This window comes from Microbacterium sp. STRO-2N, from assembly GCF_057747775.1.
In genome coordinates, this window is sequence record NZ_CM173223.1 from 2,886,153 (window position 1) to 2,940,709 (window position 54,557).

Genomic DNA, 54,557 nt, shown 5'->3' on the forward strand with positions numbered 1-54,557 from the left:
GGCTCAGTCGCTGAGCCTCGCCGCGATCGCCCTCTCGTTGATCATCCGGCGCGACGACCTGCTGTGGGCCCGCCCGATGACGGCGATCTTCGTCGGGCTCGTGGCGATCGCCTTCGTCCTCTACGCGGGTGTCGTGGTGTGGGCGGGCCTGCGCCTGCGCGCGCCGGGCCCGGCTGCGTCCGCGCGGTGAGCGCCCCCAGCGGGCGCTCACGAGCGGCTCGGCTTACAGCGCCAGGCGCTCGCGTACGACGTCAGCGAGAGCCTCGGCGTGCCGGCGGGCGTCGTCCTCGGATCCGGCTTCGACCATGACGCGCACCATCTCCTCGGTGCCCGACGGACGCAGGAGCACACGCCCCGACAGCCCGAGCTCCGCGGTGTGGCGGGCGACGGCATCCTGAACGACATCGTCGCCGACGCGCGACCTGTCCACGCCGCGCACGTTCACGAGGATCTGCGGGTACACCGTCATCACGGAGGCCAGCTCGGCGAGCGTCTTGCCGGTCCGCGCCATCTCGGCGACCAGGTGCAGGCCCGTGAGCAGGCCGTCGCCGGTGGTGGCGTAGCGGCTCATGATGACGTGGCCGGACTGCTCGCCGCCGAGCGAGAAGCCGCCCTCGGTCATGCGCTCGAGCACGTAGCGGTCGCCGACCGCGGTCGTCTCGACGCGGATGCCGTGCGCGTCCATCGCGCGGTGCAGGCCGAGGTTGCTCATGACCGTCGCGACGAGCGTGTCGTCCTTGAGCAGGCCGCGCTGCTTCATCGAGAGCGCGAGGATCGCCATGATCTGGTCGCCGTCGACGACCTTGCCGTTCGCGTCGATCGCGAGGCATCGGTCGGCGTCGCCGTCGTGGGCGATGCCGACGTCCGCGCCGTGGGCGACGACGGCCTTCGCGAGCACGTCGAGGTGCGTCGATCCCACGCCGTCGTTGATGTTGAGCCCGTCGGGGTCGGCGCCGATCACGGTGACGCGGGCGCCGGCGTCGCGGAACGTCTCGGGAGAGACGCCGGATGCCGCACCGTGGGCGCAGTCGATGACGACATGCAGCCCGTCGAGGCGGTGAGGCAGCGACCCGAGCAGGTGCACGACGTACCGGTCCTCGGCGTCCGCGAAGCGGCGGATGCGGCCGACGTCGGCGCCCGTCGGCAGCAGCTTCTCGCCCGACATCGCGCTCTCGATGCGCTGCTCGACGATGTCGGGCAGCTTGACGCCGCCGCGGGCGAAGATCTTGATGCCGTTGTCGGGGGCGGGATTGTGGGATGCCGAGACCATGACGCCGAAGTCGGCGTCGGTGTCGGCGATCAGGAACGCGGCGGCGGGCGTCGGCAGCACGCCGGCGTCCATCACGTCGACGCCCGACGAGGCGAGGCCGGCCTCGACCGCTGCGGACAGGAACTCGCCCGACACGCGCGGATCGCGCGCGACGACGGCGGTGAGGCGCTTGCCGGCGGCGCGACGCGCCTCGGCAGTACGGCCCTGGCCCAGGACGACGGCGGTCGCCTGGGCCAGGGACAGTGCGAGATCGGCGGTGAGGGGGCCGTTGGCCAGCCCCCTCACCCCGTCCGTGCCAAAGAGCGGCATACGGAAGGTGCGCCGATCAGCGCTTCGAGTACTGAGGCGCCTTGCGGGCCTTCTTGAGACCCGCCTTCTTGCGCTCGATGACGCGGGCGTCGCGCGAGAGGAAGCCGGCCTTCTTGAGGGTCGGGCGGTTGTTCTCGGCGTCGATCTCGTTCAGCGCACGGGCGATGCCGAGGCGCAGCGCGCCGGCCTGGCCCGAGGGGCCGCCACCCGAGATGCGGACGATGACGTCGTACGCGCCGGTGAGGTTCAGCACCGTGAAGGGGTCGGTGATGAGCTGCTGGTGGAGCTTGTTCGGGAAGTAGTCCTCGAACGCACGGCCGTTGACCGTGATCGTGCCCGAGCCCGGGACGACGCGCACGCGGGCGATCGCCTGCTTGCGGCGGCCGACGGCCGCACCCGACACCGAGAGCACGGGGCGCTCGGCGGGGGTCACGGTCTCGTCGACCTGGGTCTCGGTCGAGTAGCTGGTGGGGGTTTCTTCGATGTTCGCCACGAGTGTGTCCTGTTCTGTGCGGCGCTTACTGGGCGACCTGGTCGAAAACGTACGCGGTGGGCTTCTGCGCGGCGTGCGGGTGCTCGGCACCGGCGTACACCTTCAGCTTCGACAGCTGGTCGCGGCCCAGGGTGTTCTTGGGGAGCATGCCGCGGACGGCCTTCTCGACGGCGCGGACGGGGTTCTTCTCGAGGAGCTCCGAGTAGGTGACCGACTTCAGGCCGCCCGGGTAGCCCGAGTGGCGGTAGGCCTTCTTCTGCTCGAGCTTCTGGCCGGTGAGGGCGACCTTCTCGGCGTTGACGATGATGACGAAGTCACCCATGTCGACGTGGGGCGCGAAGGTGGCCTTGTGCTTGCCACGGAGGAGTGCGGCGGCGTGGGAGGCGAGACGGCCGAGGACGACGTCGGTCGCGTCGATGACCAGCCATTCGCGCTGGGCTTCGCCAGCCTTGGGGGTGTAAGTGCGCGTCACAGTAGTGCTGCTTTCTTGATCGAACGGAGAGGTTCGTGAATCCCACTCCGGGGTGGTTTCCCGCACGAGATGCGGAGAAACACGCCAGTGGAGGGCTCACGTTCGTGGTGCCGGGTCAGCAGAGCCGCACACCAAAGATCAATACTACGTCACCCGGATGCCTCAGCCAAATGGGCGCCGGCACTCGCTATCGTGAGGGCAACCGGCGTCACCAGCGATGCCGTGAAGAGGGGAACGGATCCATGGCACAACGCCCGCTCGGTGTGACTCTCGTCGCGATCATCGCGTGGCTGTCCGGATTTCTGCAGGTCATCGGCTCGGTCTTCGTGATCATCGCGGGCGTGTTCGTCACGTGGCCCGCGATCCTCGGATGGATCAGCCTGGTCATCGGCGTCATCACACTCATCGTCGGGGTCGGTCTGTGGCGGGGCAATCCCACCGCCCGCACGATCGCGACGATCGTGTTCGTGATCAACATCGTCCTCGAGGTGGTGGGGATGTTCAACGGCGAGAGCCTGTGGTCGGCGATCGCCGGCTCGGCGCTGTCGATCATCGGCCTCATCCTGCTCTACACGCGCGCCGCACGGCAGTACTTCGGGTCGTAGCGGCCCGCCGTGGATGCTCCGGCCTCGACTTCGCTCGCGCGCACGTACCGCTACCTGCGCATCGGCATCGCGGGCACGGTCGTGGTCATCTTCGTCTCGGTGGCGGTGGCCGCGGCATCCGTCGGCTTGCTCACCTCGGTGAGCGACTACTTCTACACGCCCGCGCGCAACGCGTTCGTGGGCGCACTCGTCGCGGCGTCGCTGGCTCTCGTGGCCCTGTCGGGCCGCGGGGCCGAGCGCGCGCTGCTCGACGCGGCCGCCCTCTTCGCGCCGCTCATCGCCCTGGTTCCGACGACCCTCTCACCGGGTGCCGTGCCGGGCGTCGACGTGCCGTGCGCGCGGCGCTGCTTCCCTCCCGCCTTCGTGACGGATGCCGCGAACGGCGTGGTGACATACCTCGTGGTGGGCGCGCTCACCGTCGCGGTCGCGCTCCTGCTCGTCGCCCTGCGTGAGAGCGCCCTCGCCGCGATCGGACTGTCGCTGACGGTCGCCGTCGCCGTGCTGCTTGCCGTCGCGCTCACCTGGACGTTCGCGCGCGACGCGTTCCTGGAGCTGGCGCACTTCGTCGCGACCGTCGTGTTCTTCGCGCTGTTCGCGGCGGTGGCGGTGCGCAACGCGTTCCCGCGGCGCGGCGCTCCGCCACCCCTCGTCTTCCGCGTGCTCTACGTCGCGATCGCGGCGGGGCTCGTCCTCGTGCTGATCGCGTACCTCGCGCTGATCCCGGTCGCCGGCGACCTCGGGTTCCCGCTGGTGCTCGTGGTCGAGGCATCGGCCCTCGTGCTCTTCTTCGCGTTCTGGGTGGTGCAGGGCATCGAGAAGTGGGACGACGCCGACCCGACCCTCGTGTGAGCACCACCGGCCGGTCGCCTCCGCGCAACCGCCGGGTCTCTCGCGCCGGTACCACCCGGGTGTCCCGCCGACCCCTGCGGCGTCGGTCAGCCGGACAGCAGCCGGCTCAGGCGGCGCCCGTACGGCGCTCCGCGACCCCGGTGGGCGCCTCGACCATGCGCTTCACACCGGACACCGGGCGCGCGGTCACCAGGATCGGCAGGTGGTCGCTGAGGCCTTGCGGGAGGGTCCGTACCCGGTCGATCTCGAACCCGACGGAGGTCGCGAAGTCGTAGTGACCCCTGAAGAAGCGGTACCGCGTGTAGGTGCGCGAATCGCTGAGGTTGAGCTCGTAGCCCTGGTCCCGCACGTGCTGGCCGAGGCGCTCCTTGAAGACCGGGTAGTTGTAGTCGCCGACCATGAGCGCCGGCAGACCCTCGCCGAGCTGCTGCAGCTCGGCGAGCGCGGTGCGGATCTGGTGGCGCCGCAGCGAGTTCAGCGCGGTGAGCGGCGCGGCGTGGAATGACGCGACGATGAGATCGAGGTTCTCGTCGATGTCATGCAGCCGGACCCCCAGCATCCGCTCCTCCGCGGGCTTCAGCACCCGGTCGTGGAGCGACTTCTTCAGTGCGAGCGCCCGGATCCCGACCGCACGGTACGTGTTCTCGCGGTAGTACACGGCGAGACCGAGCCGGTTGTTCTGCGTCGACTCGGCGAGCCGCAACCCCGAGATCTCGTGGGGGATGTCGGTCGTGTCCACCTCCTGCAGGCACAGCACGTCGGCGCCGTAGCGCTCGACGAGGTGCACCAGCTCGCCGGCGGCACGGTGCTTGCGGAGGTTGTACGAGATGACCTTCATGTCACCGTCAGCCTATTCCGCCCCCATTTACGGCGGGTGACCTCGGGGTATCCGCATCGCGACCTCACAGGGAGCATCGATGATCCACGGCGATGTACGAAAAACGGATGCCGCGGCTCTGGAGTGGTAGCCGCCCGCACGGCACCCGAACCAGGGCCGGCCCGAGACACAGGAGGACCCCATGGCCGCATCCACCGCCGCAGCCGCGCGCATCGAGCTCGCCGACGCTCTCGACGCGAGTCGCGCCGCCCGGACCACCGCCGAACACGAGCTGCGTCGCAGCGTCGTGGCGCGCTCCCGTGCGGCCGACGCGCTCGAGCGCACCGCCCAGCGCCCCGGCGTCGACGAGGACGAGCGGGCGCGACTGCGCGCCGAGTACGCCGCCGCCGATCGCGTCGTCGCAGAGCGACGCGCCGTCGTCGATCGTGCCCGCGAGTTCGAGCGCGCCGCCGTGGTCGTCGCGGAGGCGTTCGAGTCGGACGCCGCGTCGTCGAACGCACTCGCGCAGGCGCTGGTCGAGCTCGCCGGCTCGGCGCGACGCGGTGCTACTCGAGGTCGCGCCGCGCTCGCGTCTGCTCGGCGCGCCGCGCCAGCAGTTCGTCTGCGGGGTACCCGACCTCGGTCAGCGTGAGCCCGCGCGCCGCGAGGACCTTGACCTCGGGCACCCTCTCACGCGCGTCGCGGATGTCGACGACGTCCTCGGCGTCCAGCCGCCCCTCGCCGACGGCGACGCACGCGCCCACGAGGGCGCGGACCATGCTGTGGCAGAACGCGTCCGCCTTGACGTTCGCGACCAGCACGCCGAGGCCGTCGCGACGCCAGTCGAACTCGAGCAGCGTGCGGATCGTGGTCGCCTCTTCGCGGGGCTTGCAGTAGGCGGCGAAGTCGTGAAGCCCGATCAGGGCGCGGGCCGCGGCATCCATCGCCCGCTCGTCCAGGGATGCCCGCACCGTCGTGGTGCGATGGCGTTCGAGGGGGTCGTACCCGCTCACCTGGTCCGCGATGCGGTACTCGTAGCGCCGCCACACGGCGGAAAACCGCGCGTCGAATCCCTCGGGCGCCTCTCGAGTCGCGGTCACGGCGACGTCGGAGTACGCGCCGACGACACCGGTGAGGCGCGCGGCGAGCGCCGCCACCCGGTCGGCGACGGTCCCCACGTCCCCGCCTCGCCCGCGACGCGACAGCAGGCGTTCGCGCTGGCCGTCGTCGAGATCGACGTGCGCGACCTGCCCGCTGGCATGGACGCCGGCGTCGGTCCGCCCGGCGACGACGAGACGCGGCTCGCCGCCGAGGACTCGACCCAGCGCCGACTCGACCGTCTCCTGCACGGTGCGAAGTCCCGGCTGGCGGGCCCACCCGCGGAAGTGCGTGCCGTCATACGCGATGTCGAGCCGGATCCGCACGCCCCCACCCTAATCGAGGCGGTGTGTCAGCCGAGCACGCGGCGGCCGAGCGGCACCTGCTGAACGACGGCGTGAAGCGCTCCGCACGCGCGGCGCACGCGGTTCTCGCTCTCGTGCACCATCTCCCGGGCCGACAGCACGCTGACCGACAGCAGCAATCCCCATTCGCCTCGGCGCGCCGAGGCCGGCCCAAGAGCCGCGCCGGGAAGCGTCGACGGGATAGAGGCGGCGGCGCCCCGAGTGATCCCGCAGACGGTCCCGCGTACAATGGCGAACTCCCCCCACCCGTGAGTCCATGACGTCGACCGTGCCCTCGAATCGCCCCTCAGCCCGCCTGCACGGGCTCGACGGCATGCGCGCGATCGCGGTGACGCTCGTCGTGGTCTACCACCTCTTCCCGCCCGCGCTTCTGCCCGGAGGGTTCATCGGCGTCGACGTCTTCTTCGTCATCAGCGGGTTCCTCATCACGAGCCTGCTGCTGCGGGAGCACGATGCCACCGGCCGGATCCGGCTCGGCAGCTTCTGGGTGCGGCGTGCGCGCCGGCTCCTGCCTGCCCTTGTCGCCGTCGTCGCGGTGTGCTCGACGCTCGCCTGGCTCGTCGGCGGCGATGTGCTCGTCCGGCTGGGGGCGCAGATCGCCGGTGTCGCGACGTTCAGCTACAACTGGCTGTCGATCGCGGGGGGCGGCGGGTACTTCGCCGCGGCCACACCCGAGTTGTTCCGCAACTTCTGGTCGCTCGCGGTCGAGGAGCAGTTCTACGTGGTGTGGCCGATCGTGCTCCCACTCCTCCTGTTCCTGCCGCGCACGTGGCTGCGCGTCGCTGCCGCCGTGGTGCTCGCGACCGCGTCCGCGGTGTGGATGGGCGCGGCGATCTCTCGCGGCGACGATCTCACGCGGGCGTACTTCGGCACCGACACGCACGCGTTCGGGCTGCTGCTCGGAGTCGCGCTGGCGTTCCTGCTCATGCGGCTGCTGACACGCCCCGCTGCTGCGCACGTGCCCGAGATGGTCCATGTCCCCGGGGGAATAGACCTCGCCCCGGGCTGGCATATCGTGTTGCCGCCGTCGGCCCCCAGGCCCGCGGCGACGCGACCGCACTGGGTCGACACCGCGGTGGCGCGCCACGTGACGGGCGCCGCGGGAGTCCTGGCCGTCATCTGGATCGTCGCCCTCGCCTCGCTGACGCCGACCGACGACGCGGCCACGTTCCCGGGCGTCCTCCTCGGGGCGAGCGTCCTCACCGCTGTCGCGATCGTCGCCGGCGTGTGGCCGGGATCGTGGTTCGGCCGCGGCATCGATGTCGCACCCCTGCGGTGGGTGGGCGACCGCTCGTACGCCATCTACCTGTGGCACTGGCCGTTGCTGGTGCTCGCCGTCGCGGCATACCAGGGCACCGGGACCATCGCGGGCGTGCCGCTGTGGATCGGACTCTGCGTGCTCGCGGCGACGATCGCGGCATCCGCGTTCTCGTATCGGTTCATCGAGATGCCGGTGCGCCGGCTCGGGTTCCGGGCATCCGCGCGCACCCTCTTCGCGCGGCTCCGGTCGGGCCCCCGTTCCCGCCTGCGCACACTGGGCGCAGCCGTCGCCGGCGTGCTGATGCTCGCAGGGACCGGCGCCGCCCTCGCGGCAGCCCCCGAGGAGTCCAGCGGAGCATCCGTCGTCGCCGAGGGCCGCGCGGCACTCGAGGAGGCCAAGCGCCGGGCGAGCGCCTCTCCCGCACCGACGCCTGTGCCGACCGTGCCCGTGGGGCCGCCTGCGCTGGCGACGGATGCCGTGCCCGCCGCCCCGACACATGTCCCCGGAGATCAGATCACGGCCGTCGGCGACTCCGTCATGCTGGCGTCGGCGGCGGGGCTGCTCGAGCGGCTGCCGGGTATCGATGTCGACGCCGAGGTGTCACGATCGATCTGGGCAGGCCCCGGCATCCTGGAGTCGTTCGCGCAGGCAGGCCGCCTGCGGCCGCACGTCGTCGTCGCCCTCGGCACGAACGGGCCGGTAAACCGCGAGTCCCTCGACCGCATGGTCGCCGCGGTGGGCCCTGACCGCGACCTCATACTCGTCAACGCATATGCGCCACGCGACTGGATCCCCGGGGTCAACGCCGACCTGCAGGCATTCGCCGACGCCTACCCGAACGTCGGCATCGCGGACTGGTCCGCGGCGATCTCGCCGCGGCTCGACCTGCTCGCGGGCGATCAGGTCCACCCCGGCGCGGCGGGCGGGCGGATCTTCGCCGAGACGGTCTCGGCCGCCGTCGACCAGCTCGCGCACGAGCGCAAGGAGCGCCGCGCTCAGCTCCTCCGCGACGTCCAGGCGTACTTCCAGGTCGACCTGGAGTAGCGGACTCGGCGCACCCTCACCCCGGTCCCGCCGCGAAAACACCAGTCGGTCACGGCGACACGCCGGTGACGGATGCCTCGCCGCGGCGTGTCGCGTGACGGACTGGTGTTTTCGTCCGCACCGACGTCAGCCCAGACGCAGCGAGACCCGCGGCCCCGAAGGGCCGCGGGTCTCGCGGTGCAAGGGTGCCGGGTGGCGAGGCCCGGCGTGATCCGATTACTCGGACTTCTCCTCGACGGCCTCCTCGGCAGCAGCCTCGGCGGCGGCGCCCTCCTCCTGCGACTCCGCGCCGGCCTCGGCTGCGGTGTCGTCGGCGGCGGTCTCGTCCGCAGCGGTCTCGTCGGCCGGAGCCTCCTCGGCCTCAGCCGGAGCGGCGGCCGCGGGCGCGGCATCGGCCTTGGCGGCAGCCTTCTTGGCCGACGGCTTCTTGGTGACGGGCTCGAGGACGAGCTCGATCACGGCCATGGGCGCGTTGTCGCCCTTGCGGTTGCCGACCTTCGTGATGCGGGTGTAGCCGCCCTCACGGTCGGCGACCAGCGGCGCGATCTCGGTGAACAGGACGTGCACGACTTCCTTGTCACCGATGACCGACAGCACGCGACGGCGCGCGTGCAGGTCGCCGCGCTTCGCGAACGTGATGAGGCGCTCGGCGAGCGGACGCAGGCGCTTGGCCTTGGTCTCGGTCGTCTTGATCGACTTGTGCGTGAACAGCGCGGCCGCGAGGTTCGCAAGCAGCAGACGCTCGTGGGCGGGACCGCCTCCGAGGCGGGGACCCTTCGTGGGCTTGGGCATTCTCAGTTACTCCAGGATGAATTCGGTCGGGGGGAGACGGGCTCAGACGGTCTCGTCGTCGTAGCCGCCGTAGAAGTGCGCGCCGTCGAACCCGGGGACCGAGTCCTTCAGCGACAGGCCGAGCGAGACGAGCTTGTCGCGCACCTCGTCGACCGACTTCTGACCGAAGTTGCGGATGTTCATGAGCTGCGTCTCCGACAGGGCCACGAGCTCCGACACGGTGTTGATGCCCTCGCGCTTGAGGCAGTTGTACGAGCGGACCGACAGGTCGAGGTCCTCGATCGGCATCGACAGCTCGTTCGACAGGACCGTCTCGACCGGAGCCGGGCCGATCTCGATGCCCTCGGCCTCGACGTTGAGCTCGCGAGCCAGGCCGAAGAGCTCGGTCAGCGTGCGACCGGCCGACGCGACGGCGTCGCGCGGGGCGATCGACGACTTGGTCTCGACATCCAGCACGAGCTTGTCGAAGTCGGTGCGCTCACCTGCACGCGTGGCCTCCACGCGGTACGAGACCTTGAGCACCGGCGAGTAGATCGAGTCGACCGGGATCTGGCCGGCCTCGGCGTACTCGTTGCGGTTCTGCGTCGCCGACACGTAGCCGCGGCCACGCTCGATCGTGAGCTCGAGCTCGAACTTCGCGGTGTCGTTGAGGGTCGCGATGACCAGCTCGGGGTTGTGCACCTCGACACCGGCGGGCGCCGAGATGTCGGCGGCGGTGACCTCACCGGCGCCGGTCTTGCGCAGGTACGCCGTGATGGGCTCGTCGCGCTCGCTCGAGACGACGAGCTGCTTGATGTTGAGGATGATCTCGGTGACATCCTCCTTCACACCCGGGATGGTGCTGAACTCGTGGAGGACGCCGTCGATACGGATCGACGTGACGGCCGCGCCGGGGATCGAGGACAGGAGGCTGCGACGCAGCGCGTTGCCGATCGTGTAGCCGAAGCCGGGCTCCAGCGGCTCGATGACGAAACGGCTGCGGAACTCCCCGACCTTCTCCTCGGTCAGAGTGGGACGCTGTGCGATGAGCACTATGTGTTCCTTTCGATCACGTGCCCGCTATATGACACGTGCGGTGAGTGAGGTGTGTTGAGTTTTGCTCGTGGGATGCCGGAGCCACCGCGCGGGCGGGGCTCCGGCATCCGCGGAAAAGGGATGTCAGACGCGGCGGCGCTTGGGGGGACGGCAGCCGTTGTGAGCCTGGGGCGTCACGTCCTGGATCGAGCCGACCTCGAGGCCGGCGGCCTGCAGCGAGCGGATCGCCGTCTCGCGGCCCGAGCCCGGACCCTTCACGAACACGTCGACCTTCTTGACGCCGTGCTCCTGCGCCTGGCGGGCAGCGGACTCCGCGGCCATGCCGGCGGCGTACGGCGTCGACTTGCGCGAGCCCTTGAAGCCCACGCCACCCGAGGATGCCCAGCTGATGACGGCGCCCGACGGGTCGGTGATCGAGACGATCGTGTTGTTGAACGTCGACTTGATGTGGGCCTGGCCCAGCGCGATGTTCTTCTTCTCCTTGCGGCGCGGCTTGCGCGCGGCGGTCTTGGCCTGTGCCATGTGCGTGTTCTCCTAAACCTGGGGGCCGCGCCTTAGCGCGCCTTCTTCTTGCCGGCGACGGTGCGCTTCGGGCCCTTGCGGGTGCGGGCGTTCGTCTTCGTGCGCTGACCGCGCACCGGGAGGCCGCGGCGGTGACGCAGACCCTCGTAGGAGCCGATCTCGACCTTGCGGCGGATGTCGGCGGCCACCTCGCGGCGGAGATCACCCTCGACCTTGTAGTTGCCTTCGATGTAGTCGCGGAGCGCGACGAGCTGGTCGTCGGTGAGGTCCTTGACGCGGACGTTCTCGTCGATCTCCGTCGCCTTGAGGATCTCGTTCGAGCGGGTACGGCCAACGCCGTAGATGTAGGTAAGGGCGATCACCACGCGCTTGTCGCGCGGGATGTCGACGCCGGCAAGACGTGCCATGCGGCTCTCCTAGGAGTGAGTGGAGGTGTGGAGCAGCATCGGTGCCCGGGCCTCCGCCCCGAGGTGTCCCCTCCGGAGAGGTTCTGATGCTGCCTGTAGATGTATTGAGTTGTGAGTTCGCGGGCCGCGCCGTGCGCGGCATCCGTTCAGCCCTGGCGCTGCTTGTGACGCGGGTTCGACTTGCAGATGACCATCACGCGACCGTGGCGGCGGATGACCTTGCAGTGGTCGCAGATGGGCTTGACGGAGGGGTTGACCTTCATGATGATTCCTGTTTCGCTGTCTTCGCCGGGCAGACGCGGCCCTTCCGGGCTCGCCTGGGGCGTTACTTCTCGACCGGCCTAGCGGTAGCGGTAGACGATTCGGCCACGCGTGAGGTCGTAGGGCGAGAGCTCCACGACGACGCGGTCCTCCGGGATGATGCGGATGTAGTTCTGCCGCATCTTGCCCGAGATCGTTGCGAGCACCTTGTGTCCGTTGGTGAGCTCAACGCGGAACATCGCGTTGGGCAGTGCCTCCGACACGACGCCCTCGATCTCGATGACACCGTCTTTCTTCGCCATACGCTCGCTTACAGTTGTGCCGACCGGTCGGTCTGCGGTGGATGGGGTTCGGTGCTGCGACACGCCAATGAAGGCGCAACGCACCAAAGATCAAGCATACGTGATAACGGATGCCTCGGCAAATGCTCGGCAGAGGCCCGTGCCCCGTGATGCCGCGGGCGGGAGTGCAGCCCGGCCCGCGGCATCCGTCGGCGATGCGTCAGGGCCGCCGACGACGCACCAGGGTCACGACGACGGCCGCGCCGCCCGCCAGGAGGAGTCCGCTGCCGAGGGCGACGACCCACCACGGAACGGTGCTGCCGGTGACGGCGAGGCCGCCCGCGTCCGGGCCCGCCGGTGCGGGGGCCGGCGCGGTCGGCGACGGTGTCGGGGTGGGCGTCGGAGTCGGAGTCGGTGTCGGTGTCGGTCCGGGCTCGACGCCGGACGGCACCCAGGTGTTCGCGACGGTCACCGTGATCGGGTCATCCGCCGACTGGCCCGTGATCACGGCCGGAGCGCCGGTGATGACCGGCGTCGCCCACGTGCCTTCGTCGGTGTCGGCCGGTCCCGTCTCGGTGACGGAGCACTCCGCGCCGACGGGCGCGTCGAAGGGTCCCGCGGTCTCACCGGCGCGCACCGACCATGTGCCGCTGACGGCTTCGGCACCGTCCACGAAGCATGCCCACTCGCCGCTGAACGCGACGCCTGGGGCATCGTCGCCCGACACCGTCTTGACGATCTCGAACGAACCGGTCTGCGAGTCCGCGATGCAGGCGAACGCGCCCGGGGCGAGCCACGGGTAGTTGTGCAGCTCGTTGCCGTCGCCGTTCATGAAGATGTCGCCGCCGGCGTATACGCGGCCGTTCATGCTGGCGGTGATGCCGAAGTCCGCGTGCGGCGCCAGCACTGAGCCGAGGAACTGGCTGGTGCCGCCGAAGGTCACGCTCGTCGTGTCGGCGAAGTTCCACATCGTGCGCTGCGCGACCATGCCGAACAGCGCCGACGACATGTCGTCGGCCCGAAGGCCGTCGTTCTCGAAGTAGTTCGGGCTGAACGTGATCGGCTGGTCGCCGACCACGTTGATGACGACCGGTGCATCGTCGGCGATGCCCGTGAAGGACACCTCCGTGACCGTGTTCAGCTGGGCTGCGGTCACGGTGAAGACCTGCATGCCGCTCGTGCCGTCGCCGGCGAACGTCGCCCGCGCGCCCGAGACGACGACCGGGTTCGTGTCGGCCATCGCCACCCACGATGCGGAGTTCGTCGTCAGGGCGTCATCGAAGCCCGCCCATGCCGAGACCGACTCCGCCCCGAGGCCCGCCTCGAGAGAGCCGTTGTTGAGCTCGTACTGGGGCGCGGGGAAGACCGGCGACGCAGTCCCGCCCACGCGGACGTCGCCGCCCAGCAGATCCCCGCCGGCGTCCGCCGCGCCCGAGCCGACGTCGAGCACCGTCGTCTCGCCGACCGACAGCGCTCCGCCGACCGCCAGCATGATGCTCCCCGGTGTGGGCGCGGTCTGCGAGCCGACGCCGACCCAGCCGACGTTGAACCGCCCGCCGACGGCCTTGTCGAACGTGGCGTCGCCCATCACGACGAGGAGGCCCTCGGACTCGGCCGCTCCCCCGTCGGCGACGAAATCCCCGCCGGCGAACACGGCGACGTTGTCGTCGGTCCACGGGTCGTTCTCGGCCGGGGTGCCCGGTCCGGGGAGGAAGCCCGGCGGGCACTCGCCTGTCGCGGCGGCTGCGGGGGCGGCGGCGAGGACGCCGAACGGGACGAGGAATGCGGCGGTCAGAGCGGCGACCGCAGCGGTTGCGGGCGCGCGAAAGAAGCGCCTCTTCGGGTGAGACATGCCTCCGACGGTATCAGTCGCCTGTGCGCGTACCTGGGAGACGCATGGGGCCCCGCGCACCCGTCACGTGCCGCGCGCCGCGAACCGCGGCATCCGTCGCCTACTCGAAGAGCGTCGCGAGCTGGCCGGGCTCGGGCAGCTGGCTGTTCGAGATGACCTCTCCGTTCACCGCGACGGTCGGCGTGCCGATGCCCTGCGAACCCGGCTGCACCGGCGTCTCGGCGGTCATCTCGGTGACATAGCCGGCGTACGTGCCGTCGTTCACGCACGAGTCGATGCCGGTCACCCCGACGCTTCCCGCGATCTCGAGGATCTCGCCGTTCGTCAGACCGCGCGAGCCCTCCTGGGGCTGGTTCGCGAACATCGCCTGCAGGAAGGGCAGCGACGCGTCGGCATCCTCCGCCGCCACGCAGTACGCGGCGTTCGCGGCGCGCGTGGAGAACTGCGTCCCCTGCGACCGCCGGTCGAGGATCGAGATGGGGTGGATGCCCAGCGTGATGGTGCCGTCGTCGACCAGGGATTCGATCTCGGGGCCGTAGAGCTGCTCGAAGTCGTTGCAGATCGGGCACATGAAGTCGATGTAGGTGTCGAGACGGCCCTCGCCGTCGCCGACGAGGATCGCACCGGTCTCGGCGTCGATGTTCGACGCCGAGGGAGTCACCACATCGGTCGGGAGCGGCTTCGGGGTGCCCGCGTTGTTCAGCGTCACCACCAGCACCACGACCAGCGCGAGCGCCACGACGACTCCCGCCGTCACCCAGATCGCGAACCAGTTGACCTTGCGCGCACCCTGTGCCATCTCGAGCCTCCTCAGGCGATCTCGCGCGGCGTCACGCCGAACGGGGCAAGGCCCGCGGCGCCGCCGTCGGGTGCCGTGAGCACCCAGATTCCGTCTTCGTGCACCGCGACGCTGTGCTCCCAGTGGGAGCCGGCGGTGCCGTCCACCGTCGACACGGTCCAGCCGTCGTCCTCGATGTACGTGGCCTGGTCGCCGATCACGACCATCGGCTCGATGGCGAGCACGAGGCCGGGGCGCACCTCAGGCCCGGGGTCGGAGACGCGGTAGTTGAACACCGACGGCGACTCGTGCATCTTGCGCCCGATGCCGTGGCCGACGTACTCGCGAAGGATGCCGTACGCGCCGCTCTCGGGCGAGTTCGCCTCGATGTGCTCCTGGATCGCCGCGCCGACCTCGCCGAGATGCTTCGCCGTCGCGAGCGCCGCGATGCCGGCCCACAGCGAACCCTCGGTGACCTCCGACAGCCGCCGGCGCTCGGCGACGAGCTCGGGGCGCGTGTCGTCGGGGACGACGAAGGTGAACGCGGAGTCGCCGTTCCAGCCCTTGTACTCGGCGCCCGCGTCGATCGAGACGATGTCGCCCGCGACGAGGGCGCGGTCACCCGGGATGCCGTGCACGACCTGCTCATTGACGGAGGCGCAGATCGTGTGACGGTAGCCGCGCACCATCTGGAAGTTCGACTTCGCGCCGCGGGCGGTGATGACGGCGGATGCCGCGGCATCGAGCTCGGCCGTGGTGACCCCGGGAGCGATCAGCCCGCGCGCGGCGTCGAGTGCGGCCGCGGTGATCAGACCCGGCTCGAGCATCGCCCGCAGCTGCGCAGGCGACTTGTAGATGGATCGGCGGAGCGCCACGGTCACGCTGCGGCACCGCGGTCGAGACCGCGTGCCTCGAGCGCCGCCACGATCCGGCCGGTGATCTCATCGAGCGACCCGACGCCGTCGATGCGCACGACGACGCCGCGAGCGCGGTAGACGTCGAGGATCGGAGCGGTCTCGCGCTCGTAGATGGCCAGCCGGTTGGCGATGCCTTCTTCGGTGTCGTCGCTGCGCCCCTGCTCGGCGGCGCGGTGCGACAGGCGCGCGATGCTCTCGTCACGCGGGACGTCGAGCTCGATGACGGCGTCGACCTCTTCGCCACGGCCCTCGAGGAACTCGTCGAGGTGCATGACCTGGGCGACGTTGCGCGGATACCCGTCGAGCAGGAAGCCATCCGCAGCATCCGGCTGCGACAGCCGGTCGCGCACGACGGCGCTCGTCAGCTCGTCGGGCACCAGATCGCCCGCGTCGATGATCGCCTTGACCTGCTCCCCCAGCGGCGTGCCGGCCTTGACCGCACCGCGGAACACGTCGCCGGTTGAGATGGCCGGGATGCCGAAGGTCTCGGCGATCCGGATGCCCTGAGTGCCCTTGCCCGAGCCCTGCGGCCCCACGATCAGCAGGCGGGTCATCGGAGGAGCCCCTCGTAGTGACGCTGCTGCAGCTGGGCGTCGATCTGCTTGACGGTCTCGAGGCCCACGCCGACGATGATGAGGATCGACGCCCCGCCGAACGGGAAGTTCTGGTTCGCGCCCACCGTCGCCAGCGCGATGAGCGGAAGCAGCGCGATGAGACCGAGGTAGAGCGAGCCGGGCAGCGTGATGCGCGTGAGCACGTAGTCGAGGTACTCGGCCGTCGGACGACCGGCACGGATGCCGGGGATGAAGCCGCCGTACTTCTTCATGTTGTCGGCGACCTCGACCGGGTTGAACGTGATCGCGACGTAGAAGTACGTGAACCCGACGATGAGCAGGAAGTACACCGCCATGTAGATCGGGTGATCGCCGTTCGTGAAGTACGTCTGGATCCACGCCACCCACTCGGGGATCTCGTTGTCGGCGTTCGGCTGCATGTTGAACTGCGCGATGAGCGCAGGGATGTACAGCAGCGACGAGGCGAAGATGACGGGCACGACGCCGGCCATGTTGACCTTGATCGGGATGTACGTGTTCGTCCCGCCGTACGTGCGGCGGCCGACCATGCGCTTGGCGTACTGAACCGGGATGCGGCGCTGGGACTGCTCGACGAAGACGACGAGGCCCACGACCACGATGCCGACGGCGAGGACGAGGAGGAAGACCTCGAACCCGCGCGACTGGGCGATCGCCCACAGCGAGGCCGGGAAGGTCGCAGCGATCGAGGTGAAGATCAGCAGCGACATGCCGTTGCCGATTCCGCGCTCGGTGACGAGCTCGGCGAACCACATGATGAGGCCGGTGCCGGCGGTCATCGTGATGATCATGAGGAGCTGCGCCCACCACACGTCGTTGGTGAGCAGCTGCTCGCACTCGGGGATGCCGGTCACGCCGAACAGCTGACCGCTGCGTGCGACGGTGACGAGGGTCGTGGACTGGAGGAGCGCCAGCGCGATCGTGAGGTAGCGCGTGTACTGCGTCAGCCGCGCCTGGCCCGACTGGCCCTCCTTGTAGAGGGTCTCGAAGTGCGGGATGACCACGCGCAGCAGCTGGACGATGATCGTCGCCGTGATGTACGGCATGACGCCGAGCGCGAAGATCGACAGCTGGAGGAGCGCACCGCCCGAGAACAGGTTGACCAGCGACAGCAGGCCTTCCGCGCCCTGGGACTGGTCCAGACACGACTGTACGTTCGGGAAGTCGACGAACGGCGCCGGGATGTGCGCGCCGAAGCGGTACAGGGCGATGATCGCGAGAGTGAATGCGATCTTCCGCCGAAGGTCGGGTGTGCGGAAGACCCGCGCGATGGCGCTGAACAAGAGGTTTCCTCCAGTGGGGATGCCGGCAGGCACGGCGACATGCCGACGTCCAGGGTAACCCAGTGGGGGCCGGAGCAAGCTCCGACCCCCACTGTGAGTATTTACTTGACGCTGCCGCCCGCGGCGACGATCTTCTGCTCGGCGGATCCCGAGACCTTGTCGACCGACACGTTGAGCTTCACCGAGATGTCTCCGGTGCCGAGCACCTTGACCTTCTCGTTCTTGCGCACAGCACCCTTGGCGACCAGGTCGCCGACGGTGACGTCGCCACCGGCCGGGTACAGTTCCGCGAGCTTGTCCAGGTTCACGACCTGGTACTCGACGCGGAACGGGTTCTTGAAGCCGCGGAGCTTCGGGGTGCGCATGTGCAGCGGCATCTGCCCACCCTCGAAGCCGACCTTGACCTGGTAGCGGGCCTTGGTGCCCTTGGTGCCACGGCCCGCGGTCTTGCCCTTCGAGCCCTCACCGCGACCCACGCGGGTCTTGGGGGTGTTCGAGCCCGGGACCGGACGCAGGTGGTGCACCTTCAGCACGCCGGGGCGCGCAGCCGGGGCATCCGCCTTCTTGGCCGGAGCCTTCTTCGCGGGAGCAGCCTTGTCGGACGCCTTCTTGGGGGCAGCCGCCGCCTTGGCGGCAGGCGCCTTCTCGGCCTTCTCGGCCTTGTCGGCAGCAGCCTTCGCGGGCGCCTTCTTGGGGGCAGCCGCCCCCTTCTCGGCGGCGGCCTTGGGCGCAGCAGCCTTCTCAGCAGCCGTCTTCTTCGCAGGAGACTTCTTGGCCTCCGGCTCGACGGCCTCGTTCTTCTCGGCCTTCTCAGCCATCAGTCGATCTCCTCAACCTTCACGAGGTGCGCGACGGTCCGGACGTAACCGCGCGTCTGCGCGTCGTCGGGACGGACGACCGAGTCGCCGATCCGCTTCAGACCGAGCGAACGCAGCGTGTCGCGCTGGTTCTGCTTCTCGCTCACCTTGGACTTGACCTGCGTGACCTTCAGACGCGCAGCCATCAGACACCTGCCTTCGCAGCGGCCGCGGCCTCAGCCTCGGCACGGACGAGACGGGCGGGGGCGACCTGGTCGAACTCGAGGCCACGACGCGCGGCGACCGCACGGGGCTCCTCGAGCTGCTTCAGGGCCTCCACCGTCGCGTGGACGATGTTGATCGTGTTCGACGAACCGAGCGACTTCGACAGCACGTCGTGGATACCGGCGCACTCGAGCACCGCACGCACCGGACCACCGGCGATGACACCGGTACCGGCGGCGGCGGGACGAAGCAGCACCACACCGGCGGCCGCCTCACCCTGCACCGGGTGCGGGATCGTCGAGCCGACACGGGGGACGCGGAAGAAGTTGCGCTTGGCCTCCTCGACACCCTTCGAGATCGCCAGCGGCACCTCGCGGGCCTTGCCGTAGCCGACGCCCACCACACCGTTGCCGTCGCCGACGACGACGAGCGCGGTGAAGCTGAAGCGACGACCACCCTTGACGACCTTCGACACGCGGTTGATGGTGACGACGCGCTCGAGGAACTGGCTCTCGTTGCGGTCGCGGCCTCCGCGGTCGCGGTTGGGGTTGCGCTCGCGACCGCCGCGGCGCGGCTCGCGCTCGCGCTCGGCGGGCGCCGTGGCCGCCTCGGCCGGAGCCTCGGCAGCTGCCTGCTCGGTCACGATGTTCTCCTTGTTGTCACTCACAGGTTCAGACCTCCCTCGCGCGCGCCTTCGGCGATCGCCGCGACACGGCCCGCGTAGCGGTTGCCGCCACGGTCGAACACGACGTCCGAGACGCCGGCGGCCTTCGCGCGCTCCGCGAGGAGCTCGCCGACCTTGCGCGCCTTGGCGGTCTTGTCGGCGTCGGTCGCACGCAGATCGGTCTCGAGTGTCGAGGCCGAGGCCAGCGTGTGGCCCTTGCTGTCGTCGACGAGCTGCACGAACACGTGGCGCGCCGAACGCGTCACGACCAGGCGGGGACGCTCGGTCGTGCCGACGACCTTCTTGCGAAGGCGGGCGTGACGACGCGCGCGCGCGTCGGACTTCGACTTCACAGCCATGGTTACTTACCAGCCTTTCCGGCCTTGCGCCGAACGACCTCGCCGGCGTAGCGCACACCCTTGCCCTTGTACGGCTCGGGCTTGCGGATCTTGCGGATGTTGGCAGCCGCCTCGCCGACGGCCTGCTTGTCGATGCCGCTGACCGTGAGCTTGTTGTTGCCCTCGACGGTCAGGGTGATGCCGGCGGGCGGCTCGACGAGGACGGGGTGCGAGAAGCCGAGAGCGAACTCGACCGCCGTGCCCTTCTGCGCCACGCGGTAACCCGTGCCGACGACCTCGAGGCCCTTGGTGTAGCCCTGGGTGACACCGATGATGTTGTTGTTGATGAGCGTGCGGGTGAGGCCGTGGAGCGAACGCGAGGAGCGCTCGTCGTCGGGACGGGTCACGACGACCTGGCCCTCCTCGACCTTGACCTCGATGGGGCGGGCCACGGTGAGCGAGAGCTCGCCCTTGGGGCCCTTGACGGCGACATCCTGGCCATCGACCGTGATGGTCACACCGGCGGGGATGTCGATCGGAAGACGACCGATACGCGACATGTCAGATCACCACACGTAGGCGAGGACTTCCCCACCCACGCCCTTCTGCTCTGCCTGGCGGTCCGTGAGAAGACCGGAGGAGGTGGACAGGATCGCGACGCCGAGCCCGCCGAGGACACGCGGGATCTCGTTCGACTTCGCGTACACGCGGAGGCCGGGCTTCGAGACGCGCTTGATGCCGGCGATCGACCGCTCGCGGTTCGGGCCGTACTTGAGCGACAGCGTGAGGGTCTGGCCGACGCGGGCGTCCGAGACGGACCAGTCCGCGATGTAGCCCTCCTGCTTGAGGATCTCGGCGATGTGGGTCTTGAGCTTCGAGCTCGGCAGCGACACGGAGTCGTGGTGCGCCGAGTTCGCGTTGCGCAGACGGGTCAGCATGTCTGCGACCGGGTCTGTCATTGTCATTTGTTGATTCCTTTGCTCACGAGGTTTCGGCTGCCGTTACACGACAGACGACCTTCGATGACTGCGATATTCGGTTGTGTCTCGTTCAGGATGCCTCGGCCCGCGCACGCGCCCGGGCCGAGGCATCCGGAATTCTGGATCAGGACTGCTGGTCCTCGTTGCGGAACGGGAAGCCGAGGTGGCGCAGAAGCGCGCGGCCCTCGTCATCCGTGGTCGCCGACGTCACGATGGTGATGTCGAAGCCCCGCACGCGGTCGATCTTGTCCTGGTTGATCTCGTGGAACACGGACTGCTCCTGGAGACCGAAGGTGTAGTTGCCGTGTCCGTCGAACTGCTTGCCCGAAAGGCCGCGGAAGTCGCGGATGCGGGGCAGGGCGAGGTTGACGAGGCGGTCGATGAACTCCCACGCGCGGTCACCGCGAAGGGTCACGTGCGCACCGATCGGCTGACCCTCGCGCAGCTTGAACTGCGCGATCGACTTGCGAGCCTTGGTCACGACCGGCTTCTGGCCGGTGATCTTGGTGAGGTCGTCGACCGCGCCATCGATCACCTTGCTGTCGCGAGCCGCCTCGCCGACACCGGTGTTCACCACGACCTTGACCAGGCCGGGGATCTGCATGACGTTCTTGTAGCCGAACTCCTCCTGCAGCTGCTGCTGGATCTCGGCCTTGTACTTCTGCTTGAGGCGGGGCTGGATCTTGCCAGCCTCCACGGCAGTGGCGGTGCTCATGTTCAGAGGTCCTTGCCTGACTTCTTCGCGAAGCGCACGCGGACCGTGCGCTTGACGCCGTCCTTCGTCTGCTCCTCGACGCGGTGGCCGACACGCGTCGGCTTCTTGGTCGAGGGGTCGACGAGCTGGACGTTGGAGATGTGGATCGGGGCTTCCATCGTCTCGATGCCGCCCGTCTTGGTACCGCGCTGCGACTGGCCGACGCGGGTGTGCTTGGTGACGTAGTTCACGCCCTCGACGATGACGCGGTTCTGCTCGGTGAGGACCTCGAGGACCTTGCCCTGCTTGCCGCGGTCGCCGCCACGCTCGGGCTTGGCGCCCGTGATGACCTGAACCAGGTCGCCCTTCTTGATGTTCGCCATGATCAGATGACCTCCGGGGCGAGCGAGACGATCTTCATGAACTTCTTGTCGCGAAGCTCACGGCCGACCGGCCCGAAGATGCGGGTGCCGCGGGGCTCCCCGTCGTTCTTCAGGATGACGGCGGCGTTCTCGTCGAACTTGATGTACGAGCCGTCGGGACGACGGGTCGACTTGACGGTGCGGACGACGACGGCCTTGACCACGTCGCCCTTCTTCACGTTGCCGCCCGGGATCGCGTCCTTGACGGTCGCCACGATGATGTCACCGAGACCGGCGTAGCGACGGTTCGAGCCGCCGAGAACGCGGATGGTGAGCAGCTCCTTGGCGCCCGTGTTGTCGGCGACCTTGAGGCGGGACTCGTTCTGAATCACTTGGCCTTCTCCAGGATCTCGACCAGGCGCCAGCGCTTCGTGGCGCTCAGCGGGCGGGTCTCGTTGATGAGGACGAGGTCGCCGATGCCGGCGGTGTTGCCCTCGTCGTGCGCCTTGACCTTCGACGTGCGACGGATGACCTTGCCGTAGAGGGGGTGCTTCACGCGGTCCTCGACCTCGACGACGATCGTCTTGTCCATCTTGTCGCTCACGACGTAGCCGCGGCGGGCCTTGCGGTAGCCGCGCGCGTTGACGTCGCGGACGTCGTGCTCAGCGTGCTCGACCTCGGCGGCCTGCTTCTTGTCAGCCATCACTCGGCCTCTTCCTTCGCAGCCTCGTCAGCGGCGTCCGCCTTCTTGGCCTTCGTCTTCTTCGCCTTGGTCGCCGTCTCCAGCGGAGCGGGAGTGGCACGGATGCCGAGCTCGCGCTCGCGGATCACGGTGTAGAGCCGCGCGATGTCGCGCTTGACGGCGCGGATGCGGCCGTGGCTCTCGAGCTGGCCGGTGGCCGACTGGAAGCGCAGGTTGAACAGCTCTTCCTTGGCCTTGCGCAGCTCCTCGACCAGGCGCTGGTCTTCGAACGTGTCGAGCTCGCTCGGGGCGAGCGTCTTGGTGCCGATCGCCATTACGCGTCGCCCTCCTCGCGCTTGATGATGCGTGCCTTGAGAGGCAGCTTGTGGATGGCACGGGTCAGGGCCTCGCGAGCGAGCTGCTCGTTGACGCCGGCGACCTCGAAGAGGACGCGACCCGGCTTGACGTTTGCGACCCACCACTCCGGCGAACCCTTACCCGAACCCATGCGGGTCTCGGCGGGCTTCTTGGTCAGCGGTCGGTCGGGGTAGATGTTGATCCACACCTTGCCGCCACGCTTGATGTGACGCGTCATGGCGATACGAGCGGACTCGATCTGACGGTTGGTCACGTAAGCGGGCGTGATCGCCTGGATGCCGAACTCGCCGAAGGAGACCTTCGTGCCGCCGGTGGCCTGGCCATCGCGCTTGGGGTGGTGCTGCTTGCGGTACTTGACCTTGCGGGGGATGAGCATTACGCCGACGCTCCTTCTGCCACGGGGGCCTCGTTGCGACGGTCGCCGCGCGGGCCACGGCGGTCGCCGCGCTCACGCGCCGGCTTCTGGTTCGCCTGCTCGCGCGCGAGCTCCTTGTTGGTCAGGTCGCCCTTGTAGATCCACACCTTCACGCCGATGCGGCCGAAGGTGGTCTTGGCCTCGTAGAAGCCGTAGTCGATGTTCGCGCGCAGCGTGTGCAGCGGCACACGACCCTCGCGGTAGAACTCCGAGCGGCTCATCTCGGCGCCGCCGAGGCGGCCGGAGACCTGGATGCGGACACCCTTGGCGCCGGCGCGCTGCGCGCCCTGCAGGCCCTTGCGCATCGCGCGGCGGAACGCCACGCGAGCGGTGAGCTGCTCGGCGATTCCCTGCGCGACGAGCTGGGCGTCGGCCTCGGGGTTCTTCACCTCGAGGATGTTCAGCTGGATCTGCTTGCCGGTGAGCTTCTCGAGGTCGGCGCGGATGCGCTCGGCCTCGGCGCCGCGGCGGCCGATCACGATGCCCGGGCGGGCGGTGTGGATGTCGACGCGGACGCGGTCACGCGTGCGCTCGATCTCGATGTTGCTGACGCCGGCGCGGTCCAGCGACGTCGTCAGCAGGCGACGGATCTTGATGTCCTCGGCCACGTAGTCGGCGTAGCGCTGTCCGGGCTTCGTCGAGTCCGAGAACCAACGCGACACGTGGTCCGTGGTGATGCCGAGGCGGAAGCCGTACGGGTTGACCTTCTGTCCCATTACTTGCTCGCCTTCTTGCTCTTGGCAGCCGGCGCCGTCTCTGCGACCTCGGGGGTCGAGAGCACGACGGTGATGTGGCTCGTGCGCTTCTTGATCTGGAAGGCTCGACCCTGCGCGCGGGGCTGGAAACGCTTGAGCGTCGTGCCCTCGTCGACGTACGCGTTCTTCACGTACAGGTCCTGCTCGTCCAGGTACTCGCCGTCCTTGTCGGCCTTCACGCGAGCGTTCGCGATCGCCGAGGCGACGAGCTTGTAGATCGGCTCGCTCGCGCCCTGCGGCGCGAACTTGAGGATGGCCAGGGCCTCCTCGGCCTGCTTGCCCTTGATGAGGGCGACGACACGACGAGCCTTCTGAGGGGTCACGCGGATGTGTCGCACGCGTGCGATGGACTCCACCATTTCTCTCTCCTCTATGCGTCGCCGCGTCAGCGGCGACGGCCCTTCTTGTCGTCCTTCACGTGGCCGCGGAAGGTGCGGGTGGGCGCGAACTCGCCCAGCTTGTGGCCGACCATGGTCTCGGTCACGAACACGGGGATGTGCTTGCGACCGTCGTGGACGGCGATCGTGTGGCCGAGCATGGCCGGGACGATCATCGAACGACGCGACCAGGTCTTGATGACGTTCTTCGTGTTGGCTTCGTTCTGCGAGACGACCTTGCGAAGCAGGTGCTCGTCGACGAAGGGGCCCTTCTTAAGGCTACGAGGCATCTTCCTCTACTCCTACTTGCGCTTCTTGCCGGCGTTGCGACGGCGAACGATGTACTTGTCGCTTTCCTTGTTCGCGTGGCGGGTGCGGCCTTCAGCCTGGCCCCACGGCGAAACAGGGTGACGACCACCGGAGGTCTTGCCCTCACCACCACCGTGCGGGTGGTCGACAGGGTTCATGGCGACACCGCGGACGGTCGGGCGGACGCCCTTCCAGCGCTTGCGGCCGGCCTTGCCCCAGTTGATGTTCGACTGCTCGGCGTTGCCGACCTCGCCGACGGTCGCGCGGCAGCGCGCGTCGACGTTGCGGATCTCGCCCGAGGGCAGACGCAGCTGGGCGTAAGGGCCGTCCTTCGCGACGAGACGCACCGAGGCGCCCGCCGAACGGGCCATTTTCGCGCCGCCGCCGGGACGGAGCTCGATGGCGTGGATGACGGTACCGGTCGGGATGTTGCGCAGCGGCAGGTTGTTGCCCGGCTTGATGTCGGCGCTCGGCCCCGACTCCACGACGTCACCCTGCTGCAGCTTGTTCGGCGCGAGGATGTAGCGCTTCTCGCCGTCCTTGTAGTGCAGCAGCGCGATGCGCGCGGTGCGGTTGGGGTCGTACTCGATGTGCGCGACCTTGGCGTCGATGCCGTCCTTGTCGTTGCGACGGAAGTCGATGACGCGGTACTGACGCTTGTGGCCACCGCCGATGTGGCGGGTGGTGATGCGGCCCTGGTTGTTGCGGCCACCGGTCTTGCTGAGCGGGCGGAGGAGCGACTTCTCGGGCGTCGATCGGGTGATCTCGGCGAAGTCGGCCACCGACGAGCCGCGGCGACCCGGGGTCGTGGGCTTGTACTTGCGAATAGCCATAGTTCTCTAGTCCTCTGTCCCGACCGTCAGCCGACTGCCGTGAAGATGTCGATGGTGCCCGACTTCAGGGTCACGATGGCGCGCTTGGTGTCCTTGCGCTTTCCGGTGCCGAAGCGGGTGCGACGAGCCTTGCCGACGCGGTTGATCGTGTTGACCGCGGCCACCTTGACGCCGAAGATCTTCTCGATCGCGAGCTTGATCTCGGTCTTCGAGGCGCGCGGGTCCACGAGGAACGTGTACTTGCCCTCGTCGATGAGCCCGTAGCTCTTCTCGGACACGACCGGCTTCAGGATGATGTCGCGCGGGTCCTTGTTCACGGCGATGGTGCTCATGCCGAGACCTCCTCGGTGGTGGTGCTCTTCGACGCGACGAAGGCGTCGAAGGCGGCCTTGGTGAAGACGATGTCGTCCGAGACGATCACGTCGTAGGCGTTCAGCTGGTCGAACGGCAGCACGTGGGCGTACGCGATGTTGCGGACGCTCAGCACGCTGAGATCGTCGTCACGGTCCACCACGACGAGCACGTTCTTCGTCGCGCCGAGCGCGGCGAAGACCGACGCGGCCGCCTTGGTCGACGGCGCGCCCTCGATGTCGAAGGACTCGACGACGTGGAGACGCTCGCCACGAGCACGGTCGCTGAGCGCACCCAGGAGGGCAGCGGCGATCATCTTCTTGGGCGTGCGCTGCGAGTAGTCGCGCGGCTTCGGGCCGTGCACGATGCCACCACCGGTCATCTGCGGCGCGCGGATCGAACCCTGACGGGCGTTACCCGTGCCCTTCTGCTTGAAGGGCTTGCGGCCGGCGCCCGAGACCTCACCGCGACGCTTGGTCGAGTGGGTGCCCTGGCGAGCCGCCGCGAGCTGCGCGACGACGACCTGGTGGATGAGGGGGATGTTCGTCTTGACGTCGAAGAGCGCGGCGGGCAGCTCGATCGAGCCGGCCTTCTTGCCGTCTGCCTTCACGACGTCGAGCGCGAGAGTCGAGTCAGCCATGAGTTCAGGCACCCTTCACTGCGTTGCGGACGTAGACGATGCGGCCGCGCGCGCCGGGGACGGCGCCCTTGACGAGCAGCAGACCCTTCTCGGCGTCGACGGCGTGCACCGTGAGGTTGAGGACGGTCACGCGCTCGCCACCCATACGGCCGGCCATGCGCATGCCCTTGAACACGCGGCTCGGGGTCGACGACGCGCCGATCGAACCGGGCTTGCGGTGGTTGCGGTGCGCACCGTGCGAAGCGGAGACGCCCTTGAAGTTGTGGCGCTTCATGACACCCGCGGTGCCCTTGCCCTTGCTGGTGCCGACGACGTCGACCAGCTGGCCGGCCTCGAACGTGCCCTCAGCCGTGAGCTCCTGACCGAGTGAGTAGTCAGCAGCGTCCGCGGTGCGGATCTCGGTGAGGTGGCGGCGCGGGGTGACCCCGGCGGCCTCGAAGTGAGCCGTCAGCGGCTTGTTGACCTTGCGGGGGTCGATCTGGCCGTAGGCGATCTGAACAGCGTTGTAGCCGTCCTTCTCGGGCGTGCGCACCTGCGTGACGACGTTCGGAGCGATCTCGATGACGGTGACGGGAACGAGCTTGCCGTTCTCATCCCAGACCTGGGTCATGCCGAGCTTGGTGCCGAGCAGGCCCTTGGAAACCTTTTCGTTGATGTGTGCCATGTCGAACCTCAGAGCTTGATCTCGATGTTGACGTCGGCGGGGAGGTCCAGGCGCATGAGCGAGTCGACGGCCTTCGGCGTCGGGTCGACGATGTCGATCAGACGCTTGTGGGTGCGCATCTCGAAGTGCTCGCGGCTGTCCTTGTACTTGTGGGGAGAACGGATCACGGCGATCACGTTCTTCTCGGTCGGAAGGGGCACGGGGCCCACGACGGTCGCGCCCGCACGGGTCACGGTGTCGACGATCTTGCGCGCCGACGAGTCGATGACCTCGTGGTCGTACGACTTCAGGCGAATGCGGATCTTCTGTCCCGCCATTGTCTGCTCACTCTCTTTCCGCGTCGTACCTCTCGGGCATTGGACGCACATGGCGCTCGCGCGCCGGGCATGTTCCTCGCGGCTGGCGACCTTCCGGCCTCCGAGCCCGTCGAGGGGCACCGCTGTTCTGCTGTCAATCCGGAGGCCGCGCCGAAGCGCCGCTCCCGGCATCCGTTCTCCACCCGCGCGGAACGGTGTCCGAAATGGGAGGATTGGAGATGTGGTGGTTCTGCTGCCCGCGGCCTAGGACCCTGCGCGTGTGCGCCGCCTATGCACTGCCCTGGCAGTGATCCGGTGCACGCCAAAAGGGGCGCCGGAATGTGGAACCTCACTAGTCTACGTGCAGCCCGGGCGTGTCGCAAACTCGGGCGTGTCGCGCGCGTCGCGATTCCGATCTGCGACCCGGACCGGAAAGTATCGGATGTCGCGTCTTCCTCTCGGCGGCATCCGGCTGTAGAGTGGCGGCACGCGAGGCATCGCGGTGGGACGTGATGCCGAGACGGCCGGGGATCCGTCTAGCGCGTACTGGGGAAATAACGGAGCAGCGCCAAGCGCGCTTCGTATTGTCATTTGGGGATTCGACAATGGCATTTGGGGATGCCGCGCGCGACACCGCGCGCTTTTTGGGCGGCGCACGCGCTGCCACCGTGGGCACCGACGCGTTCATCGAGCTCGCTCCGCCCGTGCGCATCGCACCCGTCGCGTCGCCGCCGGCGACGCCGACGAGGCCCAGGCTCGAACTCGTGCCTCGCGTCGAGCCGGCGTTGGAACAGCGCCGTCTCTGGGAGCACCGCCTGGCCGCTCGCCTGCGCCTGAGCGACGCCGTGGTCGTGAGCGCCTCCGTCGGCGCGGCCGCGCTGGCCGCCGGCGCGAGCACGATGGCGTGGGCCGTGGCTGTCGGCACGATCACGACGTGGCTCGCGATGCTCTGGCTCGGGAACACGCGCTCGAGCGACATCCTGGGGTCCGGCGCGACGGAGTACAAGCGGGTCGCGCACGCCTCCGGTTACACGTTCGGCGTTCTCGCGGTGCTCTTCATCGTCTTCCAGTGGCAGCCGCTGCGCCCCGAGCTCCTCGTGGCGCTGCCGGCAGGAACGGTCGCACTCCTGGCCAGCCGCTGGAGCTGGCGCAAGTGGCTGTTCGCACAGCGCCGGTACGGGCATTACACCAAGCGCGCCATCGTGACCGGCACCCGCGACGACATCGAGTACGTGCTGCGGACGTTCGATGAGGCCGGGCCGCTCGGGTACACGATCGTGGGCGCAGCCCCATCCGACGACCGGACCGATGACTTCGTCGCCAACGGAAGACGCTATCGCGTGGTGGGGTCGATGGACTCCGTCGCCCTCCAGGCCCGCATGCTGGGCGCCGATACGGTCATCGTCGCCAACCGTCCACACGACGACCCGGACTTCATCAAGCGTCTGAGCTGGGAGCTGGAGGGCACGGCCGCAGAGCTCGTGCTGTCGAGCCGGATCGCGGACGTCGCGGGTCCGCGCATCTCACTGCAGCCGATCGACGGCCTGCCGCTGATCAAGGTGAAGATTCCCGAATTCGAGGGCGGGCGCCACGCGCTCAAGCGCGCCGTCGACATCTGCGTGGCCGCGCTCGCGCTCGTGCCGATCGGGCTCGTGCTGCCGTTCATCGCGCTGCTGATCTGGCTCGACGACCGGGGCCCCGTCTTCTTCCGGCAGACCCGCATCGGCCGTGACGGCCAGGAGTTCAGCATCCTGAAGTTCCGCACGATGCGCACGGATGCCGAGAAGCAGCTGGCGAAGCTGGAGGCGCTGAACGAGGGCAACGGCGTCCTGTTCAAGATGAAGAAGGACCCGCGCGTCACGCGCGTCGGCGCCGTGCTGCGGAAGTACTCGATCGACGAGCTCCCCCAGTTCTGGAATGTGCTGCGCGGCGACATGAGCGTGGTCGGACCGCGCCCGCCGCTGCCCAAGGAGGTGCACGAGTACGACGGCAAGGTCTATCGACGACTGTTCATCAAGCCGGGCATCACGGGGCTGTGGCAGGTCAGCGGTCGCAGCGACCTCTCGTGGGAAGAGAGCGTGCGTCTCGACCTGCGGTACGTCGAGAACTGGTCGGTGATGAGCGACCTCATGATCATGTGGCGCACCGCCAAGGTCATGATCAGCCCGAACGGAGCGTACTGATGGGCGCTCCCTTGATCTTCAGCGAGCACCGAGGCGGTCGCTTGCTGGACTGAACCGATCCGCGGCCGTGCGCCGCCGGACGCAATCGGCGTCCCAGGTACGGCGGTGATCTCCCTTCCCCCCAAGGGCCACGGCCGCGGATCCTCTCACTCGACGGACGCCACAGGGCGTCCGCACGATAACGTATGACCCGATGACCTCTGGGGGAGGTTGCGACAACGGCTCTGGGAGGCCGCACATGGTCAGCATCGTCATCGCGGCACACAACGAAGAGGCCGTGATCGGAGCCTGCCTCGATGCGCTGCGGTCTGACGCGGCCGGTGCGGATGCGGAGGTCATCGTGAGCGCCAACGGCTGTTCCGACCGCACCGCCGACATCGCACGCGGACGTGGGGCGATCGTGATCGACCGCCCTGAAGCCGGCAAGCCCGGCGCGCTCAACGCTGCCGACGCCATCGCCACGGACTTCCCGCGCATCTACCTCGACGCCGACATCCGGGTCCCCGAAGGCGGGGTCGCGGCGCTGCAGCGGATGCTCGATGCGCGGACGCTCGCCGTCGTGCCGCGCCGCAGGGTGGATGTGTCGGGCAGGCCCCTGGCCGTGAGGTGCTATTTCGCAATCAATGAGCGACTTCCGGTGTTCCGCGACGGGCTGTTCGGGCGCGGCATGATCGCACTCTCGAGGGAGGGTCGGTCGCGATTCGCGGAGTTCCCGCCGATGATCGCCGACGATCTCTATCTGGACTCTCAGTTCTCCGCGGCCGAGAAGGCCGAGGCCCGCGACGTCGAAGTGGTCGTCGAAGCGCCGCGCACGACAAAGGCGCTCGTGAACCGGCTGGTCCGCGTTCGCCGCGGCAACGCCGAGATGCGGACCGCAGCGACCGCCGGCCGTCTGACGGTGAACGTGCGCGCGTCGGACAAGTGGGCATGGCTGCGCGACGTCGTCGTTCCGCACCCGCGACTCGCGTTCGCCGCCGTGCCGTACCTCGCCATCACCCTCGCTGCCGCATGGCGCGCCCGCCGGCAGCCGACGGGGAGCTCGTGGGGCCGCGACGACAGCACGAGGATCCCTATGACGGAGTCCAGCCCGGAGGCGACGGCATGATCATCAACGTCTGCTTCCACGGCATCGGCGTGTGCAAGCGAGAACGCGAGCCGGGCGAAAGCCGCTATTGGATGAAGGAGGACGTCTTCCGCGGCGTTCTCGACGGCGTGGCCGGACGCGAGGATGTCGGCCTGAGCTTCGACGACGGCAACCGGTCCGATGTCGATGTCGCTCTTCCCGCGCTGCAGGAGCGGGGGCTCACCGCCACCTTCTTCCCCCTCGCCGGGCGCCTCGACGATTCCGCGAGCCTCGATGCCGGCGATCTGCGGAGCCTGCACGCGGCGGGGATGGCCATCGGGTCGCACGGCTGGGCCCACGTTCCATGGCGAGGACTGGATCCGTCGCAGGCGCGGCGCGAGTTCATCGATGCGCGCACCGTCCTGGAGGAGGCGGCAGGCACCCGGATCACGGAGGCCGCCATGCCCCTGGGGAGATACGACCGCAGAGCGCTGCGGGGACTGAAGAGCGCTGGATACGGCACTGTGTACTCGAGCGATCGGTTCCCCGCACGTCCGGGGTCGTGGCTGCAGGCGCGGTACAGCGTGACATCCGACGACACGGTGGACTCGGTCCTCGCGGTGGTGCGTCATCGACCGGGGCTCGCGGACGCGCGGAGTCTCGCGAAGAGTCTCGTCAAACGCGTCCGCTGAAGGGATCGCGGCGGAAGGCCGTCCCATTCCTCAGCCGCACGCGATACCGTGGGAGACGCGGCAGGTGGGGTGCCGGTTTCGCGACGGGGAACGCGAGGGGGAGAACATGAAGTCGCCACATGAGCGACCGCCGCACGGCGGCGCGTCCGACGTGCGGGAGGACGCCGGGGCTCACGCCGCCGGCATGCCGGAGCGTGGACTCAGTCGACCTATGCGGATCACGCTCTGGACAGTGGGCGCCGTCGTCGTGGCCGGCATCCTGCTCGCGCTTGCCTTCCTTCTCACACCGCCGGCCGCCGGACCGGGGTCAGGTGCCACGCCGAGCGCCGTCGCGTCACCGACGCACGGACCGGACCCGGACGGCACTCCTGTCCCCGGCAGCGAGGTCCAGGCTCCCGATGCTTCGGCCACCGACCCCAACCGGCTGCCCCCGCGCGAGGCATCCGGACCGCTGGTCACGCCGCCGCTGCCGCCGTCGGCCTCGGCCGAGGGTTCGCTGGTCGAGGGCTTCCCGCGGGACATCATGGGCCCCACGGCCGACTCGGACGTGGTCAGCAGCAGCATCGCGACCGAGGGCGACACGATGCAGGTGACGCTGGTCGCGCGCACCGACCAGTCGGAAGAGGACGTCCGTTCACACTTCCGCAGCGTGTGGACGAGCCTCGGCCTTGTAGAGAGCGCACAGGACCAAGGCACGTCGCTCGCCGTCGACGACGGAGCGAACTCCCTGTCGCTCGCATTCACGCCCTCGTCGGGGACCGGCACCGTCTACATGGTCTACGGCGTCTTCCGGACCAGCTGATCGCACATGTACATCTCTTTCTCCCACAAGCCGAGCTCCGACGCTGAGCCGGACGGCCAGGCCGAGGCCGGTACCGAGGTCCAGCCCTCCGGCGAGTCGCATCGGCCGGCGGCCCGCGGTCGGCGGCGATCGACCGGCGTCCGCACCGTGTCGAGCACTGTGGTGACTCTCGGCATCGTGTCGTTGCTCACAGACATCTCGTCGGAGTCCGTAGCGGCGATCCTCCCGCTCTACATCACGGGCGTGCTGGGGCTGTCGACCATCGCGTTCGGCTTCCTCGACGGCCTCTACCAGGGTGTGAGCGCGCTCGTGCGCATCGCCGGAGGCTACACGTCGGACCGGACGGACCAGCCCAAGTGGATCGCCTTCAGCGGCTATGCGCTGGCCGCCGCCGCGCGCGTCGGACTGCTGTTCGCTTCGGGGTTCGCTGCGATCACGGCGGTCATCACCGCCGACCGCGTCGGCAAAGGGCTCCGGACGGCACCGCGTGATGCGCTGATCACCGCCGTCTCACGTCCCGACAATCTCGGGGCGTCGTTCGGTGTGCACCGCACACTGGACAACATCGGTGCGGCTGTGGGCCCGCTGATCGCGTTCTTCATCCTGCTGCTGATCCCGGACGGTTACCAGACCATCTGGGCGGCATCGCTGGCGTTCGCCGTGGTCGGCGTCGCGATCCTCGCCTTCCTCGTGCCGAACGTCCGCACACGCGCGAAGAACATGGACGGCAAGACGTCCGAGCGGCGGCGCTTCGATTGGGGCGTGGTCCTCAAGGGCCGCATGCGGCGGGTGCTGGCTGCGGCCGGCATCCTGGGACTCCTCTCGATCGGAGACGGATTCGTCTACCTGGTGCTGCAGTCGCGCAGCGACTTCGCGGCCCAGTGGTTCCCGCTCATGTACGTGGGCACGAACATCGCCTTCCTGGCGCTGGCGATCCCCCTCGGCCGACTCGCCGACCGGATCGGGCGTGCCCGCGTGTTCGTGTACGGGCACGTAGCCCTCCTGGCGGCATACGTCGTCGCCGCGGCGCCGCTGGCCGACATCGCCTCGACGGTCCTGTGCCTGGTACTGCTCGGCGCGTTCTATGCGGCCACGGACGGCGTCCTCGCCGCCCTCGCGGCCCAGCTCACCACCCCCGAGACGCATGGCACCGGCATCGCCGCCGCGCAGACGGTCGTCGCGATCACGCGCTTTCTGTCGGCGACCGGCTTCGGCGTGCTCTGGTACGCGCTCGGCCGCGAGAACGCGATGTGGATCGTCGCAGCTCTTCTCGCGGTCGCCATCCCCCTGGTGGCGCTCCTGCTGCGGCCCTTCCTGTCGGCGAACGGGGCGGCCCAGGCGTGAGCACCCGGATCAAGTGGCTCCTGGTCATCGGCATCTCGGTCGTGGCGCTCGGTGCGACGGCGGTCGTCGGCATCCTCGCGTGGCAGCAGTATCAGGCGAGGGCGAGCGCGCCGAGTGCGGCCGAGACGGCCGCTCCCGCGGACTGGGCGAACGGTGACCGCATCGTCTTCCGCAGCACCGCGTCGGGACAGGGCTACGGACACGTCGCGAGCGTTCCGCTCGACGACCCTCGCGGACCTCGCGCGGTGATCGACGTCGCGTGCGACCGGGTCGATGCGACGGCCGATGAGTTCGCGTGTCTGCGCACCGAGCGCGGCATCGCACCGACCTACAACGGCACGCTGCACGCCAACGACGGCAGCGTGCTGGCGGAGTGGCCGCTCTCAGGCATCCCGAGCCGCACGCGGATCTCGGCCGACGGCAGCAGGGTCGCCTCGACGGCGTTCGTCACCGGCCACTCGTACGCCACCATCGGATTCTCGACCGAGACTGTGATCCACGACGTCGACGGCACGACTTCCGGCAACCTGGAGGAGTTCACGCTCATCATCGACGGCCAGCCCGTCGCTCCGGTCGATCGCAACTACTGGGGCGTGACGTTCGTCGACGACAACACGTTCTACGCGACAGCGGGTCTCACCACGCAAGGCAAGACGTACCTGGTGCAGGGCGACCTCGAAGCGCGCACGCTCACATCGATCGCCGAGAACGTGGAATGCCCATCCCTCTCACCCGACGGAACCCGCATCGCGTTCAAGCGTGTGACCGAGGGCTCCGGTGCGAGCGTCCACTGGAGGCCTGCTGTCTACGATCTCGCGACCGGCGCGGTGTCGCTGCTGCCCGAGAGCCGCAGCATCGACGACCAGATCGAGTGGCTCGACGACGACACGATCCTTTACGGGATGCCGCGCGAAGGCACGTCCGGCGACACCGACGTCTGGGCACTCGCGGCCGATGGCTCGAGCGACCCCGAGCTCTTCATCGAGCACGCGTGGTCGCCGTCGGTCGTGCGCCGCTAGCCGTTGCGGACTCCGCTCAGCGCGCGTCGGCGGCCGCGCGCTCGAGGCGGCGCTGACGGCGCACGAGGAGCCATGCGACCGCTGCGCCGAGGGCAGCGCCCAGGACGTTGGCCAGCACGTCTCGCAGGCTCGGCTGGCGAGACGGGATCACGATCTGCACGAGTTCGACCGCCGCAGACAGCGTGAGCGCGAGCACGATGCCGTACCAGGGATGACGGAAGAGCAGCGTGAGAAGGAAACCGAGCGGCGCGAACATGAGGATGTTGGCCACGAACTCGATCCAGCCCGACCCGAAGAACGTCACACCCAGGTCGTCGTGGACCCAATCCCCGATGCCGTTCACGATGCCGCTGTAGCCCACCGGCAGGAGGACGACGAGGGCCACGACGACGCCGTAAGCGACGAGGCCGCCGATCGCCCACGAGCGGCGCGTCCGCAGTGCATCGGTCCCCATGACACCCCTCCAGAAGCGCCGTCACGGCGACCATTAAGGCGGCTGACCAGTTCATGACAGCCGCAGGAAACCTCGGTGAGGCTTCTCTCATCTGCCATAGTAGGCCGTGGGACTCCCGCAATACTGCTATCACCCCCCGAGAATCCCCCGAACATCGGATGGTTATGACTCGCAGAGCTGACCGAGCACGTGCCCGCTTCCAACGCCGATTCCGCATCGGCATCATCGCCTCGCTGATCGCAGGGCTGGCCGTCACCGGATTCGTCGCCCCCGCCATCGCGGCGGGTACGCGCACCACCGGGATCTTCTCCGACAGCCTGACCCCCAAGATCGCCGCCGACCCCGATCGCGTTGCGGTCGAGCTGGGCGTGAAGTTCAGTCCGCGGACATCCGGGACGGTCACCGCACTGCAGTACTACCAGGGCAGCAAGGCGAAGAACGTCACGACGGCGACCCTGTGGTCCTCCGACGGCAGAGTGCTCGCGCGCGCGAAGTTCGACAGTTCGAGGAGGGCGGGGTGGCGAACGATTCCGCTCGGCAAGCCCGTGGCCCTCAAGGCAGGCAAGACCTATACGGTGTCGTATCACGCACCTCAGGGCGGCTACCCGGTGACGGAACGCGACCTGGCCTCGAAGCGCACTCAGAACGGCTTCACGCTCCCCTCGGGTGCCGGCGTGTACCGCTACGGAGCCAAGAGCGCCCTGCCGACCCAGACCTACCGCGGGTCCAACTACCTCGTGGACATCGTGTTCTCGCCATCCCGCACTCCGTCCGCGAGCCCGACGACGCCGATCGCGACGCCGAAGCCGACCGCATCGCCGACCGTCACCCCGCGCCCTACACCGACGGCGACACCCACTCCGACCCCGACGGCGACACCCACCCCGACGCCCACGCCCACCCCGACGGCGACACCCACCCCGACCCCGACGCCGAATCCGCCGCGTGGTGGATTCCCCACACGGGAGTCCGCGGGTCTGCCCGACGGCTGGCAGCCGGCGCGGCAGGTTACCGGCGACGTGTGGATCCGTGAGGCCGGAGCTGTCGTCGAGGACCTGCGGGTCACGAACGGCACGATCTATGTCGACGCCCCGAACGTGACGCTGCGCCGCATCGACGCCGTCGCCACGAGCGTGGTGAACGACTACCGCAACATCTGCCGCAACGGGCTCGTGATCGAGGACTCCACGTTCACGCCGGCGGCGCGCACGACCGATCAGGACCTGTTCGTCATCGGTCCGGGCGGCTACACCGTGCGCAACGTCCTGATCGACGGGCTGCCGGAGGGACTGCGCGCCGCCGGTGTCGACTACGGCTGCGGCCCCGTCAACGTCGAGAGCTCGTTCATCCGTGTGACGTCCCCCACCGTGTGCAACGACTGGCACGGCGATGGCATCCAGGGCTACTACGGAGACCGCCTGACGGTCCGCAACTCCGTCGTGATCATGGAAGAAAACAACGGATGCTGGGGCACGGCGGCGTTCTTCTATCCGCACAGCCAGGGCAACACGTCGCTCGACGTCGACGGCCTGATCGTCTCGGGCGGCGGCTACCCCTTCCGCAACGGCATGCCGGCGACGGTCAAGAATCTGCACGTTCTCGACGGCACCTGGGGCTACGGTCCCATCGACGTGAAGTGCTCGGCCGTTTCGACGTGGCAGGCGAATGTGTCACGACTCGACGCCGCGGGTCAGCCGGTTCCCATCCGTCCCATCGCGTGCTCCATGGAAGGCGGGCGCTGACGCCTCGCCGCCCAGAGGCGACGACATGGAGGCCGTGGGCTCTGCCCACGGCCTCCGCCGTCAAGCGAGACGCTCGATCTCGGAGTAGATGCCCTCCATGCACTCGACGCGGTGCTCCCACAGATGGCGCGTCGAGGCCCACTCCCGTGCGGCGGCACCCATGCGCAAGCGCAGCTCGCGGTCCTCGACCAGCTGTCTGATCGCGGCGGCGCAATCCGCGGACAGCTGCGCTGGAGACTCCGCCGCGAGCCGGAACCCGCAGGAATCGTCCACGTTCGCGCCGGGACCCCCGCGTTCGCAGACGATGACCGGAAGCCCGAACGACATGGCCTCGAGGCTCACGTTCCCGCCGGGCTCACGGTAGCTGGGAAACACGAAGACATCGGCACGCGTGTAGAAGTCGTCGACGGCCTCGCGTGGGAGCCTGCCGTGGAACTCCACCCGGTCTGCCAGACCCAGCGACCGGACGAGCTGTTCGCACGCGTCGCGATCGTTGCCGTCGCCGACGACGTCCAAGCGCACGCCCAGATCGCCGAGAGTCGCCATTGCGCGGATGACGTCGCGCAGCCCTTTGGTGCGCACGATCCTTCCCACGTGCAGCAGTCGCACGGTCCCGTCCCGTTCGGTGCGGTCGACCGGCTCGTGGATGCTGTGGACCGCGGTCTCGCTCATGATCTCGAAGCGCCTCAGCCGAAGCCCGGTCAGGTGGTCGGCGACGTACGGGGCGACCCCGACGACGCAGTCCGCCGACTCGTACGTTCGGCGCAGAAGCGGGTCGTGCCGGAGGCGGATGCCGTCGAGAGCGCGCAGTCGCTGATACCAGGGCGTCGCACCCTCTTCCGCGACGAACGCCGGGGGCGACTCGAGACTGCCGCCGACGGGCCCGATCACGAACGGAATCTTCAGCCCTGCGACAGGACTCGGGTAGCGCATGGCGACAGGCACGACCTGATGTGCGACGTCGAACCGCTCACCCGCGGCGAGCCGGCCCTTGATCCATCGCCTCGCGCGGATGTAGAAGGGCAGGTACCCGGGCTGCAGCAGGCTGTTGAACCGCTCGAACCGTCCGAGCCCGCGCGGCTCGCTCCACTCGACGACGCGGACTCCCGGCAGCTGGACGGAGGGCGGGCGATGACCCTCCTTGTAGCTCGTGAGCAGCGTGAGATCACAACGCCCTGACAGCAGCTTCGCCCATTGGAAGGCCACCCACGACTCACCCACGTCGTCCCCGTCGCACGCCGGCGCCACGAGGAGCACCTTGCGTCGGCGGGCACCGCTCCCGCCATCAGCGCGGGACAAGGCTGCCTCCCGCCTTCAGCGCGGGCGGCCGCAGACCCGGGCGCACGAGCGCCCGGATCGTCGCCCAGGACTTGTCATGGCCCAGCACAGCGCGACGGACCTCGATGAGCACGGTCATGGCGAAGTAGAGGCTGCCGCGAATCGGACCGCTGCGCCGCCGGTACAGGCGCACGCGGTTGAGGATCTTCATGGTGTGCGTGGCGGAACTCTCACCGGAACCGCCGCCGACGTGCAGCGCGCCCGCACGCGGTGTATAGACGGTCGCCCATCCGGCCTCCTTCGCGCGCAGGCTGAAGTCGGTCTCCTCCGAGTAGAGGAAGAACGACTCGTCAAGCCCGCCGAGGGCGTCGAAGCACTCACGAGCTACCAGGAGGATCGCTCCCACCAGCCAGTCGACCTCGTGCTCGTACCCATAAGCGCCGGGCTCCTCGACGCGCTCGGAGAAGGCCGCGAGCCTCGTGAAGCTCAGACCGCCCACCCGGAGCATCGTCGGTCCGCGACGGATCGTGGGCGACAGGCTGCCGTCGCTCTCGCGCACGCGCGGGCCGACGATGCCCACGCCGGGATTGCGGAGCGTCTCGAGCATGCGCGGAACCGAGTCGGGGTCGAGCGCCGCATCGGGGTTGAGAATGAGGATGGATGCCGCGTCGGGCGCGGACCGGACCGCGCGATTGATGCCGGCGGCGTAGCCGTCGTTCGTCGAGCGGACCACCGTGCAGTCGCTGCGGGCATCGAGGATCTCGAGCGTACGGTCCGACGAGCCGTTGTCGACGACGACGACGTCGTAGGTGAGGTCCCCCATCGCTTGCGGGATGCTGTCGAGAAGCGACGCGATGTGATCCTCGCTGTTGTATGTCACGACCACTGCGGCGACATCCATGGGCACGGGCTTCATAGTAGGGGCATTCCTGGGTCGAGCATCTACGCGATGAGGGCAGGCACAGGCGGACCGAACGAGGGTTCTCCTCGCTCGTGATCCCGCAGCGTCACCCTGGTGAAGGCGCCGACCATGCCGAGCACGAGGAAGAGAGTGCCCATCGTCATCGGAAAGGCGAAGGCGTCGAAGAACGCGAGGCTGGCGAACCCGGCGACGACCGCGGCGGTCAGGCTCACCGACAGGTCGACGCTGCGCGAATCCTCGACGACGCGGAACACACGGCTGAGCTGGACGACGGCGACGACAGCGATCCCGAGGAGCGCGAGCACCCCGACCGCACCGATTGTGACGAAAGCGCCGAGATACTGATTGTCGAAGATGCGGTACTTCGGCAGGAAGGTCCCGAGTCCGCGCCCGAACAGGGGGCTCTCTTCGATGAACGCCCACGCGAAGCCGAAGCTGTCGGTGCGCGACGCGATGCTCGGGTCCTCGTCGACGCCGGCGAAGAGCCCGATGATCGCAGTGATCAGCCGCGGTACGGCGACGGCGGCCGCCGCCACGCCGGCCGCCACGAGCCCCAGCAGGACGCGACGTTCCCTCGGCGACCACCCGACCAGGCAGATCGCGACCGCGATAAGGGCACCGAGGTAGGCGGACCGCGATGAAGAGACGGCGATGACGCCCGCGATGGCGGCGGCGGGGAACCAGCGCAACACGAAGGGGCGCTCGGTGAACCGAAGCCCTACATGCAGCGCGAGCGGCAGGAGGATCGTCAGGAGCGTGCCGTACTCGATGGGGTGGATCGCCGTCCCCGACGGTCGCACGAGACCGTTGCGGTTGTAGAGCGCGGCATCCGCGATCGAGGTCAGCCCCGGGATGGAGATCAGGTCGACGATCGCGCGTCGGGTGACGAACTGTGCGATCCCGAGCAGCGCGAACATGCCGCCGATGAAGACGAACCGCCAGATGACGGTGTCGAGCTTGGCGCGAGTGCGCAATCCGTCGTTCGTCAGCAGCATGATGCCCGACCACGAGGCGAGCGACAGCAGCGCCACGTCGGCCGGACTGATCTCGTCGCTGTTGATCGGCTGCGACATGGCGAGTGCGTACGAGATGGCGACCGACACGACGAAGACGCCCAGGGCCCAGCGCATCGGCTGTGCGCGCATCGGATACGTGCGTCCGAAACCCGACAGCACCAGCACGACCCAGAGGGCGAGGCTCCCCAGCCCCAGCAGCATCGAGAGGGAACCAGCGCTGCCGAGCGGACCCACCACCAGCCGAGACGGCACGGCGAGAAGCACCACCATGTAGAGCGTCAGCCAGGCAGTGACGAAGTCGCTTCGCGACGCGTCCGGTGCGAGGAAGCCGAGCCGCGGCCCATCGATCCGGAGACTCGCCGGCACTGCGGTCACGGCAGTTGTTGCGCGCGGGCCGGCGCCGCCGGCATCGGATCGGCGGGGAAGGCGCGCTTCGGGATCGGCCCGGGATCCGCGCGCGGCGTCTTGTCGTCGTCGGACGAGTTCCGCCGGCGCCCTCGCCGGGTCGTGCGCGTCATGAGCGCGTCCAGTGCGTAGACCGAGAACACCGTCACCACCAGGCCGGCGACCGCGACGAGGATCAGAAGGCGCGTGAGGTCGCTGAAGTCCGGCTCGGCCTCGGTGTCCATCGTGAGCGGGATCGAGCGCATCACCGCTGTGGCGGGCACGCCGACCTCGTCCTGGAGCGTCTGCAGGTTCTCGGTCACGCGCCCGGAGATGTAGGTGAGCGTGTCGAGCGCGCCATCGGCGGAGGTGTCGATGACGTCGATCGCGATGATCGGTCCCCGGGTGGACTCCTCGATCGCCACCTCGGCTTCGGCATCCGGGAATCGCTCGGCGAGGTCCTCCTGCGCCGCGTTCGTCGAGAACGTCGCCACGACGACGCGCGCCGGCAGATCCAGGCCTCCCAGAGAGAGCAAGGGGTTGCCGCCGTCGACGGCCTCGGTATCGGGCGGTGGCAGCAGCAGGATGAGCCCGCGGGCCGCATACTGCGGCGGCATGACGGAGAAGGCGACCCAGGCCGCTCCCACCGTGATCAGCAGGCCGACCAGAACGAAGTACCAGCGGCGCCCCAGCGCACTCAGCACACCCTTCAGCGTCACTGTGACTTTGCTCCCCCCAGCCGAATCGCGCTCAGGATACCAGGGGCGTTCGCTTCGTGACTGGGAAGTCGATGCACGAGGGTCGCCGGCGCGCCCATGCATCACCCAGCGCGGAGCCGTATCGTTCTGGGAGATCCTGTTCCCCGCGACCTGCGAGTCTGATGTCCATCCGAGAGTTCCTCCGCGCGATCGTGCGCCGGTGGCCGATCGTCCTGATCGGCGCCCTCGTGACGGCCGCGGCAGCCCTCGCAGTGCTGCGGGAGGACGGGACGTACTGGACGCGCTCCGAGCTGGTCTTCATGGCCCCGTCGAGCGCGCTCTTCCCCAATTCGCTCCAGACGCGCTCGGAGGATCTGATCATCACGGCCGGCCTCGTCGGCAAGCTCGTCACGGGGCCCGACCGGACCTTGAAGTTCAGCTCAACGGATGTCAGCATCATCGGAACCCCGCACGATGCCGACTACTGGCTGCGACTGCCGGACACCGGTGGACAGTGGGCGACCAACTTCGGCGACCAGCTGCTCCTGCTCGACGTCGTCGGCGACTCGCCGCAGGCCGTCGAGGATCTGCACGACGACGTCGTGGCGCAGGTGCGAGCCGAGCTGGACGGGATTCAGCGCGAGCAGGGCGTCGCTGCTGTGAACGAGATCACCATGCAGGTGTCTCCCGAGACCATCGTCGTCCATCACGTCGAGGGCAGCCGCATCCGAGCGCTCGCCATCACCGGCGTCATCGGCGTCGCGGTGACGGGAGCCGCCGTCGTGCTTCTCGAGCTGCGAGCGTCACGACGGCGCGAGACGGTCGCCTCGCTCGACGACCGCTAGTCTGACGCCGTGGATTCGAAGCCCGTCGTTCGCCCGATCACCGAGCCCGACGTGGCTTCGGTCAGCGCGTTCCTGCACACGCACCTCAACGACCGCGTCGCACCGTCCGCGTGGGCACGTCTGCTGACACCGCCGTGGCGGTCGCCGGCCGACAACCGGGGATTCCAGCTCGTCCTGGGCGATCGAGTCGTGGGAGCGTACGCCGCCGTGTACTCCACTCGTCAGCGCGGCGGCGAGACGGTGCAGGTCTGCAACCTCGCGGCGTTCTGCGTCCTCGAGGAGTACCGCAACCAGAGCCTGCTGCTCGTGCGCGCGATGCTCAAGCAGAAGGGCTATGTCTTCACAGACCTCTCCCCCAGCGGAAACGTCGTCGCGATGAACGAGCGTCTCGGGTTCCAACGGCTCGACACCGCGACGCGTCTGACTCTCAACCTCGGTTGGCCGAAACGGCGCGGCATCCGGATCTCGCAGGATCTCGACGCCATCGCGGGGACGGTCAGCGGCGACGACGCGCGCATCTTCGCGGACCACCGCACAGCACCCGCCGCGAATCATGTCGTCGTCACCGAGGGCGGACGTTACGCCTACCTGATGTTCCGCACCGACCGCCGCAAGCGTCTGCCGATCTTCGCGACGCCGCTCCATGTCGGAGGAGACCGGCGACTGCTCGAACGGGCGTGGGGCGCGGTCGCGGCGCGGTTGATGGTCTCGCACGGGCTCGTGGCGACGCTCGCGGAGCGTCGCGTGCTGGGCTTCGCACCTCGCCTCGGCGTCGAGCTCGCACATCCGCGCGCCAGGATGTTCCGCGGCGACGGCATGGCGTCCGACGACGTCGACTATCTCTACAGCGAGCTCGCGCTCGTGCGCTGGTGACGCGTCACGCGGCGAGCTTCTCGTCGACGAACGACGTCAGCGTTCCGACGGTCTCGAACAGCTCGGCGCCGAACTCGTCGTCGTCGATCGTGATGTCGAAACGGTCCTCGAGCGCGCCGACGAGGGCGACGACGCCGAACGAATCGAGCTCGGGGAGCGAGCCGAACAGCGCCGTGTCGGGCTGCAGGTCCTCCGGTGACTGCTGGAGCTCGAGGGCGTCGATCAGGACGGCGCGGACGGCGTCGAGCGTGGCGGTCATCGTGGGCTCCTCGGTCGGGTAGGGCGGGACGTGGGCGTGCGGAGTCGGTTCATCATACGAGCACCTCGGCGGGAGCCGGGTGCCCGAGGAACGCGGTCGGGCTGGCGGTGAGGCCGTAGGCACCCTGCTGGAAGATGACGATGAGATCGTCGATCTGCGCGTCGGGCAGCTCGACGTCGTCGCCGAGCAGGTCCAGCGGCGTGCAGAGGCATCCTACGACGGTCACGGATTCGTCGGCCGCCGTGGCGACGCGGTTGCCGACGGCGAGCGGGTAGTTCCGACGGATCGCCTGTCCGAAGTTGCCGGACGCCGCGAGCTGGTGGTGCATGCCGCCGTCGACGACGAGGAACGTCTTGCCGCGCGAGATCTTCCGATCCACGACGCGCGTGACGTAGACGCCGCACTCGCCGACGATGTAGCGCCCGAGTTCGACGACGGGATCGGCATCGGGGAACCGCTCCGCGATCCGCCCCTCGACCAGGTCGCGCAGATTCGACGCGACGGCGTCGAGGTCGAGCGGTCGGTCCTTGTCGGTGTACGGGATGCCGAACCCGCCGCCGAGGTTGAGGTACCGCACCGGCGAGGGCAGGTGGTCGGCGAGCGCCGACACCAGCTCGACGGTGTTGCGCTGCGCCTCGGCGATGATGCCGGCGTTGAGGTTCTGCGAACCGGCGAACACGTGGAAGCCGAGGATGTCGACCGCCCGGCCGAACTCGTTCAGCACTGCGGGCACCTGCTCGGCGTCGATGCCGAACTGCTGCGGACCGCCGCCCATGCGCATGCCGGAGCCCTTCACGGCGAAGTCGGGGTTCACCCGGATCGCCACGGTGGGCTGGACGCCGAGATCGTCGCCGGCGGCGATGACGCGCCCCAGTTCGGTCGTCGACTCGATCTCGACGATGATGCCGGCCGCGACCGCCTGGCGGATCTCGGCGGGCGTCTTGCCCGGGCCGGCGAAGCTCACCCGGTCGGGACGGATGCCGGAATCGAGCGCATGCTGCATCTCGAGGGCCGACGCGACGTCGATGCGGTCCACGCGTGTCGCGAGGTGATGGACGACAGCCGGCATCGGATTCGCCTTCATCGCGAAGCTGAGCTGCAGCCGGGCCGGCAGCGCGGCGCGCAGCCGGTCGACTCGGGCGTCGAGGAGGGATCTGTCATATGCGAAGAACGGCGTCGATCCGACTCGCGCTGCGAGGCGACTGAGCGGCATCCCGCCGACGCGCAGCTCGCCGTCGATCGTTCCGAACGCCTCGGCGTGCTCGAAGGGCTTCATGTCGATACCTCCGTCTTGATCAGGGGGCGATCGAACTTGCCGTTCGGCGACCGCGGCAGGTCGTCGCGGATCTCGATGCGCGAGGGGATCATGTACGCCGGGAGCAGCGGGCGAAGGGCCGCGAGGAGCGCCGCTTCGGTGAGTCCGTCACCTGACGGTGCGACGACCAGCACGATCCGCTGCCCGAGCGCCGCGTCGTCGACGCCGACCGCGACCACGTCGCGGACGATTCCGCTGCTGTACGCGGCCTCTTCGATCTCGGTGGGGCTCACGCGGTACCCGGAGGTCTTGATCATGTCGTCGGCCCGGCCGACGAACGACAGGAAGCCGTCCTCGTCTGCGACGACCGTGTCTCCCGACCACACCGCCAGCTCGGGAGCGCGCCACTCCTGGCCGGGGCGGTGCACGGGGCGGAAGCGCTGCGCCGTGCGCTCAGCGTCGTTCCAGTACCCGAGCGCGACGAGGGCGCCGCGGTGCACGAGCTCGCCCGGTTCTCCCGGATCGCACGGCGTGCCGTCGGGGCGAAGCACCAGGATCTCGGCGTTGGGGATGGCCTTGCCGATCGACCCCGGTCGCGCGTCGACCTCGGACGGGTCGAGGTACGTGGACCGGAACGCCTCGGTGAGGCCGTACATCAGGAAGGGCGAGGCTTCGGTGAACAGTGAGCGGAGCCGGTCGAGCGTGGGCCGCGGCATCCGTCCTCCCGTGTTCGCCCAGTAGCGCACCCGGCGCACCGCGTCGTCGGGCCAGTCGACGTCGGCGAGCTGGAGCCACAACGGCGGGACCGCCGTGAGACCGGTGACACCGTACTCGGCGCACAGCTTGGGCACGTCGCGAGGCAGCAGGTAGTTCATCAGCACGCAATGGGCGCCGACCGCGAACGCCGTTGTCACCTGGCTGAGGCCGGCGTCGAAGCTCAGGGGGAGCACGCTGAGGATGACGTCGTCGCTAGTGTTGCCGAGATAGGTGCTGACGCTCTCGGCGCCGACGATGAGGTTGCGGTGGCTGAGGACGACGCCCTTCGGCTTGCCGGTGCTGCCCGACGTGTAGAGGATGGCCGCTGGGTCCAGGTCGATCACGCCCGACGGACCGGGATCGCCGTCTGCGAGCTGACCGTCGTTCCAGCCATTGACGCCGTGGTCCCCGGATGCTTCCGGCACCGCGTCGCCCACGACGATGACGTTCGCGACGTCCGAGCCCGCGAGCGCGGCCGCCAGCTGCCCCAGCCGATCGGCGGAGGTGATGAGGACTGTCGCACCGCTGTCGGCGAGGATGTGCCCGACTTGGAGGGGTTTGAGGACGTGGTTGACCGGCACGAAAAGCGCTCCGGCGGCCGAGGCGGCGAAGATCGCTGCGACGGTCTCGAGACGTTTCTCCAGGTAGATCGCGACGCGGTCTCCGCGCTGGACGCCGATGCTCCGCAGCTGCGCGGCGGCGGCGCGCGCCGAGCGCCACACCTCGGCGTAGGTCGCCGTGTGTCCCCGGTAGGTGAGGGCCGCGGCATTCGGCCGGGCGGCCGCCTGCTCGGCGAGGAGGTCGTGGACGTTCGCCCGGATCACGGGGCCTTCCTCTCGCGCAGGTACCGCTCGAACTCGGCGGTGTCTTCGAGCGGGACGTAACGGCGTCCCTGGGCATCCACGTCGGGTGCGTTCTGGGTCGGCGGCACGGCCGGCCCGGGCTGCGAGAAGCCCGTCAGCTCGTCGTACACACCGACGTAGGCTTCCGCCTGCGGGCGCCAGTCGAGCGCGCTCGACACACGCTCTCGGGCCTTGACCCCGAGCGCGACACGTCGGCCCGGGTCGTCGGCGAGCGCCTCGATGGCGTCGGCGAACGCCGCGATGTCGCCCGAGGGCACGTATACGACGCAGTCCGCCCCTGAGACGCGGGTCTCGACGAGATCGAATGACACGGCGGGCAGGCCGTACGCCATGTACTCCATCGTCTTGTTCATCGTGGACACGTCGTTGAGCGGTGTCTTGAGATCCGGGCTCAGCCCGATGTCGGCCGCGCTCAGGTGTTCGGCGATGGCGACGCGGTCGACGCGCCCGGTGAACCTGACGCGATCGTCCAGCCCGAGGCGCGTCGACTGGGCCTTGAGGTCTTCCAAGCAGTCGCCGAACCCGAGAAGGGTCGCCGTGATGTCGGTGCGCCCGCGCCTGCGGACGAGCTCGTCCATGACGAGCAGCACCTGGTCCACGCCGTCCTGCGGACCCATGATGCCGAGGTACGCGAGGTTGACGACGCCTTCGGCGTGCGGTCGCTCCGGATAGATCGGCCGCATCTGCTGCGTGTCCGGTCCGCTGCGGACAACGGTGACGTGACCGGGACGCCGGTCGCCTCGACGGACGGCGACGGCCTTGTACGACTCGTTCGTCGAGATGACGCGATCGGCGGCGCGGAACGTGCGGCGCTCGAGCCAGCGCAGCCCTCGGTACTCCAGCTTCTTCAGGAACCCGGTCGGCTTGCCGAAGCGCGAGATGAACAGTTCCGGATTGAGATCGTGGTGGTCGAACACGAAGCGCACGCCGAAGGGTCGCCACAGCAGCGCGAGCAGCCAGTAGGTGTCGGGCGGATTGCACGCCTGGATGATGTCGAACCGACCGCGGCGACGCGCCGCGAGCGTCAGCAGCGCGGTGCGCACCCAGCTGTACGCGAACTCCCACGCGAAGCCGAGCAGCCCCTCGGCCTCGGGAGCCGGCGCGTACTTGTAGATGTCGACACCGTCGATGCGCTGCCGCGACGGGTCCCCTGGACCCTTCGGGCAGATCACGCTGACTCGGTATCCACGCGCGAGGAGCGCCTGACATTCCAACCACACCCGGCGATCGAGGGGCACGGGAAGGTTCTGGACGATGATCAGGATGTGCGGAGGCCCTGAGGCGTTCCCTCGACGAGTCACGTGATCTCCTTCTCTGAGCTGCGGTAGGTGCGGTCCCGTCCATGCCGCGGCAGGTACGCTGCCAGATCGCCGAAGACCGGACGGACGAGCAGCCAGGCGACCGTGGCGTGCGCCGACAGGACAGCCAGCCCGGCGAGGATGATGCGGATGATGTCGGGCAGCGCCCCCGTGACGGCGACGACCCCCAGCCCGGCGGCGCCGCTGACGAGCACGGTGGCCATGAGGAAGACGAACGGGCGCGCGAACGAGCGCACCGGCGTACGGATCAGGCCGGCCACGAGGAACCATCGTCCGATGGTCGCGATCACGGCGACGATGAGGAACCCCACGGCCACCGCGACCAGGCCGCTGTGCACGGCCAGTGCGGTGACCGCGACCGTGAGGATATCGACGACCAGTGCGTAGAAGAACCACCGGCCGGGTCGTCCGAGACCGTAGAACAGGCCGTGATCGAGGGTCGCGCCGACCACGACGGTGCCTGCGAGGGCGAGGAACTGTGCGACGCGGAAGCTCTCCTCCCACCCCGGGCCGAAGACGATCGGGATGATGAGTGGGCCTGCAACGGCGAGCAGCACGAGCGGCGGCGCCATCACCGCGTAGATCATCCGCAGTGCGCGCGTGTACGCGGCGGTCAGACGCTCGGCGGAGTCCCGCAGCTTGGCGAACGCGACGGTGGTCACCGGCAGCACCGCGGCGCCAGTGAGATCCTGCACGATCTGCACCAGCTTCTGCGCGATCGTGAGGTATCCGAATGCGGTGAGACCGAGCACCGCCGACACGATGGCGGCCTCGACAGCCGCCCTCGTCATCGCGACGAGCTCGACGCTCAGCACCTTCGTGCCGAACGTCGTCATGGCTTTCAGCTCCGGCCACGAGAAGAGCCACGAGGGCAGCCACCGCGCTGCGACGCACGCGAGGACCGTCATGACCACCTGGGACGAGAGCGTCTGACCGACCAGTGCCCACACTCCCAGACCGCCGAGCGCCATCGCGATCGCCACGACCTGCGCGACGACGGAGGCGACGAGACCCTGCACGGCGAGCGCACGGAACTGCATCCGACGTCGCAGCAGCGCCGTGGGCACCGACGACACCCCTGTGCACAGCACCGCGATCGAGAGGACCTGGATCACGGGGATGACGTCCGGGGACGAGAACACCACGCCGAACAGCGGCGCGGCGATGACGAGGACCGCCGTCAGCACGAGCCCTGCGACCGCTGAGAACCAGAAGCCGGTGCTGAGCACCCGCTGGTCCGGGGCATCCGCCTGCACGATGTACGTCGCGAAGCCGAGGTCGCTGAGCAGGTAGAAGAACGGCAGCACGGTCATGGCCGCCGCCACGACGCCGAAGTCCTCGGGGCTCAGCAGGCGCGTCAGGATGGCGATCGTCGCGAGCCCCGCGAGGCGCACGACCCACTTCTGCGCGGTGAGCCACAGGACACCCGAGGCCGCTCGGTGTCCGAGCGGTGTCTCCGGTCCGACCGATGACGCGTCGTCGACCATCGCGTTCACTCCGCCGCCGCGCCATCCGAGCCGGGTCCGTACACCTCATCCTCGATGATCCGGACGATGTCCGCCTGGGCCTTCGTCCACGCGAAAGAACGCACGGATGCCGCCGCGCGCGCGGGGACGGAAGGATCGGCGCGAGAGATCACGTCGCTGATGGCGGTGGCGATGCCGCCCGGTGTGGGCGGGGCCCACGCAACGTTGTCGTTGATCAGATCAGCGCGGGAGTGCGGCGAGTCGTTCACGACGGGGATGGTCCCCGCCGCGAGCATCTCCTCCGCCACCAGCGAGATGTTCGTGAACGACATCGCGATCCCCGCGATGCAGCGGTTGTAGAGCGCGTTGAGCTCTGCGGGCGTCAGCCGGCCGTGCTGGGTGGCGGGGAATCCGAGGTCGCGCACCACCGATCCGTACACATGGATGTCGACATCGGGGTGCCGGCGGTGGAACTCCTGGAGGGCGAGCTTTGCGAGCCAGAACCCGCGCCGCGGCACGTCCGGCCGGGCGTAGAGGACGACCCCGGTGCGCCGACTCCCGTCGAGCGGTCGATAGACGGCGGTGTCGCAGCCGAACTCCGTGACGTCGGCAGGTACGCCCGCTTCGGATCTGAGCAGGTCGCCCACCATGTCACCGAGCGCGATGTTTCGGAAGCCGAAGCGGTAGCTGTCCTCGGCGAGAGAGTACTCCGACCCGCGCGGATAGAAGAACGGCTCGTAATCCTGGATGAAGTACAGGTAGCGCATCGGCGATGCCGCGCGCCGGGCGGCGACATGCGCCGTCTCCCAGCCCGAGGCGACGATCGCATCGACACCCGAGATGCCGTCGCGCGCATCGTGCACCTGGGCGCGCAGGTTCGGCCACCACGAGCGGATGACCTCGGTCTGAGCGGAGACATCCCCGCCATAACGGTCGTAGAGGAACAGGTGGCAGCGGTGGCCTGCCGCCTCGACCGCCTCCACCATGCGGAAGAGCGTCGTGTGGCCGCCGGAGCCCGCCCGCGGGGGTACCGTGATCCACCCCACGTCGAGCGGCCTGCCGCGTTCGGGCCGCTGCGTCGGAAGACTCAGCTCGAGGCGAGTGGAGTCGGCGATGTCGCTGTCCAGCAGCGGCTCGTCGAGACTTCCCACGTCCAGCCGGTGGCCGAGGGTCCGCACCGCGCGGCGGACGACAGCCCGCGGCCCCTCGTGCCGCAGCACGGCGAGCGCCTTCGCGACGGCGCTCACCGGACGCCCTGGGCGCTCATGTCGCGGACGGCAGACGGGGACCATTCGAGACGGCGTACGGCTCGGGACGGCCGGAATCGTCCCGCAGTTCGACGCTCGATCGCGCGCTCGATCTTCGCCCGCAGCATCCCCGCTTCGAACGGGAGGTCTCGCAGCCACGCCGCGCGCGACGCATCCTGCGCCACCCGGTCGTAGAGATCGGTGAGTCGTTCCGCCATCGCGGCCAGTCCGAAGTTGTCCGCCGCGAACCTGGCGCCGAACGCACCGCGCAGGGCGCGCAGCGCCGGATCGGCGATCATCCCGGCAAGCGTCGCCCGCAGGCGCTCGGTGCCGTCGGCCACGTCTTCGGGACTCCAGAAGCTGTTCCGGAACAGAGCGGAGGAGCTCGCCTCGGTGAACGCCTCGCTCCAGCCGTGCTCGCCGAGCACCACGAGAGGCTTGCCGAACGCGAGCCCTCGCGCAGCCGAGCTCCCCATCCCGAGCACGATGTCCGCCGCCGCATATGCAGGCCGGGGGTCGGCCATCGCCCCCGTGAACCGGACGGCGTCGCGCCCGAGGCCTCGGTTGACGTCGTCGGCCAGCGAAGCCAGCCGCGCGTGCGCGTCTCCCGTGCCGACGACGAGGAGGCGCACGACCGGATCCTCGAGCCCCGCGACCGCGGCGATGGTGTCCTCGACGCCTCGCGCCTTCATCTCCTCGGCCAGCCGACCGACGATCACGAGCAGGACGTCGTCGGGTCCGACGCCCCACTCCGACCGGAAGCGAGCGGCGTCGACCGCGGTCGGCGAGTCCTTCTCCAGGTCGACCGGCGGGCTGATCAGCGTCACGCCTCCGGGGCGACCCTCCAACTCATCGCGCAGGTACCCGGTGCCGATCACCACGGGAACACGCGGATGCGTGCGGGGATCGAACGTCATCTCGTAGATCGTGCGAACCAGTGCACGACGCCCCAACCGCCCGGGCCCCCAGTACGCGGCGCGCTCGGACGTGCTGAAGCAGTGCACGACCTCGGCATCGACGCGGCGCGCCCAGGCCTCCAGTTCGCGTGCGTGACGGCCGATATGGGCGGGGCGATCGTAGGGCTCGACCGTCACGCCGTACTCGGCTGCGACGTCCAGCAGCGAAGATCCGGACGGCGGAAGCGAGTCTCGCGGTCCGATGAGCGTGCTCTCCCATCCCCGCGATCGTGCGGCCGCCGAGAGCTGCACTGCGTTGATCTGTGCGCCGCCCAGCTCGAGACTGTCGAGCTGGACGAGCACATTCCGTGTCGTCACAGCGACACCGACCTCGCCGGCACCGCACTGCGAAGCACCTCTGCGACGCGCACCTGCTGGGTCTCCGAGAGGTGAGGGAACATCGGCAGCGACAGAATCTCTTCGGCGGCATTCTCCGCGACGGGGAACGCGCCGCGCGGAATCCCGAGATGCGAATACGCCTCGGTGAGATGCACGGGAGTCGGATAGTGGATGCCTGTTGCCACCCCCTGGTCCGCCAGGTGCGCAGCGATCCGCTCGCGGTCGTCCACGCGGACGACGTAGAGGTGCCACACGTCGGTGTTCCCCGGACGCACCTGTGGCAGGCGCACCCCGTCGACGTCGGCGAGGAGCTGCTCGTACCGCGCGGCCGCCGCGCGACGCTGATCGTTCCAGCGTTCCAGTCGACGCAGTTTGGCGCGGAGAACCGGCGCCTGCAGGGCATCCAGGCGCGCGTTCATGCCGATACGGTCATGGACGTACTTCACGGAGCTGCCGTGGGCCGCCATATTGCGGACGAACGCCGCGATGTCGGCGTCGTCGGTCATGACGGCGCCGGCGTCGCCTGCCGCGCCGAGATTCTTCCCGGGATAGAAGCTCGTGGCGCCCACGCGCCCAATGGCGCCCGCACGACCGGTGAGCGATGACGCTCCCTGCGACTGCGCTGCGTCTTCGACGATCGCGAGGCCGTGCCGCTCCGCGATCGGCAGCAGTCGCTCCATCGGCGCGGTCTGGCCGAAGAGGTGCACGGGAGCGATCACGCGAGTGCGGTCGGTGACGGCCGACTCGACGGCGTCCGGATCCATCAGCAGGTGCTCATCGTCGACGTCGACGAAGACCGGACGCGCACCGATGCGGGATGCCGCTTCGGCTGTCGCGACGAAGGTGTTCGCCGGCATGATGACCTCGTCGCCGGGCCGAACGCCGACGGCGCGGTAGGCCAGTTCGAGCGCGTCGGTGCCGTTGGACACACCGACGACATGCTCCACACCGATGTACTCGGCGAACTCGCGCTCGAACGCAGTCACCTCCGCACCGCCGATGAAGCCGGCTCCGGACAGCTGCTCCTGCCACACCGGCAGCACCTCATCGGCGATCTCGGCCGACTGCGCGGCCAGGTCGAGAAAGGGAACCTTCTCGCTCACGTTCTTCCCCCCAATCGACGCGCCGGCACGCCGGCCCACGTCTCGTCCGGTGGCACGTCCCGCAGCACCACCGCTCCCATCCCGACCGTAGCCTGTGCGCCGATCGAAATCCCCTGACGCACCGATGCGTTCATGCCGATGTACACAGCCTCACCGACACGTACGCCGCCTCCGAGAGCGACACCCGAGGCGAGCGTTGCGAAGTCCTCCAGAACGCCGTCGTGCGTGATCGTCGAGTTCGGCATGACAACGACGTGCTGTCCGATCCGTGCGTCGGATGTGACCACCGTGCCGTCGAGCAGGATGCTGCCGGGCCCGACCGTGCTCGACGCGCCGACCCGAGCGGACCGGGCGACGAACATCGCGTAGCGATCGTCGGTCACTCCCAGCGTCTGCAAGCGGCGCACGATCCTCTGCCGGGATACGCTCGGGCCCACGCACACAAGCAGCTGATCGGTGCGCACGGCGGCGTCCTCGAGCGCGCCGACAACCGGTACGCCGCCCACCTCGGTGCCGTGCAGTTCCACATCGTCGTCGAGGATGCCGACGACGCCGGTCATGCCGGCTGCGAGCACTTCGCGGGCCAATCCGCTCGCCCCCACAAGCAGTACGCCGGTCACGCCACTGCACCCCCGCAGGTGCGCAGCACGTCGATGACCCGGTCCTGATCCTGATCGCTCAGCGCGTGGAAGACCGGCAGGATGAGGGTGGTGTCGTTGAGGTGCTCGGTGGCGGGCAGACCCTGACCCGGCGTGAGATGGCGGTACGGTGCCTGTCGATGCGCGGCCATGATGCCGCGTCGCGCCGAGATGTCGGCGTTCGCGAGCGCCTCGAGCAGTCCGTCACGATCAGTGGGATAGTCCTCGCCGACCTCCACCCAGAAGGACTGGAAGTTGCCGGTCCCGTCCTCAGGGTCGGCCACGGCCCGCAGGCCCGGGATCATGGCGACCGCGTCCTGGTACCGTGCGGCGATCTCGCGGCGGCGAGCCACGATCGCGGGCAGGCGCCCAAGCTGCACGAGACCGACGGCGGCCTGCAGGTCCGTCATGCGGAAGTTGAATCCGACCTCGGTGTACTCCTCGGCGGGCGGCAGCACCGACTCGTGCCGATCCGCGGCCGAGACGCTCATGGCGTGCTCGCGCAGCTGTCGGGCGCGGTCTGCCCATTCGGGGTTCGAGGTGGTGAGCATCCCTCCCTCGCCGGTGGTGAGGAGCTTGCGCGGGTGGAACGACCACGTGGCGATCTCGGCGCCGGCGCCGACCGGCCGGCCCTTGTACGTCGAGCCCGCGCCGCACGCGGCATCCTCGATCACCACGATGTTCAGCTGATCCGTGAACGACCGGATGTCGTCGATGTCGACGGGCACACCGCCCTGGTCGACGGCGATCACGGCACGAGTCTGCGGCGTGAGCGCGTCGGCGACGGTGTGGCCGGTGACGTTGCCCGTGACCGGATCGACGTCGGCGAAGACCGGGTTCGCGCCGACGTAGCGCACGGCGTTCGTCGTGGCGATGAACGAGAAGGACGGAACCACGACGTCGTCGCCCGGCTTGATGCCGGCCACGATCAGTGCGAGATGAAGCGCCGTCGTGCAGCTGCTCGTGGCAACGGCGTAGCGCGCCTGCATCGCCTTGGCGAACTCCTCCTCGAAGCGCGCCACCCGGGGCCCCTGCGCGACCCATCCGCTCGCGATGGCTTCAGCCACGGCATCCGCCTCCTCCTGGCCGAGCCAGGGGACCATGACGTTGATGCGCTCGCTCATGACACCGCCACCGTGCGGCCGGCCGCGATCTCGTCGCGCAGCGGGCGCCACCAGTCGACAAGCTGACGCAGGCCCTCCTCGAGGCCGATCGTCGCCTCGAACCCGAGGTCGCGCTTGGCGGCGGACGTGTCGGCAAGCCGTCGGGCGACGCCGTTGACGGCGCGCTCCGGTCCGTGCTCTACGCCGAGATCCGAGCCCATCACTCGCAGCAGCGCCTCCGCGAGCTCGAGCAGGCTCGTCTCGGTGCCGCTGGCGATGTTGTACGTGCCCTCGACGACGTCGCTCTCGGCGGCGAGGACGTTCGCGCGAGCGATGTCGGGCACGCACACGAAGTCCATCGTCTGCCGGCCGTCACCGAAGATGAGAGGCGGCTTGCCGTCGGCGATGCGCTCCATCCAGCGCACGAGCACCTCGGTGTAGAGGCCGTGGACGTCCATGCGGGGGCCGTACACGTTGAAGTAGCGCAGCAGCACGTAATCCAGCCCCTGCATCGCACGGAAGCTGCGGATGAGCCCTTCATTGAACGTCTTTGCGGCGCCGTAGAGCGTGTCGTTGTTCTCGTGGTGGTGACGCTCGCTGGTCGGGAACTCCTCGGCCATTCCATAGACCGACGCACTCGAGGCCGCCACGAGCTTCTTGACGCGGTGCTTGGCTGCTGCCTCCACGACGTTGAAAGTGCCGTCCACGAGCACCTCGAGCGCCAGCCTCGGCTCTTCGGCGCATTGAGTGATGCGGATGGCGGCCTGATGGAACACGAGGTCCTTGCCGGCGGTCAGGTCGTCGACGAGCGCCGCGTCGCGGATGTCACCGTCGACGAGCTCGACACGACCGCTCGCGAGCGCGTCGTCCAGAT

Annotated in this window: 67 protein-coding genes (2 of these 67 cut by a window edge); 14 read left to right on the top strand and 53 right to left on the bottom strand. The window is 69.0% G+C overall.

What is annotated here, in order from left to right:
* Positions 1-190, top strand: the end of a protein-coding gene (locus AC3ANN_RS13410) for a hypothetical protein (protein ID WP_488337891.1). It extends 698 nt beyond the left edge of the window; only the last 190 of its 888 coding nucleotides appear in the window; its start codon lies beyond the left edge, outside the window; it ends in the stop codon at positions 188-190.
* Positions 191-223: 33 nt separating this feature from the next.
* On the opposite strand, the gene glmM is transcribed toward AC3ANN_RS13410, so the two are convergent.
* From glmM to rplM, 3 genes are read right to left on the bottom strand one after another with little or no spacing between them, the layout of a single operon-like run.
* Entirely contained in the window at positions 224-1,579 is a 1,356-nt protein-coding gene (gene glmM / locus AC3ANN_RS13415) for a phosphoglucosamine mutase (protein WP_488337892.1), read from the bottom strand.
* 16 nt (positions 1,580-1,595) lie between these two features.
* Positions 1,596-2,072, bottom strand: coding sequence for a 30S ribosomal protein S9 (gene rpsI / locus AC3ANN_RS13420; RefSeq protein ID WP_488337893.1), 477 nt, complete (start codon positions 2,070-2,072; stop codon positions 1,596-1,598).
* Positions 2,073-2,097: 25 nt separating this feature from the next.
* The gene (gene rplM, locus AC3ANN_RS13425; RefSeq protein ID WP_488337894.1) at positions 2,098-2,544 is read right to left on the bottom strand and encodes a 50S ribosomal protein L13; all 447 of its coding nucleotides are present in this window, start codon (positions 2,542-2,544) and stop codon (positions 2,098-2,100) included.
* Positions 2,545-2,786: 242 nt separating this feature from the next.
* Between rplM and AC3ANN_RS13430 the strand changes: the two genes are divergently transcribed.
* A complete protein-coding gene (locus tag AC3ANN_RS13430) occupies positions 2,787-3,149 on the top strand; it encodes a DUF2127 domain-containing protein (protein WP_488337895.1) in 363 nt (120 codons plus the stop codon).
* Between the two features lie 9 nt (positions 3,150-3,158).
* Positions 3,159-3,998, top strand: coding sequence for a hypothetical protein (locus AC3ANN_RS13435; RefSeq protein WP_488337896.1), 840 nt, complete (start codon positions 3,159-3,161; stop codon positions 3,996-3,998).
* A gap of 106 nt (positions 3,999-4,104) precedes the next feature.
* Here the strand turns inward: AC3ANN_RS13435 and AC3ANN_RS13440 are convergent, their stop codons facing one another.
* Entirely contained in the window at positions 4,105-4,836 is a 732-nt protein-coding gene (locus AC3ANN_RS13440; protein WP_488337897.1) for an endonuclease/exonuclease/phosphatase family protein, read from the bottom strand.
* Between the two features lie 181 nt (positions 4,837-5,017).
* Here AC3ANN_RS13440 and AC3ANN_RS13445 point away from each other — a divergent pair, with 181 nt between their 5' ends.
* A complete protein-coding gene (locus tag AC3ANN_RS13445; protein WP_488337898.1) occupies positions 5,018-5,467 on the top strand; it encodes a hypothetical protein in 450 nt (149 codons plus the stop codon).
* On the opposite strand, the gene truA is transcribed toward AC3ANN_RS13445, so the two are convergent.
* Positions 5,382-6,239, bottom strand: coding sequence for a tRNA pseudouridine(38-40) synthase TruA (gene truA, locus AC3ANN_RS13450; protein WP_488337899.1), 858 nt, complete (start codon positions 6,237-6,239; stop codon positions 5,382-5,384). The genes AC3ANN_RS13445 and truA overlap by 86 nt on opposite strands.
* A 26-nt stretch (positions 6,240-6,265) precedes the next feature.
* On the bottom strand, positions 6,266-6,397 hold the full coding sequence (locus AC3ANN_RS13455) for a hypothetical protein (RefSeq protein ID WP_488337900.1): 132 nt from the start codon (positions 6,395-6,397) through the stop codon (positions 6,266-6,268).
* A 137-nt stretch (positions 6,398-6,534) separates the two neighbouring features.
* Between AC3ANN_RS13455 and AC3ANN_RS13460 the strand changes: the two genes are divergently transcribed.
* On the top strand, positions 6,535-8,583 hold the full coding sequence (locus AC3ANN_RS13460) for an acyltransferase family protein (protein ID WP_488337901.1): 2,049 nt from the start codon (positions 6,535-6,537) through the stop codon (positions 8,581-8,583).
* A 216-nt stretch (positions 8,584-8,799) separates the two neighbouring features.
* Here the strand turns inward: AC3ANN_RS13460 and rplQ are convergent, their stop codons facing one another.
* The 31 genes from rplQ to rpsJ all read right to left on the bottom strand — a co-directional run bounded on the left by rplQ (position 8,800) and on the right by rpsJ (position 27,085).
* The gene (rplQ, locus tag AC3ANN_RS13465; RefSeq protein WP_488337902.1) at positions 8,800-9,375 is read right to left on the bottom strand and encodes a 50S ribosomal protein L17; all 576 of its coding nucleotides are present in this window, start codon (positions 9,373-9,375) and stop codon (positions 8,800-8,802) included.
* A gap of 42 nt (positions 9,376-9,417) precedes the next feature.
* Positions 9,418-10,407: a DNA-directed RNA polymerase subunit alpha gene (locus tag AC3ANN_RS13470; protein WP_336398092.1), complete on the bottom strand. Its 990-nt coding sequence runs from the start codon at positions 10,405-10,407 to the stop codon at positions 9,418-9,420.
* 126 nt (positions 10,408-10,533) lie between these two features.
* A complete protein-coding gene (gene rpsK, locus AC3ANN_RS13475; RefSeq protein WP_056117708.1) occupies positions 10,534-10,932 on the bottom strand; it encodes a 30S ribosomal protein S11 in 399 nt (132 codons plus the stop codon).
* Positions 10,933-10,964: 32 nt separating this feature from the next.
* Positions 10,965-11,339: a 30S ribosomal protein S13 gene (rpsM, locus tag AC3ANN_RS13480; protein ID WP_488337903.1), complete on the bottom strand. Its 375-nt coding sequence runs from the start codon at positions 11,337-11,339 to the stop codon at positions 10,965-10,967.
* 146 nt (positions 11,340-11,485) lie between these two features.
* Positions 11,486-11,602 (bottom strand): 50S ribosomal protein L36, encoded by a 117-nt coding sequence (gene rpmJ / locus AC3ANN_RS13485; protein WP_005050492.1) that lies wholly within the window; start codon positions 11,600-11,602, stop codon positions 11,486-11,488.
* A 78-nt stretch (positions 11,603-11,680) separates the two neighbouring features.
* Positions 11,681-11,902 (bottom strand): translation initiation factor IF-1, encoded by a 222-nt coding sequence (infA, locus tag AC3ANN_RS13490; protein WP_005050493.1) that lies wholly within the window; start codon positions 11,900-11,902, stop codon positions 11,681-11,683.
* A gap of 199 nt (positions 11,903-12,101) precedes the next feature.
* Entirely contained in the window at positions 12,102-13,733 is a 1,632-nt protein-coding gene (locus AC3ANN_RS13495) for a choice-of-anchor A family protein (protein ID WP_488337904.1), read from the bottom strand.
* A 100-nt stretch (positions 13,734-13,833) separates the two neighbouring features.
* The gene (locus AC3ANN_RS13500; RefSeq protein WP_488337905.1) at positions 13,834-14,532 is read right to left on the bottom strand and encodes a DsbA family protein; all 699 of its coding nucleotides are present in this window, start codon (positions 14,530-14,532) and stop codon (positions 13,834-13,836) included.
* 11 nt (positions 14,533-14,543) lie between these two features.
* Positions 14,544-15,386 carry a type I methionyl aminopeptidase gene (gene map, locus AC3ANN_RS13505; RefSeq protein ID WP_488340843.1) on the bottom strand — a complete coding sequence of 281 codons (843 nt, stop codon included), beginning with the start codon at positions 15,384-15,386 and terminating at the stop codon, positions 14,544-14,546.
* A gap of 2 nt (positions 15,387-15,388) precedes the next feature.
* Positions 15,389-15,982: an adenylate kinase gene (locus tag AC3ANN_RS13510; RefSeq protein WP_488337906.1), complete on the bottom strand. Its 594-nt coding sequence runs from the start codon at positions 15,980-15,982 to the stop codon at positions 15,389-15,391.
* Positions 15,979-17,304 carry a preprotein translocase subunit SecY gene (gene secY / locus AC3ANN_RS13515; RefSeq protein ID WP_488337907.1) on the bottom strand — a complete coding sequence of 442 codons (1,326 nt, stop codon included), beginning with the start codon at positions 17,302-17,304 and terminating at the stop codon, positions 15,979-15,981. Before secY ends, AC3ANN_RS13510 begins: the two co-directional genes overlap by 4 nt.
* A 101-nt stretch (positions 17,305-17,405) precedes the next feature.
* Positions 17,406-18,122: a 50S ribosomal protein L15 gene (rplO, locus tag AC3ANN_RS13520; RefSeq protein WP_488337908.1), complete on the bottom strand. Its 717-nt coding sequence runs from the start codon at positions 18,120-18,122 to the stop codon at positions 17,406-17,408.
* Positions 18,122-18,307 (bottom strand): 50S ribosomal protein L30, encoded by a 186-nt coding sequence (gene rpmD, locus AC3ANN_RS13525; protein ID WP_018171461.1) that lies wholly within the window; start codon positions 18,305-18,307, stop codon positions 18,122-18,124. Before rpmD ends, rplO begins: the two co-directional genes overlap by 1 nt.
* On the bottom strand, positions 18,307-18,993 hold the full coding sequence (gene rpsE / locus AC3ANN_RS13530; RefSeq protein ID WP_194409401.1) for a 30S ribosomal protein S5: 687 nt from the start codon (positions 18,991-18,993) through the stop codon (positions 18,307-18,309). Before rpsE ends, rpmD begins: the two co-directional genes overlap by 1 nt.
* Complete coding sequence (gene rplR, locus AC3ANN_RS13535) at positions 18,990-19,349, bottom strand: 50S ribosomal protein L18 (protein WP_488337909.1); 360 nt, start codon at positions 19,347-19,349, stop codon at positions 18,990-18,992. The genes rpsE and rplR overlap by 4 nt, the downstream gene beginning before the upstream one ends.
* A 2-nt stretch (positions 19,350-19,351) precedes the next feature.
* On the bottom strand, positions 19,352-19,888 hold the full coding sequence (gene rplF / locus AC3ANN_RS13540) for a 50S ribosomal protein L6 (protein ID WP_488337910.1): 537 nt from the start codon (positions 19,886-19,888) through the stop codon (positions 19,352-19,354).
* Between the two features lie 6 nt (positions 19,889-19,894).
* Positions 19,895-20,293, bottom strand: coding sequence for a 30S ribosomal protein S8 (gene rpsH, locus AC3ANN_RS13545; RefSeq protein ID WP_488337911.1), 399 nt, complete (start codon positions 20,291-20,293; stop codon positions 19,895-19,897).
* A gap of 139 nt (positions 20,294-20,432) precedes the next feature.
* Entirely contained in the window at positions 20,433-21,023 is a 591-nt protein-coding gene (rplE, locus tag AC3ANN_RS13550) for a 50S ribosomal protein L5 (RefSeq protein ID WP_488337912.1), read from the bottom strand.
* Between the two features lie 2 nt (positions 21,024-21,025).
* Positions 21,026-21,385 carry a 50S ribosomal protein L24 gene (rplX, locus tag AC3ANN_RS13555; RefSeq protein ID WP_488337913.1) on the bottom strand — a complete coding sequence of 120 codons (360 nt, stop codon included), beginning with the start codon at positions 21,383-21,385 and terminating at the stop codon, positions 21,026-21,028.
* 2 nt (positions 21,386-21,387) lie between these two features.
* A complete protein-coding gene (gene rplN, locus AC3ANN_RS13560; RefSeq protein WP_127818513.1) occupies positions 21,388-21,756 on the bottom strand; it encodes a 50S ribosomal protein L14 in 369 nt (122 codons plus the stop codon).
* Positions 21,753-22,067, bottom strand: coding sequence for a 30S ribosomal protein S17 (gene rpsQ, locus AC3ANN_RS13565; RefSeq protein WP_488337914.1), 315 nt, complete (start codon positions 22,065-22,067; stop codon positions 21,753-21,755). Before rpsQ ends, rplN begins: the two co-directional genes overlap by 4 nt.
* On the bottom strand, positions 22,067-22,381 hold the full coding sequence (gene rpmC, locus AC3ANN_RS13570) for a 50S ribosomal protein L29 (RefSeq protein ID WP_045301493.1): 315 nt from the start codon (positions 22,379-22,381) through the stop codon (positions 22,067-22,069). The genes rpsQ and rpmC overlap by 1 nt, the downstream gene beginning before the upstream one ends.
* Complete coding sequence (gene rplP / locus AC3ANN_RS13575; RefSeq protein ID WP_488337915.1) at positions 22,381-22,800, bottom strand: 50S ribosomal protein L16; 420 nt, start codon at positions 22,798-22,800, stop codon at positions 22,381-22,383. The genes rpmC and rplP overlap by 1 nt, the downstream gene beginning before the upstream one ends.
* On the bottom strand, positions 22,800-23,555 hold the full coding sequence (rpsC, locus tag AC3ANN_RS13580) for a 30S ribosomal protein S3 (RefSeq protein ID WP_168912869.1): 756 nt from the start codon (positions 23,553-23,555) through the stop codon (positions 22,800-22,802). Before rpsC ends, rplP begins: the two co-directional genes overlap by 1 nt.
* Positions 23,555-23,953, bottom strand: a complete 399-nt coding sequence (gene rplV / locus AC3ANN_RS13585; protein WP_109210486.1) for a 50S ribosomal protein L22 — start codon at positions 23,951-23,953, stop codon at positions 23,555-23,557. The genes rpsC and rplV overlap by 1 nt, the downstream gene beginning before the upstream one ends.
* Positions 23,954-23,979: 26 nt before the next feature.
* Positions 23,980-24,261: a 30S ribosomal protein S19 gene (gene rpsS, locus AC3ANN_RS13590; RefSeq protein WP_127818509.1), complete on the bottom strand. Its 282-nt coding sequence runs from the start codon at positions 24,259-24,261 to the stop codon at positions 23,980-23,982.
* 12 nt (positions 24,262-24,273) lie between these two features.
* Positions 24,274-25,113 (bottom strand): 50S ribosomal protein L2, encoded by an 840-nt coding sequence (gene rplB / locus AC3ANN_RS13595; RefSeq protein ID WP_488337916.1) that lies wholly within the window; start codon positions 25,111-25,113, stop codon positions 24,274-24,276.
* Between the two features lie 26 nt (positions 25,114-25,139).
* Complete coding sequence (rplW, locus tag AC3ANN_RS13600) at positions 25,140-25,445, bottom strand: 50S ribosomal protein L23 (RefSeq protein ID WP_488337917.1); 306 nt, start codon at positions 25,443-25,445, stop codon at positions 25,140-25,142.
* Entirely contained in the window at positions 25,442-26,104 is a 663-nt protein-coding gene (rplD, locus tag AC3ANN_RS13605; RefSeq protein ID WP_488337918.1) for a 50S ribosomal protein L4, read from the bottom strand. Before rplD ends, rplW begins: the two co-directional genes overlap by 4 nt.
* A gap of 4 nt (positions 26,105-26,108) precedes the next feature.
* On the bottom strand, positions 26,109-26,768 hold the full coding sequence (gene rplC / locus AC3ANN_RS13610; protein ID WP_194409411.1) for a 50S ribosomal protein L3: 660 nt from the start codon (positions 26,766-26,768) through the stop codon (positions 26,109-26,111).
* Between the two features lie 8 nt (positions 26,769-26,776).
* The gene (rpsJ, locus tag AC3ANN_RS13615; RefSeq protein ID WP_106816553.1) at positions 26,777-27,085 is read right to left on the bottom strand and encodes a 30S ribosomal protein S10; all 309 of its coding nucleotides are present in this window, start codon (positions 27,083-27,085) and stop codon (positions 26,777-26,779) included.
* A 584-nt stretch (positions 27,086-27,669) separates the two neighbouring features.
* Here rpsJ and AC3ANN_RS13620 point away from each other — a divergent pair.
* The 6 genes from AC3ANN_RS13620 to AC3ANN_RS13645 all read left to right on the top strand — a co-directional run bounded on the left by AC3ANN_RS13620 (position 27,670) and on the right by AC3ANN_RS13645 (position 34,167).
* A complete protein-coding gene (locus tag AC3ANN_RS13620) occupies positions 27,670-29,247 on the top strand; it encodes a sugar transferase (protein ID WP_488337919.1) in 1,578 nt (525 codons plus the stop codon).
* A gap of 238 nt (positions 29,248-29,485) precedes the next feature.
* The gene (locus AC3ANN_RS13625) at positions 29,486-30,352 is read left to right on the top strand and encodes a glycosyltransferase family 2 protein (RefSeq protein ID WP_488337920.1); all 867 of its coding nucleotides are present in this window, start codon (positions 29,486-29,488) and stop codon (positions 30,350-30,352) included.
* Complete coding sequence (locus AC3ANN_RS13630) at positions 30,349-31,002, top strand: polysaccharide deacetylase family protein (protein WP_488337921.1); 654 nt, start codon at positions 30,349-30,351, stop codon at positions 31,000-31,002. Before AC3ANN_RS13625 ends, AC3ANN_RS13630 begins: the two co-directional genes overlap by 4 nt.
* 211 nt (positions 31,003-31,213) lie before the next feature.
* Positions 31,214-31,804 carry a hypothetical protein gene (locus AC3ANN_RS13635; RefSeq protein ID WP_488337922.1) on the top strand — a complete coding sequence of 197 codons (591 nt, stop codon included), beginning with the start codon at positions 31,214-31,216 and terminating at the stop codon, positions 31,802-31,804.
* A 6-nt stretch (positions 31,805-31,810) separates the two neighbouring features.
* Entirely contained in the window at positions 31,811-33,148 is a 1,338-nt protein-coding gene (locus AC3ANN_RS13640; protein WP_488337923.1) for an MFS transporter, read from the top strand.
* Complete coding sequence (locus tag AC3ANN_RS13645; RefSeq protein WP_488337924.1) at positions 33,145-34,167, top strand: TolB-like translocation protein; 1,023 nt, start codon at positions 33,145-33,147, stop codon at positions 34,165-34,167. Before AC3ANN_RS13640 ends, AC3ANN_RS13645 begins: the two co-directional genes overlap by 4 nt.
* A gap of 16 nt (positions 34,168-34,183) precedes the next feature.
* On the opposite strand, the gene AC3ANN_RS13650 is transcribed toward AC3ANN_RS13645, so the two are convergent.
* Positions 34,184-34,621 carry a VanZ family protein gene (locus AC3ANN_RS13650; protein ID WP_488337925.1) on the bottom strand — a complete coding sequence of 146 codons (438 nt, stop codon included), beginning with the start codon at positions 34,619-34,621 and terminating at the stop codon, positions 34,184-34,186.
* Between the two features lie 164 nt (positions 34,622-34,785).
* Between AC3ANN_RS13650 and AC3ANN_RS13655 the strand changes: the two genes are divergently transcribed.
* On the top strand, positions 34,786-36,363 hold the full coding sequence (locus tag AC3ANN_RS13655) for a DUF4082 domain-containing protein (RefSeq protein ID WP_488337926.1): 1,578 nt from the start codon (positions 34,786-34,788) through the stop codon (positions 36,361-36,363).
* A 60-nt stretch (positions 36,364-36,423) separates the two neighbouring features.
* Here the strand turns inward: AC3ANN_RS13655 and AC3ANN_RS13660 are convergent, their stop codons facing one another.
* From AC3ANN_RS13660 to AC3ANN_RS13675, 4 genes are all read right to left on the bottom strand, one after another.
* The gene (locus AC3ANN_RS13660; protein WP_488337927.1) at positions 36,424-37,584 is read right to left on the bottom strand and encodes a glycosyltransferase family 4 protein; all 1,161 of its coding nucleotides are present in this window, start codon (positions 37,582-37,584) and stop codon (positions 36,424-36,426) included.
* 64 nt (positions 37,585-37,648) lie between these two features.
* Positions 37,649-38,542, bottom strand: coding sequence for a glycosyltransferase family 2 protein (locus tag AC3ANN_RS13665; RefSeq protein ID WP_488340844.1), 894 nt, complete (start codon positions 38,540-38,542; stop codon positions 37,649-37,651).
* A 41-nt stretch (positions 38,543-38,583) separates the two neighbouring features.
* Positions 38,584-39,954 (bottom strand): O-antigen ligase family protein, encoded by a 1,371-nt coding sequence (locus tag AC3ANN_RS13670; RefSeq protein WP_488337928.1) that lies wholly within the window; start codon positions 39,952-39,954, stop codon positions 38,584-38,586.
* Positions 39,951-40,682 (bottom strand): YveK family protein, encoded by a 732-nt coding sequence (locus AC3ANN_RS13675; protein ID WP_488337929.1) that lies wholly within the window; start codon positions 40,680-40,682, stop codon positions 39,951-39,953. The genes AC3ANN_RS13670 and AC3ANN_RS13675 overlap by 4 nt, the downstream gene beginning before the upstream one ends.
* A 161-nt stretch (positions 40,683-40,843) precedes the next feature.
* Here AC3ANN_RS13675 and AC3ANN_RS13680 point away from each other — a divergent pair, with 161 nt between their 5' ends.
* Positions 40,844-41,506 carry a hypothetical protein gene (locus AC3ANN_RS13680; RefSeq protein WP_488337930.1) on the top strand — a complete coding sequence of 221 codons (663 nt, stop codon included), beginning with the start codon at positions 40,844-40,846 and terminating at the stop codon, positions 41,504-41,506.
* Positions 41,507-41,515: 9 nt separating this feature from the next.
* Positions 41,516-42,379: a hypothetical protein gene (locus tag AC3ANN_RS13685; RefSeq protein ID WP_488337931.1), complete on the top strand. Its 864-nt coding sequence runs from the start codon at positions 41,516-41,518 to the stop codon at positions 42,377-42,379.
* A gap of 4 nt (positions 42,380-42,383) precedes the next feature.
* Here the strand turns inward: AC3ANN_RS13685 and AC3ANN_RS13690 are convergent, their stop codons facing one another.
* The 11 genes in view from AC3ANN_RS13690 to AC3ANN_RS13740 are tightly spaced (at most 52 nt apart) and all read right to left on the bottom strand, a layout consistent with a single transcriptional unit that may run on beyond the window.
* On the bottom strand, positions 42,384-42,638 hold the full coding sequence (locus tag AC3ANN_RS13690) for an acyl carrier protein (protein ID WP_488337932.1): 255 nt from the start codon (positions 42,636-42,638) through the stop codon (positions 42,384-42,386).
* A gap of 52 nt (positions 42,639-42,690) precedes the next feature.
* Entirely contained in the window at positions 42,691-43,914 is a 1,224-nt protein-coding gene (locus tag AC3ANN_RS13695; RefSeq protein ID WP_488337933.1) for a pyridoxal-dependent decarboxylase, exosortase A system-associated, read from the bottom strand.
* Positions 43,911-45,473: an acyl-CoA ligase (AMP-forming), exosortase A system-associated gene (locus tag AC3ANN_RS13700; RefSeq protein WP_488337934.1), complete on the bottom strand. Its 1,563-nt coding sequence runs from the start codon at positions 45,471-45,473 to the stop codon at positions 43,911-43,913. The genes AC3ANN_RS13695 and AC3ANN_RS13700 overlap by 4 nt, the downstream gene beginning before the upstream one ends.
* Positions 45,470-46,813 (bottom strand): glycosyltransferase family 4 protein, encoded by a 1,344-nt coding sequence (locus AC3ANN_RS13705; RefSeq protein WP_488337935.1) that lies wholly within the window; start codon positions 46,811-46,813, stop codon positions 45,470-45,472. The genes AC3ANN_RS13700 and AC3ANN_RS13705 overlap by 4 nt, the downstream gene beginning before the upstream one ends.
* Positions 46,810-48,318, bottom strand: coding sequence for a lipopolysaccharide biosynthesis protein (locus AC3ANN_RS13710; protein ID WP_488337936.1), 1,509 nt, complete (start codon positions 48,316-48,318; stop codon positions 46,810-46,812). Before AC3ANN_RS13710 ends, AC3ANN_RS13705 begins: the two co-directional genes overlap by 4 nt.
* Before the next feature lie 5 nt (positions 48,319-48,323).
* Complete coding sequence (locus tag AC3ANN_RS13715; protein WP_488337937.1) at positions 48,324-49,544, bottom strand: rhamnosyltransferase WsaF family glycosyltransferase; 1,221 nt, start codon at positions 49,542-49,544, stop codon at positions 48,324-48,326.
* Positions 49,541-50,818 carry a glycosyltransferase family 4 protein gene (locus tag AC3ANN_RS13720; protein ID WP_488337938.1) on the bottom strand — a complete coding sequence of 426 codons (1,278 nt, stop codon included), beginning with the start codon at positions 50,816-50,818 and terminating at the stop codon, positions 49,541-49,543. Before AC3ANN_RS13720 ends, AC3ANN_RS13715 begins: the two co-directional genes overlap by 4 nt.
* Positions 50,815-51,942, bottom strand: coding sequence for a DegT/DnrJ/EryC1/StrS family aminotransferase (locus AC3ANN_RS13725; RefSeq protein ID WP_488337939.1), 1,128 nt, complete (start codon positions 51,940-51,942; stop codon positions 50,815-50,817). Before AC3ANN_RS13725 ends, AC3ANN_RS13720 begins: the two co-directional genes overlap by 4 nt.
* A complete protein-coding gene (locus AC3ANN_RS13730) occupies positions 51,939-52,562 on the bottom strand; it encodes an acetyltransferase (RefSeq protein ID WP_488337940.1) in 624 nt (207 codons plus the stop codon). The genes AC3ANN_RS13725 and AC3ANN_RS13730 overlap by 4 nt, the downstream gene beginning before the upstream one ends.
* Positions 52,559-53,704, bottom strand: coding sequence for a DegT/DnrJ/EryC1/StrS family aminotransferase (locus tag AC3ANN_RS13735; protein WP_488337941.1), 1,146 nt, complete (start codon positions 53,702-53,704; stop codon positions 52,559-52,561). Before AC3ANN_RS13735 ends, AC3ANN_RS13730 begins: the two co-directional genes overlap by 4 nt.
* Positions 53,701-54,557 carry the 3' portion of an NAD-dependent epimerase/dehydratase family protein gene (locus AC3ANN_RS13740; protein ID WP_488337942.1) on the bottom strand. The gene runs 139 nt beyond the window's last position, so the window shows 857 of its 996 coding nt (coding positions 140-996); the start codon falls outside the window, past its right edge — the gene reads right to left on this strand; the stop codon is at positions 53,701-53,703. The genes AC3ANN_RS13735 and AC3ANN_RS13740 overlap by 4 nt, the downstream gene beginning before the upstream one ends.

Coding starts and splice junctions, on each gene's coding strand:
- glmM (WP_488337892.1), bottom strand. CDS start 1,579: ATGCCGCTCTTTGGCACGGACGGGGTGAGGGGGCTGGCCAACGGCCCC.
- AC3ANN_RS13430 (WP_488337895.1), top strand. CDS start 2,787: ATGGCACAACGCCCGCTCGGTGTGACTCTCGTCGCGATCATCGCGTGG.
- AC3ANN_RS13440 (WP_488337897.1), bottom strand. CDS start 4,836: ATGAAGGTCATCTCGTACAACCTCCGCAAGCACCGTGCCGCCGGCGAG.
- AC3ANN_RS13445 (WP_488337898.1), top strand. CDS start 5,018: ATGGCCGCATCCACCGCCGCAGCCGCGCGCATCGAGCTCGCCGACGCT.
- AC3ANN_RS13460 (WP_488337901.1), top strand. CDS start 6,535: ATGACGTCGACCGTGCCCTCGAATCGCCCCTCAGCCCGCCTGCACGGG.
- rplQ (WP_488337902.1), bottom strand. CDS start 9,375: ATGCCCAAGCCCACGAAGGGTCCCCGCCTCGGAGGCGGTCCCGCCCAC.
- rpsK (WP_056117708.1), bottom strand. CDS start 10,932: ATGGCACAGGCCAAGACCGCCGCGCGCAAGCCGCGCCGCAAGGAGAAG.
- rpsM (WP_488337903.1), bottom strand. CDS start 11,339: ATGGCACGTCTTGCCGGCGTCGACATCCCGCGCGACAAGCGCGTGGTG.
- rpmJ (WP_005050492.1), bottom strand. CDS start 11,602: ATGAAGGTCAACCCCTCCGTCAAGCCCATCTGCGACCACTGCAAGGTC.
- infA (WP_005050493.1), bottom strand. CDS start 11,902: ATGGCGAAGAAAGACGGTGTCATCGAGATCGAGGGCGTCGTGTCGGAG.
- AC3ANN_RS13495 (WP_488337904.1), bottom strand. CDS start 13,733: ATGTCTCACCCGAAGAGGCGCTTCTTTCGCGCGCCCGCAACCGCTGCG.
- AC3ANN_RS13500 (WP_488337905.1), bottom strand. CDS start 14,532: ATGGCACAGGGTGCGCGCAAGGTCAACTGGTTCGCGATCTGGGTGACG.
- AC3ANN_RS13510 (WP_488337906.1), bottom strand. CDS start 15,982: ATGACCCGCCTGCTGATCGTGGGGCCGCAGGGCTCGGGCAAGGGCACT.
- rplO (WP_488337908.1), bottom strand. CDS start 18,122: ATGGCTGAGAAGGCCGAGAAGAACGAGGCCGTCGAGCCGGAGGCCAAG.
- rpmD (WP_018171461.1), bottom strand. CDS start 18,307: ATGGCTGCGCGTCTGAAGGTCACGCAGGTCAAGTCCAAGGTGAGCGAG.
- rplR (WP_488337909.1), bottom strand. CDS start 19,349: ATGGCTGTGAAGTCGAAGTCCGACGCGCGCGCGCGTCGTCACGCCCGC.
- rplF (WP_488337910.1), bottom strand. CDS start 19,888: ATGTCGCGTATCGGTCGTCTTCCGATCGACATCCCCGCCGGTGTGACC.
- rpsH (WP_488337911.1), bottom strand. CDS start 20,293: ATGACAATGACAGACCCGGTCGCAGACATGCTGACCCGTCTGCGCAAC.
- rplE (WP_488337912.1), bottom strand. CDS start 21,023: ATGAGCACCGCCACTGCCGTGGAGGCTGGCAAGATCCAGCCCCGCCTC.
- rplX (WP_488337913.1), bottom strand. CDS start 21,385: ATGGCGAACATCAAGAAGGGCGACCTGGTTCAGGTCATCACGGGCGCC.
- rpsQ (WP_488337914.1), bottom strand. CDS start 22,067: ATGGCTGACAAGAAGCAGGCCGCCGAGGTCGAGCACGCTGAGCACGAC.
- rpmC (WP_045301493.1), bottom strand. CDS start 22,381: ATGGCGATCGGCACCAAGACGCTCGCCCCGAGCGAGCTCGACACGTTC.
- rplP (WP_488337915.1), bottom strand. CDS start 22,800: ATGCTCATCCCCCGCAAGGTCAAGTACCGCAAGCAGCACCACCCCAAG.
- rpsC (WP_168912869.1), bottom strand. CDS start 23,555: ATGGGACAGAAGGTCAACCCGTACGGCTTCCGCCTCGGCATCACCACG.
- rplV (WP_109210486.1), bottom strand. CDS start 23,953: ATGGTGGAGTCCATCGCACGCGTGCGACACATCCGCGTGACCCCTCAG.
- rpsS (WP_127818509.1), bottom strand. CDS start 24,261: ATGCCTCGTAGCCTTAAGAAGGGCCCCTTCGTCGACGAGCACCTGCTT.
- rplB (WP_488337916.1), bottom strand. CDS start 25,113: ATGGCTATTCGCAAGTACAAGCCCACGACCCCGGGTCGCCGCGGCTCG.
- rplW (WP_488337917.1), bottom strand. CDS start 25,445: ATGAGCACCATCGCCGTGAACAAGGACCCGCGCGACATCATCCTGAAG.
- rplD (WP_488337918.1), bottom strand. CDS start 26,104: ATGGCTGACTCGACTCTCGCGCTCGACGTCGTGAAGGCAGACGGCAAG.
- rplC (WP_194409411.1), bottom strand. CDS start 26,768: ATGGCACACATCAACGAAAAGGTTTCCAAGGGCCTGCTCGGCACCAAG.
- rpsJ (WP_106816553.1), bottom strand. CDS start 27,085: ATGGCGGGACAGAAGATCCGCATTCGCCTGAAGTCGTACGACCACGAG.
- AC3ANN_RS13620 (WP_488337919.1), top strand. CDS start 27,670: ATGGCATTTGGGGATGCCGCGCGCGACACCGCGCGCTTTTTGGGCGGC.
- AC3ANN_RS13625 (WP_488337920.1), top strand. CDS start 29,486: ATGGTCAGCATCGTCATCGCGGCACACAACGAAGAGGCCGTGATCGGA.
- AC3ANN_RS13630 (WP_488337921.1), top strand. CDS start 30,349: ATGATCATCAACGTCTGCTTCCACGGCATCGGCGTGTGCAAGCGAGAA.
- AC3ANN_RS13635 (WP_488337922.1), top strand. CDS start 31,214: ATGCGGATCACGCTCTGGACAGTGGGCGCCGTCGTCGTGGCCGGCATC.
- AC3ANN_RS13640 (WP_488337923.1), top strand. CDS start 31,811: ATGTACATCTCTTTCTCCCACAAGCCGAGCTCCGACGCTGAGCCGGAC.
- AC3ANN_RS13650 (WP_488337925.1), bottom strand. CDS start 34,621: ATGGGGACCGATGCACTGCGGACGCGCCGCTCGTGGGCGATCGGCGGC.
- AC3ANN_RS13655 (WP_488337926.1), top strand. CDS start 34,786: ATGACTCGCAGAGCTGACCGAGCACGTGCCCGCTTCCAACGCCGATTC.
- AC3ANN_RS13665 (WP_488340844.1), bottom strand. CDS start 38,542: ATGGATGTCGCCGCAGTGGTCGTGACATACAACAGCGAGGATCACATC.
- AC3ANN_RS13680 (WP_488337930.1), top strand. CDS start 40,844: ATGTCCATCCGAGAGTTCCTCCGCGCGATCGTGCGCCGGTGGCCGATC.
- AC3ANN_RS13690 (WP_488337932.1), bottom strand. CDS start 42,638: ATGACCGCCACGCTCGACGCCGTCCGCGCCGTCCTGATCGACGCCCTC.
- AC3ANN_RS13695 (WP_488337933.1), bottom strand. CDS start 43,914: ATGAAGCCCTTCGAGCACGCCGAGGCGTTCGGAACGATCGACGGCGAG.
- AC3ANN_RS13710 (WP_488337936.1), bottom strand. CDS start 48,318: ATGGTCGACGACGCGTCATCGGTCGGACCGGAGACACCGCTCGGACAC.
- AC3ANN_RS13735 (WP_488337941.1), bottom strand. CDS start 53,704: ATGAGCGAGCGCATCAACGTCATGGTCCCCTGGCTCGGCCAGGAGGAG.